The 52619-nt window shown below is 71.4% G+C and carries 54 protein-coding genes, 1 rRNA gene and 1 pseudogene; 30 read left to right on the top strand and 26 right to left on the bottom strand.

Annotated features, from left to right (window positions below):
- A partial coding sequence (locus QWM81_RS25885; protein ID WP_290114766.1) for a HelD family protein occupies positions 1-1598 on the bottom strand: 1598 nt, incomplete at its 3' end.
- A gap of 232 nt (positions 1599-1830) precedes the next feature.
- On the opposite strand from QWM81_RS25885, the gene QWM81_RS25880 reads away from it, so the two are divergent.
- Both QWM81_RS25880 and QWM81_RS25875 read left to right on the top strand, forming a co-directional pair.
- Entirely contained in the window at positions 1831-2595 is a 765-nt protein-coding gene (locus QWM81_RS25880; RefSeq protein WP_290114765.1) for a cyclodityrosine synthase, read from the top strand.
- Positions 2585-3769, top strand: a complete 1185-nt coding sequence (locus QWM81_RS25875) for a cytochrome P450 (RefSeq protein ID WP_290114764.1) — start codon at positions 2585-2587, stop codon at positions 3767-3769. Before QWM81_RS25880 ends, QWM81_RS25875 begins: the two co-directional genes overlap by 11 nt.
- Positions 3770-3814: 45 nt before the next feature.
- Here the strand turns inward: QWM81_RS25875 and QWM81_RS25870 are convergent, their stop codons facing one another.
- On the bottom strand, positions 3815-4432 hold the full coding sequence (locus QWM81_RS25870) for a TetR/AcrR family transcriptional regulator (RefSeq protein ID WP_290114763.1): 618 nt from the start codon (positions 4430-4432) through the stop codon (positions 3815-3817).
- Between the two features lie 109 nt (positions 4433-4541).
- On the opposite strand from QWM81_RS25870, the gene QWM81_RS25865 reads away from it, so the two are divergent.
- Positions 4542-5513: a zinc-binding dehydrogenase gene (locus QWM81_RS25865; protein WP_290114767.1), complete on the top strand. Its 972-nt coding sequence runs from the start codon at positions 4542-4544 to the stop codon at positions 5511-5513.
- Positions 5514-5647: 134 nt separating this feature from the next.
- On the opposite strand, the gene QWM81_RS25860 is transcribed toward QWM81_RS25865, so the two are convergent.
- The 3 genes from QWM81_RS25860 to QWM81_RS25850 all read right to left on the bottom strand — a co-directional run bounded on the left by QWM81_RS25860 (position 5648) and on the right by QWM81_RS25850 (position 8690).
- Positions 5648-6892, bottom strand: coding sequence for a GNAT family N-acetyltransferase (locus QWM81_RS25860; protein WP_290114762.1), 1245 nt, complete (start codon positions 6890-6892; stop codon positions 5648-5650).
- 163 nt (positions 6893-7055) lie between these two features.
- Positions 7056-8018: an asparaginase gene (locus QWM81_RS25855; protein ID WP_290114761.1), complete on the bottom strand. Its 963-nt coding sequence runs from the start codon at positions 8016-8018 to the stop codon at positions 7056-7058.
- Positions 8019-8060: 42 nt separating this feature from the next.
- Complete coding sequence (locus QWM81_RS25850; protein ID WP_290114760.1) at positions 8061-8690, bottom strand: RsiG family protein; 630 nt, start codon at positions 8688-8690, stop codon at positions 8061-8063.
- 146 nt (positions 8691-8836) lie between these two features.
- Here QWM81_RS25850 and dtd point away from each other — a divergent pair, with 146 nt between their 5' ends.
- Complete coding sequence (gene dtd / locus QWM81_RS25845) at positions 8837-9262, top strand: D-aminoacyl-tRNA deacylase (protein WP_290114759.1); 426 nt, start codon at positions 8837-8839, stop codon at positions 9260-9262.
- A 58-nt stretch (positions 9263-9320) separates the two neighbouring features.
- On the opposite strand, the gene ygfZ is transcribed toward dtd, so the two are convergent.
- The 3 genes and pseudogenes from ygfZ to QWM81_RS25830 all read right to left on the bottom strand — a co-directional run bounded on the left by ygfZ (position 9321) and on the right by QWM81_RS25830 (position 11432).
- Positions 9321-10301 (bottom strand): CAF17-like 4Fe-4S cluster assembly/insertion protein YgfZ, encoded by a 981-nt coding sequence (gene ygfZ, locus QWM81_RS25840; RefSeq protein WP_290114758.1) that lies wholly within the window; start codon positions 10299-10301, stop codon positions 9321-9323.
- Between the two features lie 93 nt (positions 10302-10394).
- A pseudogene (locus QWM81_RS25835) lies at positions 10395-10829 on the bottom strand (Fur family transcriptional regulator); the annotation flags it as partial.
- Positions 10830-10859: 30 nt separating this feature from the next.
- Entirely contained in the window at positions 10860-11432 is a 573-nt protein-coding gene (locus tag QWM81_RS25830; RefSeq protein ID WP_290114757.1) for a heme-binding beta-barrel domain-containing protein, read from the bottom strand.
- 214 nt (positions 11433-11646) lie between these two features.
- Here QWM81_RS25830 and QWM81_RS25825 point away from each other — a divergent pair, with 214 nt between their 5' ends.
- Positions 11647-12009 carry a DsrE family protein gene (locus QWM81_RS25825; RefSeq protein WP_290114756.1) on the top strand — a complete coding sequence of 121 codons (363 nt, stop codon included), beginning with the start codon at positions 11647-11649 and terminating at the stop codon, positions 12007-12009.
- Positions 12010-12088: 79 nt separating this feature from the next.
- Here the strand turns inward: QWM81_RS25825 and QWM81_RS25820 are convergent, their stop codons facing one another.
- The 7 genes from QWM81_RS25820 to QWM81_RS25795 form a co-directional block, all read right to left on the bottom strand.
- Positions 12089-12349 (bottom strand): DUF3099 domain-containing protein, encoded by a 261-nt coding sequence (locus tag QWM81_RS25820; RefSeq protein ID WP_290114755.1) that lies wholly within the window; start codon positions 12347-12349, stop codon positions 12089-12091.
- 110 nt (positions 12350-12459) lie between these two features.
- Complete coding sequence (locus tag QWM81_RS25815; RefSeq protein ID WP_064067594.1) at positions 12460-12747, bottom strand: DUF1416 domain-containing protein; 288 nt, start codon at positions 12745-12747, stop codon at positions 12460-12462.
- Positions 12748-12797: 50 nt separating this feature from the next.
- Complete coding sequence (locus tag QWM81_RS25810) at positions 12798-13643, bottom strand: sulfurtransferase (protein WP_290114754.1); 846 nt, start codon at positions 13641-13643, stop codon at positions 12798-12800.
- A 179-nt stretch (positions 13644-13822) separates the two neighbouring features.
- The gene (locus QWM81_RS29220) at positions 13823-13903 is read right to left on the bottom strand and encodes a putative leader peptide (RefSeq protein WP_350497993.1); all 81 of its coding nucleotides are present in this window, start codon (positions 13901-13903) and stop codon (positions 13823-13825) included.
- Between the two features lie 289 nt (positions 13904-14192).
- Positions 14193-14885 (bottom strand): LmeA family phospholipid-binding protein, encoded by a 693-nt coding sequence (locus tag QWM81_RS25805; RefSeq protein ID WP_290114753.1) that lies wholly within the window; start codon positions 14883-14885, stop codon positions 14193-14195.
- Between the two features lie 99 nt (positions 14886-14984).
- Entirely contained in the window at positions 14985-16229 is a 1245-nt protein-coding gene (locus QWM81_RS25800; protein WP_290114752.1) for a collagen-like triple helix repeat-containing protein, read from the bottom strand.
- A 10-nt stretch (positions 16230-16239) separates the two neighbouring features.
- On the bottom strand, positions 16240-16494 hold the full coding sequence (locus QWM81_RS25795) for a MoaD/ThiS family protein (protein WP_290114751.1): 255 nt from the start codon (positions 16492-16494) through the stop codon (positions 16240-16242).
- A 488-nt stretch (positions 16495-16982) separates the two neighbouring features.
- Here QWM81_RS25795 and QWM81_RS25790 point away from each other — a divergent pair, with 488 nt between their 5' ends.
- From QWM81_RS25790 to QWM81_RS25770, 5 genes are all read left to right on the top strand, one after another.
- Positions 16983-17777, top strand: a complete 795-nt coding sequence (locus QWM81_RS25790; protein ID WP_290114750.1) for a winged helix-turn-helix transcriptional regulator — start codon at positions 16983-16985, stop codon at positions 17775-17777.
- Positions 17778-17801: 24 nt separating this feature from the next.
- Positions 17802-18830 carry a LacI family DNA-binding transcriptional regulator gene (locus tag QWM81_RS25785; protein WP_290114749.1) on the top strand — a complete coding sequence of 343 codons (1029 nt, stop codon included), beginning with the start codon at positions 17802-17804 and terminating at the stop codon, positions 18828-18830.
- 122 nt (positions 18831-18952) lie between these two features.
- A complete protein-coding gene (locus QWM81_RS25780) occupies positions 18953-20002 on the top strand; it encodes a S1C family serine protease (protein ID WP_290114748.1) in 1050 nt (349 codons plus the stop codon).
- A gap of 20 nt (positions 20003-20022) precedes the next feature.
- Complete coding sequence (locus QWM81_RS25775; protein WP_290114747.1) at positions 20023-20736, top strand: response regulator transcription factor; 714 nt, start codon at positions 20023-20025, stop codon at positions 20734-20736.
- On the top strand, positions 20733-22211 hold the full coding sequence (locus tag QWM81_RS25770) for a sensor histidine kinase (RefSeq protein WP_290114746.1): 1479 nt from the start codon (positions 20733-20735) through the stop codon (positions 22209-22211). The genes QWM81_RS25775 and QWM81_RS25770 overlap by 4 nt, the downstream gene beginning before the upstream one ends.
- A gap of 85 nt (positions 22212-22296) precedes the next feature.
- Here QWM81_RS25770 and QWM81_RS25765 read toward each other — a convergent pair whose 3' ends face one another.
- Entirely contained in the window at positions 22297-24102 is a 1806-nt protein-coding gene (locus QWM81_RS25765) for a bifunctional metallophosphatase/5'-nucleotidase (protein ID WP_290114745.1), read from the bottom strand.
- 135 nt (positions 24103-24237) lie between these two features.
- On the opposite strand from QWM81_RS25765, the gene mshD reads away from it, so the two are divergent.
- The 11 genes from mshD (at position 24238) to pstB (ending at position 35985) form a co-directional block, all read left to right on the top strand.
- The gene (gene mshD, locus QWM81_RS25760) at positions 24238-25173 is read left to right on the top strand and encodes a mycothiol synthase (RefSeq protein WP_290114744.1); all 936 of its coding nucleotides are present in this window, start codon (positions 24238-24240) and stop codon (positions 25171-25173) included.
- A gap of 107 nt (positions 25174-25280) precedes the next feature.
- Positions 25281-25667: a GntR family transcriptional regulator gene (locus QWM81_RS25755; RefSeq protein WP_290114743.1), complete on the top strand. Its 387-nt coding sequence runs from the start codon at positions 25281-25283 to the stop codon at positions 25665-25667.
- Positions 25664-26548 (top strand): ABC transporter ATP-binding protein, encoded by an 885-nt coding sequence (locus tag QWM81_RS25750; RefSeq protein WP_290114742.1) that lies wholly within the window; start codon positions 25664-25666, stop codon positions 26546-26548. Before QWM81_RS25755 ends, QWM81_RS25750 begins: the two co-directional genes overlap by 4 nt.
- On the top strand, positions 26545-27525 hold the full coding sequence (locus tag QWM81_RS25745; RefSeq protein ID WP_290114741.1) for an ABC-2 membrane transporter-related protein: 981 nt from the start codon (positions 26545-26547) through the stop codon (positions 27523-27525). The genes QWM81_RS25750 and QWM81_RS25745 overlap by 4 nt, the downstream gene beginning before the upstream one ends.
- A gap of 174 nt (positions 27526-27699) precedes the next feature.
- On the top strand, positions 27700-29919 hold the full coding sequence (locus tag QWM81_RS25740) for an RNA degradosome polyphosphate kinase (RefSeq protein WP_290114740.1): 2220 nt from the start codon (positions 27700-27702) through the stop codon (positions 29917-29919).
- Positions 29906-30856, top strand: a complete 951-nt coding sequence (locus QWM81_RS25735; protein ID WP_290114739.1) for a CHAD domain-containing protein — start codon at positions 29906-29908, stop codon at positions 30854-30856. The genes QWM81_RS25740 and QWM81_RS25735 overlap by 14 nt, the downstream gene beginning before the upstream one ends.
- Entirely contained in the window at positions 30853-31281 is a 429-nt protein-coding gene (locus tag QWM81_RS25730; RefSeq protein WP_290114738.1) for an NUDIX hydrolase, read from the top strand. The genes QWM81_RS25735 and QWM81_RS25730 overlap by 4 nt, the downstream gene beginning before the upstream one ends.
- Before the next feature lie 587 nt (positions 31282-31868).
- A complete protein-coding gene (gene pstS, locus QWM81_RS25725) occupies positions 31869-32999 on the top strand; it encodes a phosphate ABC transporter substrate-binding protein PstS (protein WP_290114737.1) in 1131 nt (376 codons plus the stop codon).
- Between the two features lie 123 nt (positions 33000-33122).
- Positions 33123-34112, top strand: coding sequence for a phosphate ABC transporter permease subunit PstC (gene pstC / locus QWM81_RS25720; RefSeq protein ID WP_290114736.1), 990 nt, complete (start codon positions 33123-33125; stop codon positions 34110-34112).
- On the top strand, positions 34112-35185 hold the full coding sequence (gene pstA / locus QWM81_RS25715) for a phosphate ABC transporter permease PstA (RefSeq protein WP_290114735.1): 1074 nt from the start codon (positions 34112-34114) through the stop codon (positions 35183-35185). The genes pstC and pstA overlap by 1 nt, the downstream gene beginning before the upstream one ends.
- 23 nt (positions 35186-35208) lie before the next feature.
- Positions 35209-35985: a phosphate ABC transporter ATP-binding protein PstB gene (gene pstB, locus QWM81_RS25710; protein WP_290114734.1), complete on the top strand. Its 777-nt coding sequence runs from the start codon at positions 35209-35211 to the stop codon at positions 35983-35985.
- A 367-nt stretch (positions 35986-36352) separates the two neighbouring features.
- On the opposite strand, the gene QWM81_RS25705 is transcribed toward pstB, so the two are convergent.
- Complete coding sequence (locus tag QWM81_RS25705) at positions 36353-37351, bottom strand: inorganic phosphate transporter (RefSeq protein ID WP_290114733.1); 999 nt, start codon at positions 37349-37351, stop codon at positions 36353-36355.
- A 6-nt stretch (positions 37352-37357) separates the two neighbouring features.
- Entirely contained in the window at positions 37358-37978 is a 621-nt protein-coding gene (locus QWM81_RS25700) for a DUF47 domain-containing protein (protein ID WP_005315481.1), read from the bottom strand.
- Between the two features lie 195 nt (positions 37979-38173).
- On the opposite strand from QWM81_RS25700, the gene QWM81_RS25695 reads away from it, so the two are divergent.
- A complete protein-coding gene (locus QWM81_RS25695) occupies positions 38174-38527 on the top strand; it encodes a metal-sensitive transcriptional regulator (RefSeq protein WP_290114732.1) in 354 nt (117 codons plus the stop codon).
- Positions 38528-38635: 108 nt separating this feature from the next.
- Here QWM81_RS25695 and QWM81_RS25690 read toward each other — a convergent pair whose 3' ends face one another.
- Both QWM81_RS25690 and QWM81_RS25685 read right to left on the bottom strand, forming a co-directional pair.
- Positions 38636-38818 (bottom strand): hypothetical protein, encoded by a 183-nt coding sequence (locus QWM81_RS25690; protein ID WP_290114731.1) that lies wholly within the window; start codon positions 38816-38818, stop codon positions 38636-38638.
- 109 nt (positions 38819-38927) lie between these two features.
- A complete protein-coding gene (locus QWM81_RS25685) occupies positions 38928-39743 on the bottom strand; it encodes an SCO4651 family lipoprotein (RefSeq protein WP_290114730.1) in 816 nt (271 codons plus the stop codon).
- 100 nt (positions 39744-39843) lie between these two features.
- Between QWM81_RS25685 and QWM81_RS25680 the strand changes: the two genes are divergently transcribed.
- On the top strand, positions 39844-40044 hold the full coding sequence (locus tag QWM81_RS25680) for a hypothetical protein (protein WP_290114768.1): 201 nt from the start codon (positions 39844-39846) through the stop codon (positions 40042-40044).
- 88 nt (positions 40045-40132) lie between these two features.
- Here QWM81_RS25680 and QWM81_RS25675 read toward each other — a convergent pair whose 3' ends face one another.
- From QWM81_RS25675 to QWM81_RS25660, 4 genes are all read right to left on the bottom strand, one after another.
- Positions 40133-40858 (bottom strand): phosphatase PAP2 family protein, encoded by a 726-nt coding sequence (locus tag QWM81_RS25675; RefSeq protein ID WP_290114729.1) that lies wholly within the window; start codon positions 40856-40858, stop codon positions 40133-40135.
- A 142-nt stretch (positions 40859-41000) separates the two neighbouring features.
- Positions 41001-42023: a C40 family peptidase gene (locus tag QWM81_RS25670; RefSeq protein WP_290114728.1), complete on the bottom strand. Its 1023-nt coding sequence runs from the start codon at positions 42021-42023 to the stop codon at positions 41001-41003.
- Positions 42024-42114: 91 nt separating this feature from the next.
- Positions 42115-42906, bottom strand: coding sequence for an SAM-dependent methyltransferase (locus QWM81_RS25665; protein ID WP_290114727.1), 792 nt, complete (start codon positions 42904-42906; stop codon positions 42115-42117).
- A 23-nt stretch (positions 42907-42929) separates the two neighbouring features.
- Positions 42930-43805, bottom strand: a complete 876-nt coding sequence (locus QWM81_RS25660; protein WP_290114726.1) for an NAD(P)-dependent oxidoreductase — start codon at positions 43803-43805, stop codon at positions 42930-42932.
- Positions 43806-43910: 105 nt separating this feature from the next.
- Here QWM81_RS25660 and QWM81_RS25655 point away from each other — a divergent pair, with 105 nt between their 5' ends.
- The 7 genes from QWM81_RS25655 (at position 43911) to QWM81_RS25625 (ending at position 51861) form a co-directional block, all read left to right on the top strand.
- Positions 43911-44492, top strand: coding sequence for a TetR/AcrR family transcriptional regulator (locus QWM81_RS25655; RefSeq protein WP_290114725.1), 582 nt, complete (start codon positions 43911-43913; stop codon positions 44490-44492).
- Positions 44493-44783: 291 nt separating this feature from the next.
- Positions 44784-45092, top strand: coding sequence for a DUF8827 family protein (locus tag QWM81_RS25650; RefSeq protein ID WP_017945892.1), 309 nt, complete (start codon positions 44784-44786; stop codon positions 45090-45092).
- Positions 45093-45186: 94 nt separating this feature from the next.
- Entirely contained in the window at positions 45187-46023 is an 837-nt protein-coding gene (locus QWM81_RS25645; protein ID WP_290114724.1) for a DUF8175 domain-containg protein, read from the top strand.
- Positions 46013-47389, top strand: coding sequence for a hypothetical protein (locus QWM81_RS25640; protein WP_290114723.1), 1377 nt, complete (start codon positions 46013-46015; stop codon positions 47387-47389). The genes QWM81_RS25645 and QWM81_RS25640 overlap by 11 nt, the downstream gene beginning before the upstream one ends.
- Positions 47386-48939, top strand: a complete 1554-nt coding sequence (locus QWM81_RS25635) for an SCO6880 family protein (protein WP_290114722.1) — start codon at positions 47386-47388, stop codon at positions 48937-48939. The genes QWM81_RS25640 and QWM81_RS25635 overlap by 4 nt, the downstream gene beginning before the upstream one ends.
- Before the next feature lie 11 nt (positions 48940-48950).
- Positions 48951-50351, top strand: a complete 1401-nt coding sequence (locus QWM81_RS25630; RefSeq protein ID WP_290114721.1) for an ATP-binding protein — start codon at positions 48951-48953, stop codon at positions 50349-50351.
- Between the two features lie 16 nt (positions 50352-50367).
- The gene (locus QWM81_RS25625; protein ID WP_290114720.1) at positions 50368-51861 is read left to right on the top strand and encodes a type IV secretory system conjugative DNA transfer family protein; all 1494 of its coding nucleotides are present in this window, start codon (positions 50368-50370) and stop codon (positions 51859-51861) included.
- On the opposite strand, the gene QWM81_RS25620 is transcribed toward QWM81_RS25625, so the two are convergent.
- Complete coding sequence (locus tag QWM81_RS25620) at positions 51851-52420, bottom strand: GNAT family N-acetyltransferase (RefSeq protein ID WP_290114719.1); 570 nt, start codon at positions 52418-52420, stop codon at positions 51851-51853. The genes QWM81_RS25625 and QWM81_RS25620 overlap by 11 nt on opposite strands.
- A 99-nt stretch (positions 52421-52519) precedes the next feature.
- Positions 52520-52619 (bottom strand): 5S ribosomal RNA (gene rrf / locus QWM81_RS25615); the annotation flags it as partial.

The raw sequence follows: 52619 nt of genomic DNA, 5'->3' as shown, positions 1-52619 counted from the left end.
GCGGCCAGCAGCCGGTTGGCCAGCTCCACCACACCGGCCGGGACGCGGAACCCGGTCGTCAGGGCCACCACGGGGACGGACTTCCTGCCCAGGTGGGCCAGTTGACCGGCCCAGTCGCGGGCCGCCCACGGCGTGGTGCCCTGCGCGAGGTCGCCCAGCACCGTCAGGGAGCCGAAGTCCGCGCGGCGGGCGATCGCGCGGCACTGCATCGGCGACAGGTCCTGGGCCTCGTCGATCACGATGTGGCCGTAGCCGCGGGGGCGCTCCATGAGCCCCGCCAGCTCGTCCAGCAGCACCAGGTCCGCCGCCGTCCACGTCGCCGACCGGTACGAGCGCGGCGGCTCGGCCCACCGGACCGCCTCCCGCTCGGCCGCGGACAGCGCCTCGTCGCACGGGTCGGCCAGCACCTCGGCGAGGACCTGCTCCGGCGTGACCCTCGGCCAGCACGCGTCCACGAACGCCGTCACGGCCCGCGCCCGCTCGATGCGCCGCACCCACGCGGTGCTCCTCGGCCCCGCCCGCCGCTCCGCCCGCCGCTGGACCGCCCGGACCGCCCGGCTGCGCACCCGCTCGCGCCCGACCGCGTAGGGCGGCGCCTCCGCCCGTACCTCCGCGACGATCTCCGCCACTTCCTCCAGCGGCACCCGCCACCGGTAGGAGCCGTCCGGCACGGCCAGCGGCTCGGCGGGCGCGCCGGCCCTGGCGTACAGCGCCCGGTGCAGCACGTCGGCCATGCGGGCGTCGTGCTTGACGGCCGCGGCGGCGTCGGAGTCGTACGCCCGCACCGCATGGCCCCGGCCGATCTCGTCCTCGACCGTCGCCTGCCGGACGTCCAGCTCGCCGAGCGCGGGCAGCACTTCGGAGATGTACGACAGGAACGTGCGGTTCGGGCCGAGGATCAGCAGTCCGCCGCGCCGGATGCGCTGCGGGTAGGTGTAGAGCAGGTACGCGGCCCGGTGCAGCCCGACGGCAGTCTTGCCGGTGCCGGGCGCGCCCTGGACGCACAGGGAGTCGGCGAGTGCGGCGCGTACGAGGTCGTCCTGCTCGGGCTGGATGGTGGCGGCGATGTCCCGCATGGGGCCGACACGGGGCCGCTCGATCTCGTCGGCGAGGATCGCGCTCGTCCCGCCCCCGCACCCGCCCCCGCCCGCGGCGGCCAGGTGCTCGTCCTCCAGCCCTGTCAGCTCGGCCGGGTCGCCCGTGCTGAAGGGCGCCCAGCCGAACCGCCTGCGCACCAGCACGCCCTGCGGGTCGCGGGCGCTCGCCTGGTAGAAGGTGCGCGAGACGGGGGCGCGCCAGTCGATGACCAGCGGCGGGGCGGCGGGGTGTTCGCTGATGCGGCGGCGCCCGATGTGGTGGCGCTGCCCGTCCTCGTGGTCGAGGCGGCCGAAGAACAGCGGACCGGGCCTCTCCTCCCGCAATTCCTTGGCGTGGCTGCGGAGGTGGTGGCCCAGCGCTTCGGCGTCGGCGCCGGAAGCGGAGACGTCCTCACCGGTGACGACGTGGCGGGCGGCGCCGTCCACCATGCGGTGCAGGGCGGCGCGGCAGGTGTCGTGGTAGGCCCGTTCCTTGCTGAGTTCATGGTCGAGTGGCGTCATTCCATCAAGAATAACGCAACTCAGTAATATTTCTTACTCGGTCCGACGGTTGGATTCTGGCGGAATGATGAACTCCAAGTGACACGGACGGTAAGGATTCATGTACGTATGAGTAACGAAGATCCTTTCATTGACACTCTCCGTGTCCGAAAGCTAACTTCACGGCGTCGTCGCCACACCAGGAGCACGAGGCTCCTCCGGGACTAGCGACGCAAAGGACCGTTTCCAGTTGATGACTGAGACCGTCTTCGAGATTCAGCCATTCACCAGGCGGCCCGCAGCGGCCGGCCTCTTCACCGTCCAGCCCTACACCCCGCACTGCCAGGTCATCCGCGCCGAAGGCGCCCACGCCGTGATCGGCGTATCGCCCGGCAACAGCTACTTCTCCGCCCAGCGCGTCATCGACCTGGCCCGCTGGGGCATCGAGCACTTCGACCGCGTGGACTTCGTCTATACGGATCTCCATGTGGCCGAGATGTACGAGGCATCCGGCTACGCCCCCGACGACGCCCGCCGCAAAGCCGTGAAGAACCTGCGCGGCGTGCGGGCCAAGGTGACCAACGCGGTTCAGGCCACCGACCCGGAGGGCAGACGGCTCGGGGCGCACCCGATGTCGGAGTTCACCGGCAACCCGGCGTACCGGGACATCCACGACCACCTCCTCCGCCGACTGGATGTGGACGCGGATTTCCGCGCGACCTGTGACGCGCTCATCGACGCTTTCCTCTCCTCCAAGGTGCTGGGCGGCAGGACCGCCACCAGGCGGCAGCGCGAGGTGTGCCTGGAGTACGTGTGCGCCGAGGCCCCGCTGTTCCTGGACACCCCCGCGATCCTGGGAGTGCCCTCCTCCCTCAACTGCTACCACCAGCTCCTGCCGATGGCGGAGCTGCTCTACTCGCGCGGCTCCGGGCTGCGCGCGTCCCGCAACCAGGGCCACGCCATCGTCACGCCCGCAGCGCCCGCAGCGCCCGCACAAGGAGACGCCGATGTCCGTTGACACACTCCCCCAGTTCCCCTTCTCCTGGCGCGGCGACCAACTCCCCGCCGAGATCGAGCGGTTGCGCGAGGAACCCGTCAAGCGGGTGCGCACGATCGCCGGTGACGAAGCCTGGCTGGTGTCGTCCCACGCGCTGTGCAAGCAGGTCCTGGAAGACCCGCGGTTCAGCCTGAAGGACACCTCCGCCCCCGGCGTACCGCGGCAGTACGCGCTGACGATCCCGCCCGAGGTCGTCAACAACATGGGCAACATCACCGGCGCCGGACTGCGCAAGGCCGTGCTCAAGGCGCTCAACCCCAAGGCGCCCGGCCTGGTGGAGTGGATGCGGTCGTACGCGGCCGGGCTCGTCGACCACCTGATGGCCGAGGGCGCGCCGGGCGACCTGCGCGCGCAGTTCGCCGACCCGTACTCCGCGGCCATGCACTGCCACATCCTCGGCATCCCGCAGGCGGACGCGCCCCGCCTGATGCGGAGCCTGGACATCGCGTTCATGAACTCCGCCTGCCCCGTCGCCGGTGCCAAGCTGAACTGGGACCGCGACATCGCGTACATGATCAAGCGGCTGGACGATCCGGCCACCACCGGGCTGATGGCCGAGCTCGCGGCCCTGCGCGAGGACCCCGACTACGCCCACCTCACCGACGAGATGCTCGCGACGGTGGGCGTCACCATGTTCGGCGCCGGGGTGATCTCCACCGCGGGCTTCCTCACCATGGCGCTCGTCTCCCTCATCCAGCACCCCGAGCTGACGGCCGAGCTCCTGGCCGACCGCGGCAAGATCCCGGCAGCCGTGGACGAACTGCTGCGGATCAACCTGTCCATCGGCGACGGCCTGCCGCGCCTCGCCACGGAGGACGTCACGCTCGGGGACGTCGAGGTGAGGAAGGGCGAACTGGTCCTGGTCCTGGTCGAGGGCGCCAACTTCGACCCGGAGGCGTTCACCGACCCGCACACGGTGGACCTCACCCGGGAGAACAACACCGCCCACCTGTCCTTCGGCGGCGGCCGGCACTACTGCCCCGCCACGGCGCTCGGCAAGAAGCACGCGGAAATCGCCCTGGAGACCCTGCTCGACCGGATGCCCGGCCTCCAGCTGGCCGTCCCGATCGAACAGCTCGTGTGGCGCACCGGGTTCATGAAGCGCATCCCGGAACGGCTGCCCGTCATGTGGTAGTCGACCTGTGGTGGTCCACGGCCGCCCCTCCCCGTGGGGGGCGGCTCACTCCCCCAGCCCCTCCCGCAACTGCCGGAACGCCAGCTCCGCCGCCGCCACCGCCTCCGGCTCGACCTCGTCCGCGCTGTCCCCCGCCTCGATCCGCTGCCAGTTCTCCTCCGCCAGGATCCTCTGTACGGCGACGATCTGGCCCGCCGCGAGCCGCGCCCGGACACCCGCGCCGCCCAGCGCGCCGCCCAGCGCGTCGGCCAGCGCCCGCTCCGAGGCGCCCTGGTACGCGTACAGCCGGGCCACCAGGCTCGGCGTCCCGTACAGCAGCCGGTGGAAGGCGAGCACGTCCGGGTCGTCGCTCAGGCCGGTCACCGGGTCGCGGCGCGCGAGCCCGTCGAGGAAGTGGCGGCGCAGCGCGCCGAGCGGGGTGACGCCCGCCGCCCGCCCGCGCACGGTCCTCGCCGCCTCGTCCCGGTGGTCGGCGAACCGGTGCAGGATCAGGTCCTCCTTGGCCGGGAAGTACCGGAACAGCGTCGGCTTGGAGACCTCGGCGGCCGCCGCGACCTCCGCGACCGAGACCCGGTCGAACCCCTTCTCCAGGAACAGGGCGATCGCCGTGTCCGAGATCACCTGGTACGTCCGCTGCTTCTTGCGTTCGCGCAACCCGCTCATGCCTGGAGCCTACGCACCGCTTGACCTCAACCGGACTTCAGCTTCCAGACTCTCCCCGCGGGCGCCGGACAGGCCGGGACAACGCCCGGACGGAGGGGGTGTGAGGGCGATGCGTGTGGTGCGGGCGATGGCGTTCGGCGGTCCGGAGGTGCTGGTCGCGGGGGAGGCCCCCGAACCGGCCGCGGGGCCGGGCCAGGTCGTCGTGGAGGTCGCGGCGGTGGACACGCTCTTCGTCGAGACGCAGGTGCGCTCCGGCTGGGGCCGGGAGTTCTTCCCGGTCGAGCCGCCGTACGTGCCCGGCGCCGGGATCGCCGGCACGGTGCGGGAGCTGGGCGAAGGCGTCGAGGCGGCATGGCTCGGGCGGCGCGTGGTCGCGTCCCTGGGCATCAGCGGCGGCTACGCGGACCGCGCCGTCGCCTCCGCCGGGGCGCTGGCCCCCATCCCGGACGGGCTCTCCTTCACGGACGCCGCCGCGCTGGTCCACGACACCATCACGGCCACCGCCCTGCTGGACCTCACCGCCCCGAAGCCGGGCGAGCGGGTGCTGATCACCGGCGCGTCCGGCGGCATGGGCGTCCTGCTCGTCCAGCTGGCCAGGGCGGCCGGCGCGTGGGTCGTCGGCACCGCCCGCGGCGAGCGGAAGGCCGCGCTGGTACGGGAGCTGGGCGCCGACGCGGTGGTCGACGCGAGGGAGCCCGACTGGGTGGAACGGGCCCTCGAGGCACTGGGCGGCGAGGGCGCCGACGTCGTCTGGGACGGGGTGGGCGGCCAGGTCGGCCTGGCCGCGTTCGCGCTGGTGGCGGACGGCGGGCGGTTCTCGGCGCACGGGGCGCCGACGGGGGGCTTCGCGGAGGTGGACCCGGCGGAGGCGGAGCGGCGGGGCGTACGGCTGCTGGGCATCACCGAGCTGCGGCTGCCCGAGTCGGAGCACGCCCGGCTGGCGCAGGAGGCGCTCCGGGCGGCCGCGGCCGGGCGGGTGCGGCCGGTGATCGGCGGGGTGTTCCCGCTGGAGCGCGCGGCCGACGCGCACGCGGCGATCGAGAACCGGAGCCTGCTCGGCAAGGCGGTGATCAGGGTGTAGTCGGCGTCGGGGACGGCCGGCGGGGGCCGCCTGCCCGGCGCCGCCGCGGCGCTCATCGCCGGCGCCCGCGTGAACGGCTCCCGGAGCGGATCGGCGGCTCGGGAGCCGGAAGAGGCCGGTAGACCCCGCGGGCGTCAGAAGACGTCCGGGCACCACGGCCGGCGCGAGGTCCGCAGCAGCGTGTCCGCCCGCGCCGCCGCGCCCGGCGTCGGCTCCTCCAGCCGCCCCAGGGCCGCCAGCCGCACCGCCGACTCGTCGCCCAGGAACAGCGCCGCCAGCTCCCGTACGTCCATGACCAGGTCGGGTGACACGGTGGTCGGCGCGCACGCCGCGCCCTCCGGCGAAACGTCCAGCCGGAAGCGGCCACCGGCCAGGCCGGCCGGGTCGTGCAGCTCCAGCACCAGGGAGCCGGACGCCGCGTACGTACGCGCCTCAAGCGCCCGTACGACATCGAGGATCCGCACCCACAGGAAGTCCGCGTGCGTCGTGACCCGCGCCGCGCGCGGGTCGGGCAGCAGCAGCGGAAGCAGGTCGTCGGGGGCGCGGTGGCCGCTCTTGACCAGGGTGATCCAGTCGATCGAGCAGACGAAGTGCCACAGGGCGCGCTCGGCGGCGGGCGTGAGCGCGATCAGGTCCCGTACCGTCGCCGTGTTCATCGGCTGCTTGCCGTCGTCCCACGTGTCGTCGGCGGAGTACGACACGTATCCCTCCACCTCTCCGGAGGCCGAGCGGTACGTGGCGTGGAAGCGCTCCGTGAAGGGCTGGTCCGGCAGGGGGACGAGGCCCATCCGCACGTCCCAGCCCAGCTGGGTCCGGCTGACCAGGCCGTGCCGCAGGGCGCGCAGCCGGTCGTGCAGGACGGGGCCGGTCCGGCGGATGTCCGACGCGTCGACGAGGTCGATGCGACCGCCGTCCCCCGGGCCCGACCAGCGCGGGTCGAGCGCGGAGCGCCGCACGTCCACCGTCCACTCGGTGGTCCAGGCGGCCGGGCCGTACCCGTACCGCCCGTAGATCGGGTACTCGGCGGCGATCAGCGTCGAGACGACGTCGCCGCGCTCCTTGGACTCCGCCAGCTCGGCGCCCATCATGCGGCTGAGCAGCCCGCGCCGCCGGTGCGTCGGCGAGACCGTCACCGCGCTCACCGCGCTCGCGGCGATCGCCGCTCCGCCGGGGACGGTCAGCTCCTGCGCGAACGACCGGAACGTCGCCACGCACCGGCCCGCGTCGAACGCGCCCCGGGTGCGGGTCAGGTCCGTGTGCGGGAGCAGCTTGGCGCTCTCGCCCTCCGGCACCGCCGGAGGCTGGAGGAACCCGGTGCGCCGGGCGCGCAGCCAGTCGGGGAACTCGGACTCGGTGACGGTGCGGGCCTCGACAGACATGGCGGCCACGCTAGGCGCCCGACCGGCCGCCGAGCATCCGGTTTTCACACCCGCCCGCTCGGCAGACCGCTGGCCTACGCGCCGGTCAGAAGGGCGCTCGGGACACCGCACACAGCGCGCCGCACAGAGCAGGCCGCACAGAGCGCGCCGGTCAGAAGGGCGCTCAGAACGCCGCCCGTACCTGGCCCACCCGCTGCCCGCCACCCAGCAACGGCGCGTCGGCGATGCGGGCGACGACCGGCGCGTCCACGCCCAGGAGCTGGAGGCCGCGCGCCAGGACCGGCCCCAGGGCACGGCCCGAGCCGTCATCGATCTTGAAGGCCAGCGCCCGGCCGTCCGCCAGGGCCACCGCCTGGACCGCCTCCGCGCCCATCTTCGACAGCGTCCCCGGCACCTCCCGCATCAGCCAGGTGTCCGGCCGCCGCGTGCCCGCCACGTACTCGGGGTGCGCGCGCATCGCGTCGGCCACCCGCCGCTGCGGCGTGCCCGGCTCCGCCAGGACGTACGAGCGGAACGCCCGCGCCAGCCCGACCAGGCTGATCGCCATCAGCGGCGCGCCGCACCCATCGGTGCCGACCGACGCCACCGTCTCGCCCGACGCGTCCTCGATCTCGCTGAGGACGAGCCGCTGGAGCGGGTGGCGCGGGTCCAGGTAGGACGCCGCGTCCCAGCCGTTGAGGGCACACGCGGCCAGCATCGCCGCGTGCTTGCCCGAGCAGTTCATGGTGATCCGCTCCCGTACGTTGCCGGCGGCCAGGTACGCCTCGGCCTCCACCGGGTCCAGGGGCAGGTCGGGCGGGGTCTGGAGGTCGGCCTCGGACAGCCCGTGATCGGCGAGCATCTTGCGGGCGAGGCCGAGGTGGAACGGTTCGCCGGAGTGGCTCGCGGCGGCCAGCGCCAGCCGCTCCGCCGACAGCTCGACACCGGCCCGCAGCAGCGCCGCGGCCTGCATGGGCTTGTTGGACGAACGCGGGAAGACCGGCGCCGTCGGGTCGCCGGCGGACAGCTCGATGGTGCCGTCCGCGGCCAGCAGCACCAGCGAACCCCGGTGGTGGCCCTCGACGAAGCCCGAACGGACGACCTCGGCGAGGACCGGGGGTATGACTGCGGTGGCGGAGGAGGTCATGACGGCGGCCGGCCTTCCGGGACGGTGACCCGCCCGCCGGGTTCAGCGGAGCAGGTCGTCGACTTGTGCTTCGCCCTCACGGTACCTGCGGGCAATCTCCGCACTGCAATCGTCGGCCGTCCGCTGGAGCTGCTGCCGGCGCCGCGACACCTGCTGTTCGTAGCGCGCCAGGCGCCCCATGGCCGCGTGCAGCTCTTCGTCCGTTCGAGCGGCGAGGTCCGACAACTCGACCTCCGCCAGCATCTCGGCGGCCAGCCTCCGGTACTCCTCGCCGCGCGGCGTGGACAGCGTGACGTGCCGGGCCGACGAGCGGTGCCGCGACGGCGTGTCGGCGAGGATCTCCGAGAGCCGGTCCACGACCCGGTCCACGACCGGCACCTCGTCCACCACCGGCACCTCCGGACCGCTGCGCCGCGCCAGCTCGGCGCGCAGGATGTCGATCCGCCCCTGGAGCAGCCTCCGTACGTAGCTCAGGTCCGCCTCGTCGCCGTGCGAGTCCCTGCGCAGGGCGCGCAGCTCCGGCAGCCGCATGTCCCGCAGATCGTGCTGTACCGCCTCCGGCAGGACGGCCTCACCGGTCCGCTGTGCCGGTGGCCTTGTCGCTCCCCCACTGCCAACGGCACATGCCATCGGTACAGGGTGTGGCGTCTGCCCGGCGCCAGGTGTGCTCATGTGGATCCGTCCCCTCGACCGGTGCGTTGGGGTCTCCCCGGGCCCTCGGGTCCGGAGGGGAAGCACCGCCTGAAAGGCATGGTGCCATTTGTGCCTGTGTCAATGCAGGCGCCTGCACCCGTTCGGACGCGGATAGGTTGGTCTGTATGCGTGCAGTGGTACAGAGGGTCGACGGCGCGAAGGTCGTCGTCGCAGGGGAGACCGTCGGCGAGATCGTCGGCGAAGGGCTGTGTGTCCTGGTGGGGGTGACCCATGACGACACGCCGGACAAGGCGGCGCAGCTGGCGAGGAAGCTGTGGTCGGTGCGGATTCTGGAGGGCGAGAAGTCCTGCTCGGACGTGAATGCGCCCTTGCTGGTGATTTCGCAGTTCACCCTCTACGGGGACGCCCGCAAGGGCCGGCGCCCCACCTGGAACGCGGCGGCGCCGGGCGAGGTCGCCGAGCCGCTGGTCGACGAGGTGGTGGCGCGCCTGCGGGAGCTGGGGGCGACCGTGGAGACGGGCCGGTTCGGAGCGGAGATGCGGGTCTCGCTGACGAATCACGGCCCGTTCACGGTGCTGATCGACATCTAAGCCGACCTGCGATCTGGCCTGCGCCTTTACGCCTTTACGGCTCTACGGCTCTACGGCTCTACGGCTCTACGACGGTCTCCTGGGCCGCCGCCGTGTCCCCGGCCAGCAGCCGGGCGTCCACCGGCACGTTCCGCTTGACCAGCGCGAGCGCGATGGGGCCGAGCTCGTGGTGGCGTACGGACGTGGTGATGAACCCGAGCTGCCGCCCCTCCGCGCCGTCCGACGCCAGCCGGATGGGCGTGCCGTGCGGCGGCAGGTGCACATCGCTGCCGTCCAGGTGCAGGAAGACCAGCCGGCGCGGCGGCTTGCCCAGGTTGTGGACGCGCGCCACGGTCTCCTGGCCCCGGTAGCAGCCCTTCTGGAGGTGGACCGCGCTGCCGATCCAGCCCAGCTCGTGCGGGATGGTGCGGTGGTCCGTCTCGCAGCCGAGCCGGGGCCGGTGCGCCTCGACGCGCAGCGCCTCGTACGCCCAGATCCCGGCGAGCGGCCCGTGGTCCGCCGCGTACGCCTCCAGGTCGGCGCGCGGCAGGAACAGGTCCCGGCCGTGCGAGGTCTCGCGCACGACGACACCCTTCGGCACCTCGGCGATGGAGCCGGCCGGCAGGTGGACGACGGCGACGTCGTCCGTCCGGTCGGCGACCTCGACGCGGTAGAAGAACTTCATCGACTCCAGGTAGCCGATCAGCGCCTCTCGCGTGCCCGGCTCGACGTGCGCCCAGACCGTCTCGCCGTCGTCGACGAGGTACAGCGCGTGCTCGATGTGCCCGTGCGCGGAGAGGATCAGCGCCTCGGTGGCCTGTCCGGCGGGGAGCTCGCTCACGTGCTGCGTGAGCAGCAGGTGCAGCCAGCTCAGCCGGTCGTCACCGCTGACGGTGATGACACCGCGGTGGCTGAGGTCGACCAGGCCCTTGCCGTCGGCGAGGGCGCGCTGCTCGCGGAACAGGTCGCCGTAGTGCGCGGCGACACCTTCGTCACGTCCCTCGGCGGGCACGGCGCCGGACAGTGACAGGAGAGGGCTGGTCGGTGAATGTCGCAGCATATGAAGAGCCTACGACTCCGCGGCCGGAGCCTCCGCCGCGTCCTCCGCCATGTCCGAGGGCTCGGGAGCCTCCGACGCTGCCCCTGATGCCCCTGCCGCCTCCTCCGACGCCTTCGCCGTACAGGCCTCGCACCGCCCGAAGATCGCGAAGTGCTTCATGTCCGTCTCGAAGCCGAAGGTACGGCGGAGCTTCCCGGTGAAGTCCGCGGCCACCTCGACGTCCGCCTCGATGACGTTCGTACAGTCCCGGCAGACGAGGTGGAGGTGGTGGTGCCGGTCGGCGAGGTGGTACGTGGGGGCGCCGTGCCCCAGATGGGCATGGCTGACCAGCCCGAGCTCCTCCAGCAGCTCCAGCGTCCGGTAGACGGTGGAGATGTTCACCCCTGAGGCGGTCTTGCGCACCTCGGTGAGGATGTCGTCGGGCGTGGCGTGCTCCAGCACGTCCACCGCTTCCAGCACAAGCTGGCGCTGGGGAGTCAGCCGGTAACCGCGCTGCCGCAGATCGCTCTTCCAGTCGGTGCTCACCACGCCGTCCAGTGTAGGAGGCCTCCTGACGGCCTACTTGAAGAAGGCGATGCCGTCGTCCGGCAGGTCACCGAGGTCCTTCGCCCACGCCTCGACCTGCTCGGGCGTGACGACCTTCTTCAGGTGCGCCGACATGTACGGGCGCAGCGGGACCTCCGGCGTCGACTTCTCGCCGACCCACATCAGGTCGCCCTTCACATAGCCGTACAGCCGCTTGCCACCGCTGTACGGGCCGGAGGCCGCGGTGCGGGCGACGGCGTCCGTGACCAGGTCGATCTGCGGCTTCTGGTCGGCCAGCTCGCCGTACCAGACCTCGACGACGCCCTGGTCGCGAACCATCACGATCTCGACCTTGCGGGCCTTGTCGATGCGCCAGTAGCCGCTCTCGCTCTCCAGCGGACGGACCTTGTTGCCCTGGGCGTCCAGCACCCACGAGCGCGAGGTGTACTCGATGAAGTCCCGGCCGTCGTGGCTGAAGGTGACGGACTGGCCGAAGTTGCACTTCTCGGCGCCGGGGAAGTCGGAGACGCCCGCGCCCTCCCAGGTACCGAGGAGGAACGCGAGGGGGACGAGGTCCGGGTTCAGGTCGGACGGGATCTCGATCATGATGAGCTCAGGCGATCTGTAGGAGTGGTCAGCGCTGGCCCTGGTACAGCTTCTTCACGGTCAGGACGCCGAAGCCGATGACGCCGACGCAGACCAGGATCAGCAGGGCGGAGAAGAAAGCCTCAAGCACGGGGTGCTCCTCGGTGAGCGGGTGTGAGCGGTGTAAGGGCCACCTCCAGCCTAATGGGCCCCTTCCCGCATTACAGTTCCGGGTATGGCGAAGAAGCTCGTGATCAAGGTGACCGCAGGGGCCGACGCCCCCGAGCGCTGCTCGCAGGCCTTCACGGTGGCGGCGGTCGCCGTGGCCAGCGGGGTGGAGGTGTCGCTCTGGCTGACCGGCGAGTCCTCGTGGTTCGCGCTGCCGGGCCGGGCGGCCGAGTTCGAACTGCCGCACGCCGCGCCGCTGCCGGACCTGATCGAGTCGATCCAGGCGGGCGGGCGCATCACGCTGTGCACCCAGTGCGCGGCGCGCCGCGAGATCACCGAGAAGGACGTCCTGGAGGGCGTACGGATCGCGGGGGCGCAGGTCTTCGTCAGCGAGACCATGGCCGACGGCGTCCAGGCCCTGGTCTACTGACGTCCCCCGACGCCCCCTGAGCCCCCTGACGTCTGACGCGTCGGACGTCTGACGCGTCGGACGTCGTGACGTGTGACGTCTACGAGTGCTTCCGCTTGCCGTCGAGTTCGTCCCACCACTCGTCGGACTGCGGGTCGCCGGAGGGGTCGTCCCACCAGCGGTCCTCCGGCCCGCGCCGGTTGGCGATCATCGCCGCGACCGGCGGGATGACCATGGCGATCATGCACATGGCGATGGCCACGGGCGTGGACCACAGCCGTACGACGGCCCAGCCGCCCACGAAGAGCACCAGGCAGGCCGTCATCATCCCGAAGTAGATGTGCCGACGGCGGGCGTACATACGTCCAGCGTACGACCGCCGGCCGCGGGACGACCGAAGGGCCGCACCTCGGTCCCGGTAAGCGTCCAACCCCCAGGAGGTGCGGCCCTTCGGCCAGTACAGCGGTGCCGTCAGACGGCGATCGCGACCTCGGCCAGGCCGCCCTGCTGGGCGACGACCGTGCGGTCGGCCGTGCCGCCCGGGACGAGGGCGCGCACGGTCCACGTGCCCTCGGCCGCGTAGAAGCGGAACTGGCCGGTCGCGGAGGTCGGGACCTCGGCGGTGAACTCACCGGTCGAGTCCAGCAGGCGCACGTAACCGACGACGGGCTCGCCGTCCTTGGTCACCTGGCCCTGGATCGTGGTCTCACCGGGCTTGATCGTCGAAGCGTCCGGGCCGCCGGCCTGTGCTCCACACATGGGTACTCCTGAGGGGTCTTCGGGGGAGGGGGAGGACGGGAGGTCCGGGATTACTTGTTGGCGCCGAGCTCGATCGGCACGCCGACGAGGGAGCCGTACTCGGTCCACGAGCCGTCGTAGTTCTTGACGTTCTCCTGGCCGAGCAGCTCGTGCAGGACGAACCAGGTCAGGGCCGAGCGCTCACCGATGCGGCAGTAGGCGATCGTGTCCTTCTCCAGGTCGACCTGCTCCTCGGCGTACAGCGCCTTGAGCTCCTCGTCGGACTTGAAGGTGCCGTCGTCGTTGGCGTTCTTGGACCACGGGATGTTGCGGGCGCTCGGCACGTGGCCGGGGCGCTGCGACTGCTCCTGCGGGAGGTGCGCCGGGGCGAGCAGCTTGCCGCTGAACTCGTCGGGGGAGCGCACGTCGACCAGGTTCAGGTTGCCGATGGCGGCCACGACGTCGTCGCGGAACGCGCGGATCGAGGTGTCCTGCGGCTTGGCCTTGTACTCGGTGGCCGGGCGGTTCGGGACCTCGGAGCCGTCGACCAGGTCGCGGGAGTCCAGCTCCCACTTCTTGCGGCCGCCGTCGAGGAGCTTGACGTTCTCGTGGCCGTACAGCTTGAAGTACCAGTAGGCGTACGAGGCGAACCAGTTGTTGTTGCCGCCGTAGAGGACGACGGTGTCGTCGTTGGCGATGCCCTTCGCCGAGAGGAGCTTCTCGAAGCCCTCCTGGTCGACGAAGTCGCGGCGGACCGGGTCCTGGAGGTCCTTCTTCCAGTCGATCCGTACGGCGTTCTTGATGTGGTTCTTGTCGTACGCCGAGGTGTCCTCGTCGACCTCGACGATGACGACCTTCGGGTCGTCGATGTGGGCCTCGACCCAGTCGGCGTCTACCAGGACGTCGCTGCGGCTCATGCTGTTCTCCTCCGGGGCAGTCTGCGGCGGGGTGTGGCTGGTGTTGCGAGGGTGGTGCCGAGGTGGTGCCGGGCGCTCTTCGCGTACGGGGATGTACGGGCGTGCGTGGCTGCTACGGCACGGGGATGGGCCCGAATGCGTCCAAAAGGACCCGGGAAACGCGGGGGCGATGCTCCCGCTCAGACGGAGCGACAGAGCATGGCGGCGACGCGGCACAGGTCTACTGCCCGCCGCTTCGTGAGATCCGCCTGACGCTTCATGGGTCCGATCGTAGGGACGGACGGGCGGCCGTGTCACCGGCGTGTCGCATGGTGAGACGCGATCGTCCGGTATACGGGACGGCACGCGAGGCGGAAGCACCTCCGAGCCCCGCTCCGCAGGGCTTTCCGCCGCTCGCCCGCGAAAGCGGACGCGCCCGTCTCACCATGTGGCCGATGTGGCCGAAACACCCCCAGCGCGCCGCGTCGTGCCCTCGCCCCGCGTCGTGCCCGCGTCGTGCCCTCGCCCCGCGTCGTGCCCGCGACGCGCCTTCGGCCCGCCGGGAGGACGTCACCCCGCCAGGACGACGTCCGTTCCGGTGACGGTGACCGCGAGGCCCGTGGCCGTCGCCTGGACCTTCTGGAGCTTCATCCCGGCCGGCAGCCCGCCGACCTGCCGGTCGAAGTCGGTGCGCTCGCGGATCCGCTCCTCCAGGCCGGGGATGCCCTCGCCGGGCACCTTGTCGGCCCGTACCCGGATGGTGTCGCCGTCGACGACACTGACCGTGGACAGCACGCTGCGCGTGACGGGGCCCAGGACCGGTATGTCGACGCTGCCGGTGACCTTCACCTTGCCGTTGCCGCCGTGGGCGAGCGTGACGTCCTCGCCGGAGGCCCTGCCGAGGTCGGCGTACGAGATGCGCGCGGTGCCGGTGGCGGAGGCGGCGACCGCCTGGGAGAAGTTGTTCCGCAGTTGTACGTGGTGGAGCTCGGCGCTCATGTCGCCGACACGGACCGCCCGGCCGCCGGCCGACGCCTCCACGCCCGTGAGGGTCACGTCGACCTGGTCGAGCTCCTTGCCGAGGACCTGGGTCAGGAACGGGAAGCCCCTGATCGAGACGTCCGCGGAGCCGGCCAGTCCCTGGGAGGCACGGATCCTGTCCGCAGCCTCCGACTCGGCGTAGTTCACCGCCAGCCGGTCCGCGATGGTGAAGAGACCACCGAGGACCACCACGGTGATCAGCAGTATTCGCAGTGCACGCATCGCTCGGTGTTCCCCCACCCTGTTCGCGCCGGGCCCCCCGTCACGTCATGATCGACGTCCGGGGCTGTTCATTGGTTCCCCGCGTGGCGGGTTCCCGGGTCAGGCCAGGGCGCGCCCCAGCAGATAGACGGCGGGCACGGCGACGGCGAGCGGCAGCGCCACACCGGCCGTCATGTGGACGAAGCGCGACGGGTAGTCGTAGCTCGCGACCCGGTGCCCGATCAGGGCGCACACCCCGGCGCCCAGGCCCAGCAGCGCGCCCTGCGCGCCCATGCCGGTCATCCCCCCGGCGGCGACCCCGGCACCGGCGGCGGCCATCAGGGCGATGACGAGCGACGCGGCGCCCGGCAGCGGCAGCGCGCGGGCCAGGACCGTGACCGCGACCGCGAGACAGCCGACGATCACCGCGTCGGGCGCGGCGGCGAGGTGCCCGGCCGCGACGACCGCGAGCGCCGAGGAGGCGACGGTGGCCATCAGGCCGTACTGCCGCTCGTCGGAGCCCGCGTGGCTGCGCAGCTGGAGGATCAGCCCGAGCAGCACCCACACCCCGAGCGTGCCGAGGATCGCGGCGGGCGCGTGCTCCTCACCGGCCGCGAGCAGCGCGACGTCCGCGGTGAGGCCGCCCGCGAAGGCGAGGGCGATGCCCTGACGGGCCGGCCACATGCCGTTGAGCCGGAACCAGCCGGCGGCGGTGACGGCCTGGAGCAGGATCAGCGGGACGAGCAGCCCGTACGGCCCGATGGCGGCGCCCGCCGCGAGCAGGCCCCCGAGCACGGCGGTCAGGGCGGCGGGCTGCATGCCCGGCTCGATGATCGGCGACCGTCCCTCGGCACGGGCCCGCTGGGCGTCGGTCATCCGGACGTGACCGGCGGTGGTGGGCGCGCTGTACCCGGGCCCGGCGGCCGGCGCGGCCTCGGCGGCGACCGGCCGCAGCTGGGTGGTCGGGTGGTCGTACGGGACCTCCGGCGGCAACGGATACGACCCCGCGCTCTGCGCCGGCAGATAAGCGGTCTCGGCGGCCCCCGCCCCCTGCTGCTGCCCGGGCTGCCCCGCATGCCCCGCATAACCGGCGTGACCCGCCTGACCCGACTGAGCCCCCTGAGCCGACCGGCCGGGGTACCCCCCGTCACCGGGGAGACCGGCGTGGCCCGGCTGCGTGGGCCGGCCCTGGTGCCCGGCGTGCCCCGGCTGGACCGCCTGGCCGGGGTAGCCCGCGTGACCCGGTTCCATGGCCGGGCCGGGCTGGACCGTGGGCTGGTAGTGGGTGTCCCAGGTCTGGCCATCCCACGTCTGCGCGACGTTCGGGTCCTGGTAGCCGTACGGGTACTGCTGATCGCTGCTCATGCTCTGGGGTTCACCCTCCTGCGAACGGCGGGAGCACCTCGACCGTGCCGCCCTCGGCCAGCCGTACGGTCTCATGATCCCGGGTCCCGACGGGGTCGCCGTCGACCAGGAACGAACACCTCTGGAGTACCCGGACGAGCTCACCCGGGTGCCGCTCGCGCACGGCGTCCAGCGCCTCGGCCAGGTTCTCCGCGGCGTACGGCTCCTCGGCGATCCCGGCGGCGGCCTTGGCCGCGGCCCAGTAGCGGATGGTCCCCGCTGCCATAGCGGCACTCCTTTCGTCGGCCTCGTCGCCCTCCATCATGAGCTATGCCGCCGACAGCGGGGACGGTCCACCGGGACGTACGGGCCGCGGTCCCCGTGCCTGATCAGAGACACTGGCTGTATGCGGCTCATGTCCCGCTTCGATACGCACCCGGTCGGAGGTACGGAGCGTTGCGCGCGGAAGGCCGTGAGTGATCGAGGAAACATCCGCATGGTGAAACGCACCCTCTGCCCCGGGCCTGATGTGGGCTATTGTGCTGCGGAGAGGATCCGGGCAATGCAGCCCCCGGATCCTTTTGTGTTTTCCGCCCGTTGTTACAGGCTGGTGAACAAAGGCTCTCAGGGCGCGGGAGCCGCCGTACGACGCCGTACGAAGCCGTACGAAGCAGTGCCGCAACGTCCTCGCAGGGACCGAGGAGGAACCGACGTTATGGGCCAGCGAACCGTGCACGACCATAGGACGACGAGCCGGGCAGGTGGGGAAGCGCGATGAGCTCTCTGCTCCTCCTGACCAATGCCCTCCAGCCGTCGACCGAGGTGCTTCCCGCCCTCGGACTGCTGCTGCACAACGTGCGCGTGGCCCCCGCCGAGGGCCCGGCCCTGGTCGACACCCCCGGCGCGGACGTGATCCTCGTCGACGGCCGCCGCGACCTGCCGCAGGTGCGGTCGCTGTGCCAGCTGCTGCGGTCCACCGGACCGGGCTGCCCGCTGCTCCTGGTCGTCACGGAGGGCGGTCTCGCGGCCGTCACCGCCGACTGGGGCATTGACGACGTCCTGCTGGACACCGCGGGCCCGGCCGAGGTCGAGGCACGGCTGCGGCTGGCGACGGGCCGCCAGCAGATCACCACCGACGACTCCCCCATGGAGATCCGCAACGGCGACCTGTCGGTGGACGAGGCGACGTACAGCGCGAAGCTCAAGGGCCGCGTCCTGGACCTGACCTTCAAGGAGTTCGAGCTGCTGAAGTACCTGGCCCAGCACCCTGGGCGGGTCTTCACCAGGGCGCAGCTCCTCCAGGAGGTGTGGGGGTACGACTACTTCGGCGGTACCCGGACGGTCGACGTCCACGTACGGCGACTGCGCGCCAAGCTCGGCCCCGAGCACGAGTCGCTGATCGGCACCGTGCGCAACGTGGGCTACCGCTTCGTGACGCCGGAGAAGGTGGAGCGCGCGGCGGAGGAGGCCCGTACGAAAGAGGCCAAAGCCGCCAAGGCGGCCGCCGTCACCCGTACGGCCGACACCGCCGGGGCGGAGCAAGCCGCCGTACGCCCTGCCCAGAGGTAGGTCACCCCGCGTAGACTGCCGCGCGTGGCCAAGGTGACGCGGGACGATGTGGCGCGACTGGCGGGTACTTCTACCGCGGTCGTGAGCTATGTCATCAACAACGGACCCCGGCCGGTCGCCCCGGCCACGCGCGAGCGGGTACTCGCGGCGATCAAGGAGCTGGGCTACCGGCCCGACCGGGTCGCGCAGGCGATGGCCTCACGGCGTACGGACCTCATAGGCATGATCGTTCCGGATGCCCGGCAGCCGTTCTTCGCGGAGATGGCGCACGCGGTCGAACGAGCCGCCGCCGACCGCGGGAAAATGGTCCTCGTCGGCAACTCCGACTACCGCGACGAGCGCGAGCTGCACTATCTGCGGGCCTTCCTGGGCATGCGGGTCGCCGGGCTGATCCTGGTCAGCCAGGGCCCGAGCGAGCGCGCCGCGCAGGAGATCGAGGCGTGGGACGCGCGGGTGGTGCTGCTGCACGAGCGGCCCGAGGCCATCGACGACGTCGCGGTCGTCACGGACGACATCGGCGGTGCGCAGCTCGCCGTCCGCCACCTGCTGGAGCACGGGCACGAGTACGTCGCCTGCCTCGGCGGCGTGGAGACGACCCCGGCGGTCGGCGACCCGGTGACCGACCACGTCGAGGGCTGGCGCCGCGCGATGCAGGAGTCCGGCCGCCCGGTGGACGGCCGGCTGTTCCACGCGCCGTTCAACCGCTACGACGCCTATGAGCTGGCCCTGAAGATCCTGTCGGGCCCGGACCGGCCGCCGGCGATCTTCTGCGCGACGGACGACCAGGCGATCGGCGTGCTGCGCGCGGCGCGCGAGCTGCGGCTGGACGTGCCGGGCGACCTGGCGGTGGCGGGCTTCGACGACGTGAAGGAAGCCGCGCTGACCGACCCGCCGCTCACGACGGTCTTCTCCGACCGCCCGGCCATGGCCAGGGCGGCGGTGGACCTGGTCCTGGACGACGGGCTGCGGGTGGCGGGGTCGCGCCGGGAGCGGGTGAAGCAGTTCCCGTCGGCGCTGATAGTGCGCCGGTCCTGCGGCTGCGACGGCGAGTAGCCCGGCGTATCTGCACTACCGGCACCACTACGGCGCTCCTTTATATAGGGCGTACAACACTTTGCCGGGACTCTTAGGGCATCCTCAGCCTCTTCTCATGTACGGCTCCGAGAGTCGTACCCATGACGGACCACTACCGCCGAAGCGGCGACGAGGGTAACGAGAGCCAGCAGCCGTACGCCGGGTTCAGCACCCCGGCCGCCACGCCGGGCGATCCGGCCTATCCGCCGCCACCGCCACCGCCCGCGTACGCCGCGTACGCCCCCGCGCACGCGGCGTACGCCCCGGCCCACGCCGCGCCCCCGCGTGCCAGGCGTCCCGTGGCGCTGCTGGTCGCCGTCGCCATCGCGGCCGCCGCGGTCGGCGGAGGCACCTCGGCGCTGGTGCAGCGGTTCACCGGCTCGGACAGCGGCCCCGGCACCGGCGTGACCGGGGTGACGGGCACCAGCGTGTCGCAGTCCAGCAAGGGCACCGTCGCCGGAGTCGCCCAGGCGGTGTCACCGAGCATCGTGGAGATCAGCGCGGACTCCACCTCCGGCCAGTCGACCGGCTCCGGCGTGATCATCACCGATGACGGCGAGATCATCACCAACAACCACGTGGTCTCCGGCGCCTCGGAGATCAAGGTCCGGCTCAGCGACGGCAAGACGTACACCGCCGATGTCGTCGGCACCGACCCCGGCAAGGACCTGGCACTGATCAAGCTCCAGGGCGCGAAGGGGCTCAAGGCAGCCACCCTCGGCGACTCCAGCAAGGTCCAAGTCGGCGACCAGGTGGTGGCGATCGGCTCCCCCGAGGGCCTGACCGGCACTGTCACCAGCGGTATCGTCTCCGCGCTCGACCGCGATGTGACCGTCGCCAAGGACGAGGGAGGGCGGCAGCGGCAGGACCCGCGCCAGGGCTGGCCCTTCGAGTTCGGCGGGCAGCGGTTCAACGGCGACACGGGCGAGTCGAAGACCACCTACAAGGCCATCCAGACCGACGCCTCGCTCAACCCCGGCAACTCCGGCGGCGCGCTGATCAACATGAACGGCGAGATCATCGGCATCAACTCCGCCATGTACTCGCCGAGCGCCGCCAGTGGTTCGAGCGCCGGCAGCGTCGGCCTCGGCTTCGCCATCCCCATCAACACCGTCAAGGCCGACCTGGACACCCTCCGCGCCGGCTCGTGAGCGCGTGCGACGCTGGCTCCATGAACACCACCGGTGACCGCATCCTGATCGTCGACGACGAGCCCGCCGTCCGCGAGGCGCTCCGGCGCAGCCTCGCCTTCGAGGGGTACGGGACCGAGGTCGCCGTGGACGGCGCCGACGCGCTGGCGAAGATGGACGCGTACGGGCCCGACCTGGTCGTCCTCGACATCCAGATGCCCCGCGTGGACGGCCTGACCGCCGCCCGCCGCGTCCGGGCCGCCGGCTCCACCGTGCCCATCCTGATGCTCACCGCCCGCGACACGGTCGGCGACCGCGTGACCGGCCTGGACGCGGGCGCGGACGACTACCTGGTGAAGCCGTTCGAGCTGGACGAGCTGTTCGCCCGCATCCGGGCGCTGCTGCGGCGCAGCTCGTACGCCCGGACCGTGGGCGAGCAGCCGGAGGCCGAGGTGCTGGGCTTCGCGGACCTGCGGATGGACCTGTCGACGCGCGAGGTGACGCGGGGCGGGCGGCGCGTGGAGCTGACCCGTACGGAATTCACGCTCCTGGAGATGTTCCTGTCGCATCCGCGGCAGGTGCTGACCCGGGAGCAGATCCTCAAGTCGGTGTGGGGCTTCGACTTCGAGCCCAGCTCCAACTCCCTGGACGTGTACGTGATGTACCTGCGGCGCAAGACGGAGGCGGCGGGCGAACCGCGGCTGGTGCACACCGTGCGGGGCGTGGGCTACGTGCTGCGCGGAGGCTCCGAATGACCGGTCCCGCCGACCCCACCCATCGCACGCGTCCCACCGGGCCCCTCCGGCGCTTGAGCGCGCTGCCGCTGCGCTCCCGGCTGGCCCTGCTGACGGCGGTGGCGGTGGCGGTGGCGGTGGCCGCGGTGTCGGCGGCGGCCTGGTTCGCCACCCGGACGCAGCTGCTGAACGAGTTCGACTCCTCGCTGAGCAGCACCAAGGTGCAGGACGCGTACGTCGACTCGCTGCTCGCCTCGTGCGCGTCGGGGGGCCGGGCGGCGGTACCGCCGGTGCCGGGCACGTACACCGTCCAGATCATCACGGCCGGTGGCAACACCTGTACCGCGCCCGGGGCCTCGCCGATCCCCGCCACGGCGGACGACCTCGCGGTGGCGCGCGGCCAGGCGGCCGACACACTGCACACGTCCCGGGCCGACAATGGTGCCGAGATGCGCGTCCACACCTATCCGCAAGAGGGACGTGGGCCGGTCGCGGTCTCCGTGGCCCGGCCGCTCACCGAGATCGAGAACTCGATGTCCACCCTGTTCTGGGTGCTGCTCGTGGTCTCCGGCATCGGGGTGGTCGGCGCGGGCGCGGCCGGGCTGTGGGTGGCGCGGACCGGTCTGAAGCCCGTCGACCGGCTGACCGGGGCGGTGGAGCACGTGGCCCGTACCGAGGACCTGACCGTCCGTATCCCGGTCGAGGGGGAGGACGAGATCGCCCGGCTGTCGCGGTCGTTCAACGCGATGACGGCCGCCCTGGCCTCGTCGCGGGACCGGCAGGCGCAGCTGATCGCCGACGCCGGGCACGAGCTGCGCACGCCGCTGACCTCACTGCGTACCAACATCGAGCTGCTGGCGCGCAGCGAGGAGACCGGCCGGGCGATCCCGCCCGACGACCGGCGGGCGCTGATGGCGTCCGTCACGGCGCAGATGACGGAGCTGGCCGCGCTGATCGGTGACCTCCAGGAGCTGTCCCGGCCGGACGCGGCGGGCCCCGGCCGCCTGGAGGTGGTCGCGCTCCACGACATCCTGGACACGGCGCTCCAGCGCGCCCGGCTGCGCGGGCCCGAGCTGACGATCACCGCCGAGGACATCCGGCCCTGGTACGTACGGGCGGAGGCGGCGGGGCTCGAGCGCGCCCTGGTGAACGTCCTCGACAACGCGGTGAAGTTCTCGCCGCCCGGCGGGACGGTCGACGTCACGCTGGTCGACGGCGAGCTGACGGTACGGGACCACGGCCCGGGCATCGCGGCCGACGAGCTGCCGCACGTCTTCGAACGGTTCTGGCGCTCGCCCTCGGCGCGCAGCCTGCCCGGCTCGGGGCTCGGCCTGTCGATCGTGGCGCGTACGGTGCGGCAGGCGGGCGGCGAGGTCACGCTCACGGCGGCGGAGGGCGGCGGCACGCGCGCGGTGATCCGCCTTCCGGGCGCGCCCACGCCCCCGCCGGGCTCGCCCCCGGCCCCGCCCTCGGCCCCCGTTGCGGCGGATCAGTGACTCCACGAGCCCGGCGCGGGAGCGGGGCGGCGGAACCTTTCACCGGTCCGCCGCCCCGCTCCCGTATCAGCTCACGTATCAGCGCTTACTTGATGACCGTGATCCGGTCGGCCGCCGGGGGCGCGATCGGGGCGGACGGCGAGGAGTTCGCCGCCAGGTAGGCGTTGAAGATGTCCAGGTCGGACGCGCCCACCAGCTTGTTCTTGCCCTGCGCGAGAGCCGGGAAGCCGTCGCCGCCGCCCGCGAGGAACTCGTTCATCGCGACGCGGTAGGTCTTCGCCGGGTCGATGGGCTCGCCGTTCAGCTTCACCGAGCCGGTCACGACCCGGGCCGCGCCCGTCTTGGTCATGTCGAGCGTGTAGGTGAAGCCCTTCGAGACCTGGAGGATCTTCGGCGAGGCCTCGTTCGCGCCGCTGACCTGCTGCTGGAGGCCGGTGATCAGCTGCGCGCCGGTCAGGTCCACCACGTTCAGCATGTTGGTGAACGGCTGCACGGTGAACGCCTCGCCGTAGGTCACCACACCGTCGCCCTCGTTGCCCGACGCCTTGTAGTCGAGGTCGGAGCGGATACCGCCCGGGTTCATCAGCGCCAGCTGCGCCCCGCCCTTGTCGGCCGGGGACAGGCCCGCGAGCTGCGCGTCGGCGATCAGGTCGCCCAGCGGCTTCTCGTACTCCGTGGAGCCGCGGCCGTCGATGTCGGCGGAGATGTAGCCCTGCGGCCTGTTGGCGATCGGCGCGGCGGCGGCGTTCCACCGGTCGATCAGGTCGGTCATGTCCCGGGCCTTGGCCACGTCCCGCGTCACCACGCGGTTCGCCGAGTCGACCGCCGTGCGGACGATGTCCTTGGTCCGGCGGTCGTACGTCAGGGTGGTGTCCGTGTAGAGCTTTCCGTACGAGGACGCCGAGGTGACCATGCGCGGCTTGCCGGACGGGTCCGGGATCGTGCACACGTACGCCTGGTGGGTGTGGCCGGTGACCAGCGCGTCCACCTGCGGGTTCAGCTTCTTCGCGATGTCGACGACCGGGCCGGAGATCCCGTCGCCGGCGCCCGGGCTGTCGCAGTCGTAGTTGTACGAGGCGGAGGCGGGGGCACCGCCCTCGTGGACCAGGGCGACGATCGACTTGACGCCCTTGCGCTCCAGCACCTTGGTGTACTTGTCGATCGTCTCGACCTCGTCACCGAACTTCAGGCCCTTGACGCCCTCGGCGGTGACGATGTTCGGCGTACCCTCCAGGGTCACACCGATGAAACCGATCTTGACGCCCTTCTTCTCCCAGATGAAGTAGGGGTCGAGGACCGGCTTGCCGGTCTTTTCGTCGGTGACGTTGGCCGCGAGGTAGGGGAAGGCGGCGCCGGGGAAGGTCTTGCCCTCCTCGTAGCAGCCGCCGGTGGGGTGGCAGCCGCCGTTCTGCATACGGGCCAGCTCCCTGGCCCCCTCGTCGAACTCGTGGTTTCCCACGGAGGACACGTCCAGCTTCAGCTTGTTCAGCGCCTCGATGGTCGGCTCGTCGTGGAAGAGGCCCGACATCAGCGGCGAGGCGCCGATCATGTCACCGGCGGCGGCGGTGACGGAGTACGGGTTGCCCTGGCGCGCGGTGCGCAGGTGCGTGGCGAGGTACTCGACGCCGCCCGCCTTGATCTTCTCGGTCGTCCCGTCCGCGTGCGCGTGGATGACCTCCCCGGACGACCCGGCCGGCGGCTCCAGATTGCCGTGCAGGTCATTGAAGGAGAGCAGCTGTACGTCGACGGTACGGCCCGGGTGACCCGCCGGCTCGCCCCGGTCGTCGGCGCCGGCCGGCAGAGCGGCGACCATGGCGCCGGCGGTGGCGAGCCCGGCGGCGGTGGCGAGTATTCGCCGCACTGCGCGGTCGGTGTTCGGTGTCGCTGACATCTGTCCCCTCGTGACGTTCAACAAGGCGTGTATGACCCAGCGCAGCCTAGGGTCAACGCGCGTAGCGCAACAGGGGGTGGAGGGTTACGAGCTGGTTGCCTTCCGCCGTCATGTCGCCGCCGTAGGCTCATACGCATGACGACTGACGCCCCCGTACCGGCCGTTGAGCCCGGCCGACGTATCGACACCCTCGACGAGCTCACCCCTGAGCAGGCACAGGACGTCCTCGACCTCATCGCCGACGCCGCCCGCGCCGACGGGATGCAGGCCGTCTCCGAACAGGGGCGGCTCCAACTGCGCGGCGGGCGGCGCGAAGGGGTGTCGCACCTGCTGCTCACCGTCCGTGGCGAGCTCGTCGGCTACGCCCAGCTGGAGGACACCGACCCGGTCGAGGCCCCGGCGGCCGAGCTGGTCGTGCACCCCGCGCACCGGGGCCGGGGTCATGGGCGGGCGCTCGGCTCCGCGCTGCTGGCCGCGACCGGCAAGCGGCTGCGGGTGTGGGCGCACGGCGGCAAGTCGGCCGCCCGCCACCTGTCCCAGGTCCTCGGGCTGACCCTGTTCCGCGAGCTGCGGCAGATGCGGCGGCCGCTCACCCCGCTGGACATCGCGGAGCCGGTCCTGCCGCCCGGCATCACGGTCCGTACGTTCGTGCCCGGCCAGGACGACGCCGCCTGGCTCGCCGTCAACGCCGCCGCGTTCGCGCACCACCCCGAGCAGGGCGCGCTGACCCAGCGGGACCTGGACGACCGCAAGGCCGAGCCGTGGTTCGACCCGAAGGGCTTCTTCCTCGCCGTACGGGAGTCGGACGGGCGGCTGGTCGGCTTCCACTGGACGAAGGTGCACGCCGAGGAGCGGCTGGGCGAGGTCTACGTGGTGGGCGTCAGCCCCGAGGCGCAGGGCAGCGGACTCGGCAAGGCGCTGACGGCGATCGGGCTGCGGCACCTGGCGGCGCAGGGGCTGCCGACGGCGATGCTGTACGTGGACGCCGACAACACGGCGGCGGTGCGGGTGTACGAGGGGATGGGCTTCGTGACGCATGAGGTGGACCTGATGTACCGCTCGGAGACGTGAGCCGTCACCGCTGAGGAGGGCGGGGTGTCGATCGTTCCGGGTTGACACCTCGCCCTCTCTTGCACCACCCTTTCACTACTTGATTAGTGAAAGGGTGGTGCAGGGACGTGGTCGCGTACCGCATCGACCGGCGCAGCGGTGTCGCCACCTACCTCCAGATCGTCCAGCAGACCAAACAGGCCCTCCGGCTCGGCCTGTTGGAACCCGGCGACAAGCTGCCCACCGCGCGTGAGGTCGTCGAAGCCACCGCCATCAACCCGAACACCGTGCTCAAGGCCTACCGCGAACTGGAACGCGAGGGCCTCGTCGAGGCCCGCCGGGGCCTAGGCACCTTCGTACGGAAGACCCTGGGCAGCGCCCCCGCCGACTCACCCCTGCGCGGCGAACTCGCCGACTGGGCCGCCCGCGCCCGCGCGGCCGGGCTGGAGCGGGACGACGTGACGGCGCTCTTCACCTCCGTACTCGAACAGCTCTACGAGGGGGACGACTCATGACCAGCGCGCTGGAGGCCCGGGGCCTCACCAAGCAGTACGGCCGGCGGGCCGCCGCGCTACGGGACTGCGCCTTCCGGCTGCCCACCGGCCGCATCTGCGCGCTCGTCGGCCCCAACGGCGCCGGCAAGTCCACGCTCCTCGCGCTCGCCGCCGGGCTGCTGCGGCCGACCGGCGGCACGGTACGGGTGCTCGGCACCGACCCGGCGTCCGCGCGCGAGAAGGTGGCGTACGTCGCGCAGGACAAGCCGCTGTACCCGCAGCTCACCGTCGCCGAGACCCTCCGCATGGGCCGCGAGCTCAACCCCGGCCGCTGGGACGCCGACACGGCGGACCGCATCGTCGCGGCCGGGAAGCTCGACCCGTCGGCCCGCGTCCGCACCCTCTCGGGCGGCCAGCGCACCCGCGTCGCGCTCGCCCTCGCCCTCGGCAAGCGCCCCGAACTCCTCCTGCTGGACGAGCCGATGGCCGACCTCGATCCCCTCGCCCGCCACCAGCTCATGGGCACGCTCATGGCGGACGCGGCCGAGCGCGGCACGAGTGTCGTGATGTCGTCGCACATCCTCGGCGAACTGGAGGGCGCCTGCGACTTCCTGCTGCTCGTCGACGGCGGCCGGGTCCGCCTCGGCGGCGCCATCGACGACATCCTCGGCGCCCACACCCTGCTCACCGGCCCGGTCGCGGACCTGGCCCCGCACACCGTCGTGGAGTCCCGCGTCACGGGCCGCCAGCTCACGGCGCTCGTCCGCCACGACGGCCCGGTCGACCCGACGTCCTGGCACACCACGGAACCGTCCCTGGAGGAACTCGTGCTCGCCCATCTCCGCTCCCCCGAGGCCCCGGCCCTCCTGACGCCGAGCGCCGACAGGACGGTGGGGGCGTGAGCCTCTTCACTCCGACCGGCTCCCGCTGGGTGGTGGCGCGCCAGCACCGGTATGCGCTGTGGGCGGTGGTGGGCCTGGTGGTTGCCGCGGCGGCGGTGATGATCTCCTCCCGCGTGTGGGCGGACAGCGCGGTAGAGGCGCTGCGAGCCGTGGACTGCACGGTCAGCAGCACGGAGCAGCGCTGTTTCCAGCCGGCCCGCGACTACACGGACGCCATCTGGGCCGCCCGGCACCTCATCGAGTACGCCGCGCTGGGCATGATGGCGCTGCCTGCCATCGTCGGGGCGTTCGTGGCCGGGCCTCTGATCGCCCGGGAGATGGAGGCGGGAACGTACAAGCTGGCCTGGACGCAGTCCGTCAGCCCCGCCCGCTGGCTGGCGGCCAAGCTCACCGTGCCGGTGGGCGTCGTCATCATGGGTACGGCGCTGCTGACGCTGATCTTCTCCTGGTCGTGGTCGACCGGGCCCGCCCAGGACTTCCCCACGTACTGGTACGAACCGACGATGTACGCCTCGATCGGTACCGTGCCGACGGCCTACGCGGTGATGGGCCTCGCCCTGGGCGCGCTTGTCGGGCTGCTCGTACGCCGGACCGTCACCGCGATGAGCGCCACCGCGCTGATCATCGGCGGGGTCCTTCTCGCCATGTCACAGGTACGCGTGCACCTGTGGCCGATCAGCCACATGACCAGCCTCGGGGAGCCGCCGACCGCCCCGCCCTCCCGGACATGGCGGATCGAGGAGGGCGCGCTGACCCCGTCCGGTGAGCGCATGAGCCTGAGCGACTGCTTCGCCATCCCACCGGCCCAGCAACCCGCGCTGTGCAAGGCCCCGCGCGGGGACGTGACCCACTACCTCGACCACCACCCCAGCTCACATTTCTGGCCCATCCAGCTCGTGGAGAGCGGCATCGTCCTCGTCCTCGCCGCCGCCGCGACATACGCCGCGTTCCGCGTCCTGCGCCGCAGCCACGCGTAACGCAGACGGCGGGGGCGGACGGCCAGGACGGGGGTCCGGCCGTCCGCCCCCAGCACGTCACATCGTCGTTACCGACCATTCAGACACGCTTGCGAAGCTCACTCAATGAAGCCCGCCGTGTCAGCGGCCCCCTCCGACGCGCTTGACCAGCCCATCGCGCGGAAGAATGGTGCCATGAGCCAGCAGCCCGCCGAGGTCCAGGTCCAGCCCGCCCAGCCGTCCGTCGGTTCCATCGCCGCGCACCGGCCGCACACCGTGGCGCCCGCGCCCGTATCGAACCTGGCGCCCGACCTCGACTCCGACCTCGACGCGTACGAGGACGACGGGACCGAACTGCCCCAGGGCCGGTTCCTCGACCGGGAGCGCAGCTGGCTCGCGTTCAACGAACGGGTCCTGGAGCTCGCCGAGGACCCCGCGACACCGCTCCTCGAACGAGCGAACTTCCTCGCGATCTTCGCCTCGAACCTGGACGAGTTCTTCATGGTCCGGGTGGCCGGCCTCAAGCGCCGTATCGCCACCGGCGTGGCCACCCGGTCCGCGTCCGGGCTCCAGCCGCGCGAGGTGCTGGACCTGATCTGGACCCGGTCGCGCGAGCTCATGGCCCGGCACGCCGCCTGCTTCCAGCAGGACATCGCGCCCGCCCTGGCCGACGAGGGCATCCACCTCATCCGCTGGCCGGAGCTGACCGAGAAGGAGCAGGCCCGGCTGTTCACGCTGTTCCGCCAGCAGATCTTCCCGGTCCTCACCCCCCTCGCCGTGGACCCCGCGCACCCCTTCCCGTACATCTCCGGCCTCTCCCTCAACCTGGCCGTCGTCGTCCGCAACCCCGTCAGCGGCCACCGGCACTTCGCACGCGTGAAGGTCCCGCCGCTGCTCTCCCGGTTCCTCGAAGCGTCGCCGCAGCGCTACGTCCCGCTGGAGGACGTCATCGCCGCGCACCTGGAGGAGCTGTTCCCGGGCATGGAGGTGCTGGCGCACCACATGTTCCGGGTGACCCGCAACGAGGACCTGGAGGTCGAGGAGGACGACGCCGAGAACCTCCTCCAGGCCCTGGAGAAGGAGCTCATGCGGCGCCGCTTCGGGCCGCCGGTACGCCTGGAGGTCGAGGAGTCGATAGACCCCTACGTCCTCGATCTCCTCGTCCGCGAGCTCAAGGTCTCCGACGCCGAGGTCTACCCGCTGCCCGGGCCGCTGGACCTGACCGGCCTGTTCGGGATCTCCGCGCTCGACCGGCCGGAGCTGAAGTACCCCAAGTTCGTGGCGGGCACCCACCGCGACCTCGCCGAGGTCGAGTCCGCCTCCGCGCCCGACATCTTCGCCGCCCTGCGCGAGCGGGACGTCCTCCTGCACCACCCGTACGACTCCTTCTCCACCTCCGTCCAGGCCTTCCTGGAGCAGGCGGCCGGCGACCCCGACGTCCTGGCCATCAAGCAGACCCTGTACCGGACGTCGGGCGACTCGCCCATAGTGGACGCCCTCATCGACGCGGCCGAGTCCGGCAAGCAGGTCCTCGTCCTGGTCGAGATCAAGGCCCGCTTCGACGAGCAGGCCAACATCAAGTGGGCGCGCAAGCTGGAGGAGGCCGGCTGCCATGTGGTGTACGGACTGGTCGGCCTGAAGACCCACTGCAAGCTGTCGCTGGTCGTCCGGCAGGAGGGCGACACCCTGCGCCGCTACAGCCACGTCGGCACCGGCAACTACCACCCCAAGACCGCCCGCCTGTACGAGGACCTCGGCCTGCTGACCGCCGACCCCCAGGTCGGCGCGGACCTGTCCGACCTGTTCAACCGCCTGTCGGGCTACTCGCGCCGCGAGACCTACCGCCGCCTTCTCGTCGCGCCCAAGTCGCTGCGGGACGGCCTGATCTCCCGGATCAACAAGGAGGTCGTCCACCACCGGGCCGGGCGCCCCGCCTACGTCCGCATCAAGGTCAACTCGATGGTCGACGAGGCCGTCATCGACGCCTGCTACCGCGCCTCGCAGGCGGGCGTGCCGGTGGACGTCTGGGTACGCGGCATCTGCGCCGTACGGCCGGGCGTTGCGGGCCTGTCGGAGAACATCCGCGTCCGGTCGGTCCTCGGACGGTTCCTGGAACACTCGCGGATCTTCGCGTTCGGGAACGGCGGCGAGCCCGAAGTGTGGTTCGGCAGCGCCGACATGATGCACCGTAACCTCGACCGCCGCATCGAGGCTCTGGTACGGGTCTCCGACCCCGCCCACCGCGCGGCCCTCACCCGGCTGCTGGAGACCGGCATGGCCGACACCACCTCCTCCTGGCACCTCGGCCCGGACGGTGACTGGACCCGGCACGCCACGGACCAGGACGGCCAGCCACTGCGGCACGTCCAGGAGATGCTGATCGACGCGCGGAGGCGCCGACGTGCACAACCCTGACCACATCCCGGCCGGCGACGTCCTGTCGCCCTACCTCCACGCACGGGCCGCGGACTTCCTGCGCAGCCTGCGCCTCCATACCGAGTGCGGCGCGGACACGGCGGGCGCCGAGGAGGCCGCCCGGGCGCTGCGCGCCGCCGCCCGCCGCATCAGCGGGACGCTGCACACCTTCCGGCCGCTGCTCGACGGCGCGTGGGCGGACCAGTTGCGTACGGAACTGGCGTGGCTGTCGGGCACGCTGGCGGCCGAGCACGCCTGTACGTCACGGCTCGTGCGGCTGGTGGACGCGCTGGCGCGGCTGTCGGGCGGCACGGCCGCCGTCCCGGCACCCAGGTCCGGCCGCTCGGGCGGCTCCGGCGGCTCGGGGGAGGCCCTGTCGGTGGGCGCGGCGCGGGCGGGGGCGCTGCTGGAGCGGCAGCTGACCCTGGCCCGGACCCGGGCGCACTCCGCGTCGCTCCAGGCGCTGGGCTCGTCGCGGTTCCACGCGGTGGCCGACGCGGTGGCACTGCTCGCCTCGGAGGTGCCGCTGGGGCCCGCCGCGGCCGCGCCGGCCGCCGAGGTGCTCGGCCCGCCCGCGGAGGTGGTCGAGCGCCGGCTGCTGGACGCGGTGGGCGTACTGCCGATGGCCCCGGCGGTGGGCGGTGAGCAGCAGGACGGGCCCTGGCACCAGGTGCGGCAACTGCTGCGGCTGCACCGGTACGCGGGCGAGGTGCGGGGCGCGGCGCCCGTGCTGTACGAGGCGGGCCGGGCGCTGGACCGGCACCGGGACGCCGCCGAGGCGGCCGCCGCCGCCGCGACCGCCGCGCGCACGCCGCGCATCGCCCCCGCGACGGCCTACGCGCTGGGGGTGCTGCACGCGGACCAGCGGCACGAGGTGGAGGCGGCGCGGCACGCCTTCCGGCGGGCCTGGCAGCGGACGGCGGTGACCGCGCGGTGAGCGTGGTCCCGGCGGCGGGCTGCGTGCTGTGGCGGCGCGCCCCGGACCTGGAGCTGTGCCTGGTCCACCGCCCGAAGTACGACGACTGGTCGTTCCCGAAGGGCAAGGCCGAGCCGGGCGAGGACCTCCTGGCCACCGCCCTGCGCGAGGTCCACGAGGAGACGGGCCACCACTGCCGCCCGGGCCCCCGCCTCCCCACGGTGCGCTACGCCCTCGCGGACGGGCGCGTGAAGGAGGTCACCTACTGGGCGGCGCAGGCCACGGACGGCAGGTTCACGCCGACCAAGGAGGTGGACCGCATCCTGTGGCTTCCCCCGCAGGATGCGGCCGCCCACCTCGCCCACCCCGAGGACCGCCGCCTCATCCCCGCGCTCCTGGCGGCGATCGGCGCACCGGGGTGGCCGGGCGAGGATCAACCGGGATGACCCGGCCGGGGCAAGGACACGGTCGGCAGCATGCTGCTCGCCGTGCGACGAGCCCGCCCCCCCACCGCCAACGGCGCGCCACCCCACGCAAGACCCGCCCCCGACCCACCCACCCGCACAAGCGCCCGGGCGGAAACCCCAGCCCACCCGCAAGGCACCCGCACCGCCAACGGCGCGCCACCCCCAGCCCCGCGTCCACCCCCACCGGCTCAGGCCCGCGGCCACCCGCGCGAGTGGCGCCGTTGCACGGGCCGGGCCGCGAACGTACCGGCGCACCACCCACCCCGCGCTCCGGCCCCCGCGCCCGCCAGGCCGCCCCCTGCGCCCCCACGGCGCCTCGCCGGGAAACAACCCACCGCGGCGCCCCGCACCACGTGCCCCGCCCGCATGGCCGCACCACGGCTTCCGACACGGTTCACTTGCCGTTCACCCTCCCCCGTCAGCCACGTCACCTGTTCTGCCTAATTTCGGCCTTACCCGGTGAGCGGCTCCATCGCCGCGCCACCTACCACCCCGACACACGCCGCCGTACAAAAGAGCCGTACAGACGAGACGCGCCCGGCGGCAACTGGAAGGAACACCCGAAAGTGAAGCTTCAGCGCAAGAACGGGCTTCGCGCCACCGCGCTCGGCGCCCTCGCCGTCTCCGGCGCCCTGGTCCTCACGGCGTGTGGTTCGGACGACAACACCGGCACGGCCGGCGGTGGCAAGAAGACCGGCGCCGCGTCGAACATCAAGTGCGACGGTGCCAAGGGCCAGCTCCTGGCCTCCGGCTCCAGCGCGCAGAAGAACGCCATGGACCTGTGGGTCAAGAACTACATGGCCGCCTGCCCGGGCGTGGAGATCAACTACAAGTCCTCCTCCTCCGGCGAGGGCATCATCGCCTTCAACCAGGGCACCGTCGGCTTCGCCGGCTCCGACTCCGCGCTCAAGCCGGACGAGGTCGCCGCCTCCAAGAAGATCTGCAAGAGCGGCCAGGGCATCAACCTCCCCATGGTCGGCGGCCCCATCGCGATCGGCTACAACCTGCCCGGCGTGAAGGACCTCGTCCTCGACGCCCCGACGATCGCCAAGATCTTCAACGACAAGATCAAGACCTGGAACGACCCGGCGATCGCCAAGCTCAACCCGGACGCCAAGCTCCCGAGCACCCCCATCCAGGCCTTCCACCGCTCGGACGACTCCGGCACCACCCAGAACCTCGGCAAGTACCTCGGCAAGGCCGCCAAGGCCGACTGGCCGCACGATGACGAGAAGAAGTGGCCGGCCCCCGGTGGCCAGGCCGCCCCCGGCTCCTCCGGCGTCGCCGCCCAGGTGAAGCAGGCCGAGGGCGCCATCGGCTACTTCGAGCTGAGCTACGCCACCTCGCAGAACATCCCGACCGTCCAGATCGACACCGGCGCCTCCGCCCCGGTCGCGGCCACCTCGGAGAACGCCTCCAAGGCCATCGCCGCCGCCAAGGTCAAGGGCACCGGCAAGGACCTGGCCCTGGAGCTGGACTACACCACCAAGGCGGAGGGCGCGTACCCCATCGTCCTGGTCACGTACGAGATCGTCTGCGACAGCGGCAACAAGGCCGAGACCCTCGGCACGGTCAAGTCCTTCCTGACCTACACCGCCTCCGAGGAGGGCCAGAAGGTCCTGTCCGAGGCGGGCTACGCCCCGATCCCGGCCGAGATCAACGCCAAGGTCCGCGAGACCGTCAGCGGCCTCTCCTAAGCAGGAACCCCGGCCGGCCCGGCCCGCACACCGCCGGGCCGGCCCCCTCCCCGTCCCACCCCATCCGGTGCACCGCCGCCAGGGGATCCGTACCGCGGACCCCCCACACAGACCGGAAAGACCATGGCTATAACGACTGACAACAACGCACCGGCCCCGCCGGTCGCCGAGAGGGCGAGCACATCCACGGGCCGCGCGGGCGACAAGATCTTCCTCGGCCTGTCCCGCGGCTCCGGCATCCTGCTCCTGGTGATCATGGCGTCGATCGCCGTGTTCCTCACCTACCGGGCCTCCCTCGCGCTCTCGCAGAACGAAGGCAACTTCCTCACCACCTTCGACTGGAACCCGGCCGGTGACCCGCCCGTCTTCGGCATCGCGGTGCTGCTGTTCGGCACGATCGTCAGCTCGGTCATCGCGATGGTGATCGCCGTCCCGATCGCCGTCGGCATCGCGCTGTTCATCTCCCACTACGCGCCCCGCAGGCTGGCCGCGCCCCTCGCGTACGTCGTCGACCTCCTGGCCGCGGTGCCGTCGATCATCTACGGCATCTGGGGCGCCCTGTTCCTCGTCCCGTACCTGGAGGGCCTGAACCTCTGGCTGGACCAGTTCCTGGGCTGGACGTACATCTTCGAGAAGACGCAGGTGGGCGTGGCCCGCTCCCTGTTCACCGTGGGCATCCTGCTGGCGATCATGATCCTGCCGATCGTGACCAGCGTCAGCCGTGAGGTCTTCCTCCAGGTGCCGCGGATGAACGAGGAAGCCGCCCTCGCCCTGGGCGCGACCCGCTGGGAGGTCATCCGCCTCTCCGTCCTGCCCTTCGGCCGCTCCGGCGTCATCTCCGCCTCGATGCTCGGCCTCGGCCGCGCGCTCGGCGAGACGATGGCCGTCGCGACCGTCCTCTCCCCGAGCTTCGTGATCTCACTGCACCTGCTGGACCCGGGCGGCGGCACGTTCGCCCAGAACATCGCCGCGAAGTTCGACGAGGCCACCGAGCTCGGCCGCGACGCCCTGATCGCCTCCGGCCTGGTCCTCTTCGTCCTCACCCTGCTGGTCAACGGCGCGGCCCGCCTGATCATCGCGCGCCGCAAGGAGTACTCGGGGGCGAACGCCTGATGAGCAACGCAATCCAGGACGCGGCCCCCACCCAGGCCCCGCCGCGCCGCGACAGCCTCAGCCACCGCCGCATGCCGCGCTGGGCGCCGGCCGGCTTCGCCGCCGTGTCCATCGCCCTCGGCGTCGGCATCGGCACGGCCACCGGCCTCGAAAGCCGCATCCAGTGGGGCCTGATCGCGGCCGCGTTCTTCGTCGTCATCTCGTACGCCGCGACCTCGGCCGTCGAGAACCGGCGCCAGGCCAAGGACCGCCTCGCCACCAGCGTCGTGTGGGTGTGCTTCGTCCTCGCCGTCGTCCCCCTCCTCTCCCTGGTCTGGGTGACGGTCAGCCGAGGCATCAAGGTCCTCGACGGCTACTTCCTCACCCACTCCATGGCGGGTGTGCCGGGCTTCGAGCCGGGCGGCGGCGTCTACCACGCGCTGATCGGCACGCTGGAGCAGGTCGGCCTCGCCACCCTCGTCTCCGCGCCGATCGGCCTGCTGACGGCCGTCTACCTCGTCGAGTACGGCAAGGGGTCGCTGGCCAAGGCCGTGACCTTCTTCGTCGACGTCATGACGGGCATCCCCTCGATCGTCGCCGGTCTGTTCATCCTGTCGATCATGCTGATCGCGGGTCTGGCGCCGTCCGGCCTGATGGGCGCGCTGGCGCTGGCGATCCTGATGATCCCGGTCGTGGTCCGATCCACCGAGGAGATGCTCAAGCTCGTCCCCAACGAGCTGCGCGAGGCCGCCCTCGCCCTCGGCGTACCGAAGTGGCGCGTCATCCTGAAGGTGGTCATCCCGACCGCGGTCGGTGGCATCACGACCGGTGTGATGCTGGCGATCGCCCGCATCGCCGGTGAGACCGCCCCCATCATGCTGCTGGTCTTCGGCAGCCAGCTGATCAACACCAACCCCTTCGAGGGTGCTCAGTCCTCGCTCCCCTTCTACATCTGGGAGCAGTACAGGGTCGGCAATGAGGCGTCGTACGACCGCGCCTGGGCCGCCGCCCTCGTCCTGATCGCCTTCGTCATGATCCTCAACCTGGTGGCCCGCGGCATCGCCCGCTGGAAGGCCCCGAAGACCGGCCGCTAAGGCCTCCTGGAAGTGATTGAGAAATGGCCAAGCGAATCGACGTCAGCGGCCTCACCGCCTACTACGGCTCCCACAAGGCGATCGACGACATCTCCATGACCGTCGAGCCCCGCTCCGTGACGGCCTTCATCGGCCCGTCCGGCTGCGGCAAGTCCACCTTCCTGCGCACCCTGAACCGCATGCACGAGGTCACCCCCGGGGGCCGCGTCGAGGGCAAGGTGATGCTGGACGACGAGAACCTGTACGGCAAGGACGTCGACCCCGTCGCCGTACGCCGTACGGTGGGCATGGTCTTCCAGCGCCCGAACCCCTTCCCGACGATGTCGATCTTCGACAACGTGGCGGCGGGGCTGCGCCTGAACGGCAACTACAAGAAGAGCGAGCTCGCCGAGGTCGTGGAGCGCTCCCTCAAGGGCGCGAACCTCTGGAACGAGGTCAAGGACCGCCTCAACAAGCCCGGCTCGGGCCTCTCCGGCGGCCAGCAGCAGCGCCTGTGCATCGCCCGCGCCATCGCGGTGGAGCCGGACGTCCTGCTGATGGACGAGCCGTGCTCGGCGCTCGACCCGATCTCCACGCTCGCCATCGAGGACCTGATCAGCGAGCTGAAGGAACGGTTCACGATCGTCATCGTGACCCACAACATGCAGCAGGCCGCCCGCGTCTCGGACCGCACCGCCTTCTTCAACCTGGCGGCGGTGGGCCAGCCCGGCAAGCTGGTCGAGATCGACGAGACGGAGCGCATCTTCTCCAACCCGTCGGTCCAGGCGACCGAGGACTACATCTCGGGCCGCTTCGGCTGAGACACCATGCGGCTCCGCCGCGTGGCCCCCGGAACTCCTTGCGGTGCTGCATGGCGGTGCCACCGCAAGGCAAGGGCCCGCCCCCATCTCCCAGGGGGCGGGCCCATCCGTTCTCTTCGGCCCCTGGGGGCTCCCCTGGACGGAGTCCTTGGGGGAGTTTGAGGGGCGGGGGTCTGGGGGCAGAGCCCCCAGTTCGGGAAGGGGCGGGGTGGGGAAAGGCCCCCGCCAGGGACCTCTCACCCGAAGAACAGCCGCACCACGAAGTAGCTCGCCGCCGCGACCGCCGCCGCCGCCGGCATCGTGATACCGCATCCCCCGGGGGATAACCCCCGGACCCCCAGCAGCACACACCCGCGCACGCCCAGCGTCACCCGAAGAACAGCCGCACCACGAAGTAGCTCGCCGCCGCGACCGCCGCCGCCGCCGGCATGGTGATGAACCATCCCAGGATGATGTTCTTCGCCACGCCCCACCGCACCGCGTTGACCCGCTTCGTCGCGCCGACGCCCATGATCGCCGACGTGATGACGTGCGTCGTCGAGATCGGCGCGTGGAACAGGAACGCCGAGCCGAACATGATCGACGCCCCCGTCGTCTCCGCCGCGAACCCCTGCGGCGGGTCCAGCTCGATGATCTTGCGGCCCAGCGTACGCATGATGCGCCAGCCACCCGCGTACGTACCCAGCGACAGCATCACCGCGCAGGCGACCTTCACCCACACCGGGATCGGGTCACCGGCCTGCTCCACGTCCGCGATGACCAGCGCCATCACGACGATGCCCATCGTCTTCTGGGCGTCCTGGAGACCATGACCGAGCGCCATGCCCGCCGCCGACACCGTCTGCGCGATACGGAAGCCGCGCTTGGCCTTGTGCGGGTTGGCCTTGCGGAAGACCCACATGATCACGCACATCACCAGGTAGCCGACCACCAGGCCGACCACCGGTGACACGAACATCGGGATGACGATCTTGTCGAGGACGCCCGACCAGATGACCTCGGTCCCGCCCGCCAGCGCCGCGCCGACCATGCCGCCGAAGAGCGCGTGCGAGGACGACGACGGAAGGCCGAAGTACCAGGTGACCAGGTTCCAGACGATCGCGCCGACCAGCGCCGCGAACAGGATGCCCATGCCCCGCTGGCCCACGGGCGTCTGGATCAGGCCCTCGCTGACGGTCTTGGCGACGCCGCTGCCGAGGAAGGCACCCGCCAGGTTCATCACGGCGGCCATCGCGAGCGCCGCGCGCGGGGTCAGCGCCCGCGTGGAGACCGACGTGGCGATGGCGTTCGCCGAGTCGTGGAAGCCGTTGGTATAGGTGAAGCCGAGCGCGACGCCAATGGTCACGACCAGCGCGAAGGTGTCCACGAAGCCTCAGGACTCCTTGACCGCGATGGTCTCCACCGTGTTCGCGACGTGCTCGAAGGCGTCGGCCGCCTCCTCCAGCACATCCACGATCTGCTTCAGCTTGAGCACCTCGATGGCGTCGTACTTGCCGTTGAAGAGGTGGGCGAGCAGCTTGCGGTGGATCTGGTCCGCCTGGTTCTCCAGCCGGTTGACCTCGATCCAGTACTCGGTGAGGTTGTCCATCGTACGGAGGTGCGGCATCGCCTCCGCGGTCAGCTCCGCCGCCCGCGCCAGCACCTCGATCTGCTGCTCGACGCCCTTGGGCAGTTCCTCGACGTTGTAGAGGACGACGAGGTCGACGGCCTCCTCCATGAAGTCCATGATGTCGTCGAGGGACGACGCGAGGTTGTAGATGTCCTCGCGGTCGAAGGGCGTGATGAACGAGGAGTTCAGCTGATGGAAGATCGCGTGGGTGGCGTCGTCGCCCGCGTGCTCCGCTGCCCGCATCCGCTCCGCGATCTCGGCCCGGGCGGAGGATTCCGCTCCGAGCAGTTCCATCAGGAGTTTCGAGCCCGTGACGATATTGTCCGCGGAGGCGGAGAACATGTCGTAGAAGCTCGTCTCCCTGGGGGTCAGACGAAAGCGCACGTGGGGTCCTCTAGGTGCATGGGTTTCGGTCAGGCTGATGCTAGGCGCATCATCCGGCCACGGCTAACCGGCGTTCTTCAGTGTCGCCCATGGAGCACGGTGAACAGAACCGGGCCCCGCCACCTTCGGCGAAGGATCGGTACCATATACCCGCGAGGGGTATACACAGCCCTCACTGGACAACGGGAGGACGCGATGACGACCACCGAGGCGGCCGGCCTTCCGGTCACGGAACCCGGCACGGCAGTGACCGACCACGATCGCGGCGTTCACGGGTACCACAAGGAGAAGGACGAGCACCTCAAGCGCCTGCGCCGCATCGAGGGCCAGATCCGGGGCCTGCAGCGGATGGTCGACGAGGACGTCTACTGCATCGACATACTCACTCAGGTCTCCGCGTCCACCAAGGCCCTGCAGTCCTTCGCGCTCCAGCTCCTGGAGGAGCACCTGCGCCACTGCGTCGCCGACGCGGCGGTCAAGGGGGGCGCCGAGATCGACGCGAAGGTCGAGGAGGCGACGAAGGCGATCGCCCGCATGATGCGCACCTGACCGGTGCCCGCCTCACCGGTACCGGCCCGACCGGTGCCCGCCTCACCGATACCGGCCCGACCGGTGCCCGCCTCACCGGTGCCCGCCCGACCGGTGCCCGCGGCGAGGTCAGCGGGGCGCGGCCGGACCGCGCCCCTCGGGTATCACGTTCAGCACCTCGTCGATGAGGTCCGCGCTGAGCCGCTCCCCGTCCGCGGCCGACGCCGCGATCATCAGCTCACCGCACAGCTCGATCTCGGCGAGGGCCACGTGGTCCTGGACTGTCGTCGGAGTGGGCGGGGCCACGCGCATCACCTCTTCCTGCCGGTGTCGGCTTCCTAGCGTAGGGAGCGCGACACGCACCGCGCATGGCACGTCCGGACCATTCTTCTGACCCTCCAGAACCCCCCCCGGGCCGGTCTCAGGCTTTGATCTTCCCGGCGTAGATGTCCTTGCGGGGCGGCAGCTGTACGACGACGGGGGCGCCGAACTCGTACAGCAGCGTCGTCGACGCGACGGCGACCGTACGCCCCTGGTTGGTGAAGCTGAACTGGTGGCGCACCTTGCGCAGCCGCCCCTCACGGTCCAGATACGCGTCGAACGGCACCGCGTCCCTGGCGAACCCTTTCGCCGCCGCCGCCAGCGCCCCGCGCACCTGCGGCGAAGCGGCCCGCGCCGCCAGCCCCAGGTCGCTGACGCCGCGGTAGTGGGTGACCGGCACGCCCGCGAGCTCCTCCTCGCCGACGTACGTCACCTTCCGCGCGCCGCGCAGCAGTTCCGCGGCAGCGGCCGGGTCGGTCGCCCCGCCGGTGACGAGGTTGCCGTCCTCCAGCGTGGTGGTGTCGACGCGGACCCACTTGTCGGCGGGCACACCGGCGCCGCGGTTCTTCATGTAGAGCGCGCCGGGGACGAGGAGTTCGGTGATCGGACGGTGCCCGTCCGCCCCGGAGGGATCCTCCGGCAGGATGACCTTGAGCTGCCCGTGCCGCTTGGCGAAGTCGTAGACGCCCTCGCCCCGGATGGTGACCCGCGTCCCGCCGCTGGCCATTTCCATGGACGTACGCGCCTTGGACGTGCCCGCCCGCGCCAGGACGTCGGACGCCTTACGTACGGCCTCGGCCGGATCCACACCGGGCGAGGCGTCGGCCGCCGCGGAACATCCGGTCACCATCGCGCCCACCACGGCGGCGGCGACCGCGAGCGCGCCGCTCCTGCCCCTGTGCTGCTGCACCACCATCGCCTGCCAACCCCCAACACTGTGCCGCTGGCTGCCCGGGACCCACCCGCCCCGCATAACGACCGCACGGGCGCGCCGTCACGCCGGTACGGTGGGAGCCGTGCATCCGCAAGACCCGACGCCCGCCGTCCCGGACGTCCACGACCTCCGCAACGTCCACGACGTGACGACCGCCGAGCGCGGCTCGTTCTGCGTCGCGCGCTGCGCCTGCGGCTGGGCGGGCCCGGCCAGACGGTCACGGGACCGGGCACGTACGGACGCGGCGGCCCACATCACGGCGCCGCCGCCGGACGGCGACTGAAGAACCGGGGAGGACCACCGGGGCGCCCTACGGACCACCTCACGGAGCGGTGTACGGACCGGCGCCACATGGCCGGCCTGGGGACGGCCTACGCGGCCAGGTCGCTCTCGCCCGAGCCCGCGCCGGGGCCGGAGCCGAGCCGGGGCTCCGGGATGTCCAGCGTCTCGTGCCGCCCGCGCACGGGCGCCTTGCGCGACCGTACGAGCCATCCGATCCGCCCGGACCGGGCCACCGCCGACACCAGCGGCGTGAGGAGCGCGAGGGCGACCGGGGCGAGGAGCAGCGCCGCCGCCGTACCGAGCGCGAATCCCCCGATGACGTCCGTCGGATAGTGCACGCCCATGTAGACGCGGCAGAAGCCCTCGGCGAGAGCCAGGCCGATCGCGGCGAGGCCGAACCGGCGGTTGGCGACGAAGAGTCCGGCGCCGATGGCCATCGCCATGGTGGCGTGGTCACTCACGAACGAGTAGTCCGTCTTGCCGCCCACCAGGACTTCCAGCCCCTGGTGATCGACGAACGGCCGTGGCCTCTCCACGAACCCCCGGATCGGGATGTTGACGAGGAGGGCGATCCCGGCGGCGAGCGGCGCCCACACCAGTCCGGCGACGGCCGCGACCGAGTCATCGACCGACCCGCGCCGGCGCACGCTCCACCAGCACCAGAGCACGACCAGCACCATCGCGAGCATGATCCCGTACTCGCCGACGAATTCCATGACCCGGTCGAACCACGAAGGGGCGTCCTTCGCCAGCCCGTTGATGTCGTAGAGCAGGCCGACATCGGGGTTCGAACCGTCCGATCCGAATCCAGCCATCTGCTGCGGCCCCTTGCCTTGTCACCAGGTCACCGTGGTCATGAGTAGGTTGAGTCCAGGGAACGCCCCGCGGGAGGGGTACGTTCCACTCTCCACGGAACGATCACCATGACGTTACCGAAGAGTGATGCGTCCCCGCAGCTCAGACCCCTCCGGCGGTCCTTTTCGGCAGCGCTTTCGCGCCATCCTCGGTGACCCGCGTGGCCCCGAAGTAGTCCGGCGTATCGATCTTGTCGAACCGGATCACGGCCCCGGTGTACGGCGCGTTGATCATGTACCCGCCGCCGACGTACAGCCCCACGTGCCGGATCGCCCGCGAATTGGTCAGGTCGTCGGAGAAGAACACCAGATCACCGGGGAGGAGTTCATCCCGCGAAGGGTGCGGCCCCGCGTTGTACTGGTCGTTCGCCACGCGCGGCAGCTCGATCCCCACCGTCCGGTACGCGGCCTGCGTGAGCCCCGAACAGTCGAACCGCCCGCCCTGTTCCGGTGTCCCGTTGCCGCCCCACAGGTACTTCGTCCCGAGCTTCTTCTGCGCGAAGTAGATCGCCCCGGCGGCCTGCCGCGACGGCTCGACCCGGCCGATGGGCCGCGCGAAGCTCTTCTCCAGGGTGCGAATGATCCGGACGTAGTTCTGCGTCTCGCTGATCCCGGGCACCCCGCCCGCCTTTATCACCCGGTACGCCCCGGCGTTGTAGGCGGCGAGCATGTTGTTGGTCCGGTCGCCCGGCACGTTCTTCACGTACCCGGCGAGCTCGCAGTCGTACGAAGCGGCCGAGGGAATGGCGTCCGCCGGGTCCCACACGTCCCGGTCGCCGTCCTGGTCCCCGTCGATGCCGTGGGTGGCCCACGTGCCGGGGATGAACTGCGCGATCCCCATGGCGTTCGCGGGCGACACGACCCTCGGGTTCCACCCGCTCTCCTGGTACAGCTGCGCGGCGAGCAGGGCGGGGTTGATGGCGGGGCACAGGTTCCCCCACCTCTGGACGAGGCCCTGGTACGCGGCGGGCACGGCTCCCTTCGCCAGCCCGACGACCCCGTTGACGGCGCCCGCGCCGCCGCCGAGCAGCCCGGCGGCGGCGGAGTACGTACCGACGACGAGCAGCGCGACGAAGCCCATGCACAACCCGACGCACGCCCCGCCCACCAGCCACGCCTTACGCACCGTCAACCACCCCTAAGCGCCATGGCAGTCCACCGAGCGTCAGTGTAGGCGGCGGGTCCGTCATTCCGGCGGGAAGCGCCGGACCCGGCGCTCAGGGCGCGGGCTTGCGGCCGACACCCCCGTACATGGCGACCTCGTCCGCAGGGGTGTCAGGGCGCCACCGGGAGCAGGAGACGACGCCCGGCTCCAGCAGCTCCAGGCCGTCGAAGTAGCGGGTGATGGCCTCGGGGGTGCGCTGGGTGAGTTTCGGGGTGCCGTGCTCGTTCCAGAAGGCGACCGCCGCGTCGACGTCCGGCATGGCCGGGTGGCGGACGGTGTGGGACAGCACCAGGTGGCTGCCGGGCGCGAGGGCGTCCATGAGGCGGCGGACGATGGCGTACGACTCCTCGTCGTCCTCGATGAAGATGACCACGCCCAGCAGCATCAGCGCCACCGGCCGGTCGAGGTCGAGGGTCTTGGCGGCCGCCTCCAGGATGGCGTCGGCGTCCCGCAGGTCGGCGTCCAGGTAGTCGGTCCGGCCCTCGGGCGTGCCGACCAGCAGCGCGCGGGCGTGGGCGAGGACGAGCGGGTCGTTGTCGACGTACACGACCCGGGCGTCGGGGGCGACGCGCTGGGCGACCTCGTGGGTGTTGTCGGCGCTGGGCAGGCCGGTGCCGATGTCCAGGAACTGGCGGATGCCCTCCTCCGCCGCCAGGTGCCGCACGGCCCGCCCCAGGAACAGCCGGTCGGCGCGGGCGTACTCGCCGATCCCGGGGTGGAGTTGCCGTATCCGGTCGCCGGCTTCCCGGTCGACGGGGTAGTTGTCCTTGCCGCCGGTCCAGTAGTTCCAGATGCGGGCCGTGTGGGGCCTGGTGGTGTCGATACGCGATTCGATGTCCGTCACGCCACCAACGTAAGGCAACTGCCTTACGCGGCGGGCCGCTTCAGAACCTCCACCAGGCTGGAGCCGCTGTCCGCGCCGTGCCCGGCGGCCATGCCGCGCCGGAAGATGCCGAGGAGGGCGGCCGGAAGGGCGCCGTCGACGCCCGCGTCCGTGGCGGTGTGCAGGACGTGCTCCACGCTGGCCACGCCCATGGCGAGCCGGTCGACGTCTCCGGTGTGGTCACCGGCGTCGACGCGGGGTGTGTAGAACTCCAAGAACCGGGTGAGGTCCAGGGCGTTTTTGGCGTACGGGAGGATGTCGGCGGCCTTCAGGCCGTGGGCGCCGGCCATGGCGACCGCCTGCCAGTAGCTCGTCAGGGCCGTCCAGAACATAACCATGTTGAGCTGGTAGAGCAGCGCGGCCAGGCCCGGGTCCTCGCCCTTGTGGTCGGCGGCGGACAGGACCTCCAGGGCGGCGCGGTGGGCCTCGAAGACCTCGCGCGGGCCGCTGTAGAAGGTGGACGAGTCGGGGCTGCCGATGCCGGACGGTGGCGTCAGCACGCCGCCGGTCAGCTGTGTGGCGCCGCGCTCGGCGGCCCAGGCGGCGGCCGCGCGGGCCTTGTCGGGGGTGTCGGAGGTGAGGTTGACCAGGACGCGGCCGGCGAGTGCCGCCGGGTCGGCGCCGCCCAGTACGGCGTACATCGCGTCGTAGTCGGTGAGGCTCAGCACCACCAGCTCGTTGGCGGCGAGCGCCTCACCGGCGGACGCGGCCCGCACGGCACCCCGCGCCACGAGGGCGTCGGCGCGGGCGGGGGCGCGGTTCCAGACGGTGACGCGGTAGCCGCGGTCGAGGTAGGCGTGCGCCATGGCCTGCCCCATCGGGCCGAGCCCGATGACGGTCACGGAAGCGGTCTTGCTCATGAGAACCCCCAGCTCTAGAACGATCGCTCTATCCAGCAGATGACGCAGACCGTAACACAGCTCTAGAACGAACGCTCTACTCACTCCCTCGGTAGGATCGGCCGCATGCAGACCAGTGCCACCAGCACCCGCGACCGGATCGTCGTGGCCGCCGCCCGCCTCGTACAGCGACAGGGGTACGTCGGCACGGGCATCAAGCAGATCGCCAAGGAGGCGGACGCCACGCTCGGCTCCGTGTACCACTTCTTCCCCGGCGGGAAGGAAGCCGTGGCCGTGGCGGCGATCCAGTACGGCGACGAGGAGTTCGCGGCGATCCTGCGCGAGGCCCTGGACAGCGAGGACGACCCGGGCGCGGCGATCGAGGCCTGCGCCCGCCTCCTCGCCGGGGCACTGCGCGCATCGGGCTGGACCGACGGCTGCCCGGTCACGGCCGCCGCCCTGGAGACGCTCGGCGACGCCGGCTCGCAGATCCAGCGGGCGTGCGCCGCCGCGCTGCGCGGCTGGCAGGACACAGTCGCCGACAAGCTGCTGCGCTCGGGCCTCGCGGCGGCCGACGCCCACGAGCTGGCCGGCACGGTGATCAGCACCCTGGAGGGCGCGGAGGTCACGGCCCAGGTCACCCGCAGCGAGGCGCCCCTGCTGACCGCCGGACGGCACCTGTCACGGCTGGTCGCCACCTACCGCTGAGCCGCACCGGGAGGGCGGCCCGCACGGGCTTGTCGCGGCCCCAAGAGTGCACCAACGACAGTCATTGCCCGGAGTCACCCCCCGTGATACACAGAGTAACCATGTGCGTACTCGCATACACCCGATCCGCCGCCGACGCAGGTCACGGCGCCCGGACCGGTCAAACGTGCGGGGATCGGGTAAAGAGACCAGCCAAGTCCGCGCACATGGGCGGTTTCATCAGCGAAGATAGTGGGTGACCCGTGCCATGGGGCAAGGGTGTCGAACTACCCAACAGGGGCGGTGAGTTACATGTATCTGGCGGCCGAAAAAGGCGACATCACCACCATCATTGGCGGAATCGCCCCCAACTGGGGGCCTTTCGGGAGCCTGGGGAACGAAGCCCGCGTGATGATCGAGGTCGTGATGGCCGTGGCCATCCTGCTGTGCCTCGGCATCGCGATCTGGGGAGCGGCCAAGCAGCGCATCGGCGCGACCGCACTCCGGGACACCTTCAGCGCCGAACAGGGCAAGGGGCTGATCGTGGCCGGCCTGACAGGCGTCTTCATCATCGGATCGCTGGGGACGTTGTTCACCATCGTGTACGGGATGGCTGTCTAACCCTCCGCCAGCTGTCCCCCGGCTCCTTGAGGTCGCGTCACCTGATGTCCAGTCACCATAAATATCAGCGAACGGTTGAGGGGGCGTACCCGTCATGAGCCTCGGCGACGAGCACGACGGCGGCAGTGGCATGGGAGGCGGCGGTACGGGCCAGACCCGTACCCGCCTGCCCGACAGCGGCGCCGGCGACGTCTACGGCGGCGCCCGCCGCCCGGCCCGCAACTCGCGCTCGCTCATCACGGTGGTGGGTGTGGTGGTGCTCCTGATCGCGGCCATCGCGTTCGCGAACAGAGACGGAGCCGACGAGGACGCCTCCTCCAACGCGGCAGCCGGCCGCGAGGCGGCCCCCACGGCGGCGACGGGCGTCAAACCGGTATCGGGCAAGAACGGCACGATCCCCTCGGGCTTCGCCCATGACGAACAGGGGGCGCAGAGCGCGGCGTCCAACTATGCCGTCGCTCTCGGCTCCGACGGCATGTTCAAGGCCGACAGCCGACACGCCATTGTCGACGCCATCTATACCCCGGCTGCCGCCGCAAAGCTCAAGGGGCCGCAGGACGCCGCCTACTCCCGCGAGTTTCTGCAGAAACTGGGCTTGGACGCCAACGGCAACGCTCCGCAGGGCAGCACCTTCGTCTCCCGAACGATTCCCGTAGGTACCAAGGTCGAAAGCTTCAGCGGGGACACCGCCAAGGTGTCGGTCTGGTACACGGGTCTGATCGGGATGTCCGGCCCTGAGTCGACCGACCCGGTCAGCACGACCTGGAAGACATGGACCTTCGACCTGCAGTGGACCGCCAACGACTGGAAGGTCACCGCAGATTCTCAGAAGGATGGACCGGCTCCCGTGCCCGGTGACATCCCCGCCTCCAGTGCGGACGACATCAGCAAAGCCGTTGCGGAGTACGGAGGCTTCACGTATGCCAGGTAGCCGGCAGCGCCGCGTCGGCTCGGTCGTCGCAGCGCTCACCACCGTCCAAACCGCACTTTTTCTGTTCCCGGCTAGCGCTGCGGCGGCGCCCACGCCGACGCCCTCCCCCAGCACCAGTAATGACCCTTGCGACCTGCTGATCGGGCCTGCCAAGGAATACTGCGACAGTGGTCAAGGCGCAGGCCGTTCCGCCCGCTCCACCCCCACCGACCCCACCACCGCCCTCGACCCCCTCGCATCCCTCGCTCAGGGCTGCGCCGACGCCGCCGCGTGGATCGTGGGCAAGCTCAGCGCGGCCGTCACCAGCACCGCCGAGGTGGACTTCACCAACCCCAAGTTCCTCCAGCAGTACGCCGTCGTCTTCGCCGCCTCCACCGTCCTGACCCTCGTCCTGTGGCTCCTCGCCGTCGCCAAGCGCGCCATCCGCGGCGTGCCGGTCGCGACCGCCATGTCCGAGGCCATCGGGTTCCTGTGGCTCACCGTCCTGGCGTCCGCCTTCACGCCGCTCATCCTCTACACGGTCGTCTCCGCGACCGACGGCGTCACCGAGGCCATCGCCAGCGGCGCCGGCGGGCAGACGGACGCGTTCTTCGGGACGTTCGCCGAAGCCCTCAAGAAGGGCGACGACATCGGCGGCGGGCCGATCATGCTGATCGTCGTGTCCCTCGTGTCGATCCTCGCCGCGGGCATCCTCTGGCTGGAGCTCGTCATCCGCGCCGCCCTGCTCTACGTCGGCGCCCTGCTCGGCACGGTCGTGTACGCGGGGCTCGTGGACAAGAACATGTGGGGCCACGTCCGCCGCTGGGCCGGGATCATGATCGCCGTCATCCTCGTCAAGCCGGTCATCATCATCGTCCTCGGTCTCGCCGGCGCGCTCTCCTCCGACGAGGGCCCCGACGCCATCTCGGCCGTCGTGTCCGGCCTCGCCATCATCCTGCTCGCGATCTTCGCCTCCGCGATGATCTACCGCTTCGTACCCGGCTTCGGCGACGAGATCGCCACCGCCCGTACGAACCGCAAACAGGCCACCGACGGCGCCCAGGCCGCCGCCGTCATCTCCTCCCCCGCCGCCCTCGTCTCCCAGGGCATCAAGACCCACAGCAGCCGCGGCCACCAGAAGGGAGGCGGCGGCGGCGAACCCCGCCCCACCAACGCCGTCACCGGCGGCGTGGCCGCCCACAGCTCCCGTACCGCACCCTCCGGAGGAAGCAGCGGCGGCGGATCCGTCCCCACCGCCGTCCCGACGGCAGCCCCCGCCCCCCGCAGCGCACCCCGCAGCGCGCCCAGCAGCACCACCCCCCACAGCAACCGCAACAGCAGTAGCACCAGCAACAACACAGGAAGCACAGGAGGTGGAGGGCGTTGACGACCCAGTCCCAACCGATCACGCCCCGCCGTACGTATCTCATCGGCCGGGCCCGGCCGAACGCGATCGTCGGCAAGAACCGCGAGACCGGCGAGATCGCGCTGATCATCGCCGGCGCGTTCCTCGGCATGATGAGCGGGCTGCTGGTCCCCGTCCTGTCTCTGCGGATCGTGGCCCTCATGGGCTTCCCCATGCTGGCGCTGGCCGCCGTGTACGTCCCGTACAAGGGCCGCACCTTCTACAAGTGGTTCGAGATCAACCGCAGCTACAAGCGCACCCTCCGCCAGGGCACCACCTACCGCTCCTCCGCCATGGAGGCCGGCACCAGGATCGACGGCCGCGAGGTCGAGGTCGGCCCGCCGCCCGGCATCGGCCGCATCAACTGGCTCTCCGCCCCCTTCGGCCCCGACGAGATCGCCGTCCTCCTCCACGCCGACCGCCGCACCGTTACCGCCGCCATCGAGATCGAGGGCCCCGGCGTCGGCCTGCGCGACAGCGAGGACCAGGAAGCGCTGGTCGACCGTTTCGGCACCCTCCTCAAGCATGTCGCCAACGGCGACGGCTTCGTGACCCGCCTTCAGATGCTGGCCCGCACGCTCCCCGCCGACCCCGACGCCCACGCCAAGGACGTCGCCCAGCGCGGCGACCCGCACGCCCCCGGCTGGCTCCAGGACTCCTACGAGCAGCTCCAGTCCATGGTGTCCACGTCCAGCGAGCAGCACCGCGCGTACCTCGTCGCCTGCATGCACTACACCCGCGAACTGGCCGCCGAGGCCCACACCATGGCCCGCGCCGCCCGTCAGGCCTCCGGGCAGCGCAAGCTCGACAAGGACGCCGGCCTCGCCGTCGTCATGGCCCGCGAGCTCACCGACATCTGCGCCCGCCTCGCCGAAGCCGACATCCGGGTACGCCAGCCCCTCGGCCAGTCCCGCCTCGCGTCCCTCGTGCACTCCATGTACGACCCGGACCACCCCATCGACCACATCCAGGCGATGACGAAACGAAACGCTTGGCCCGCCGAGCTGGACGCCATGGAACCGACGTACCTCCAGGCCAAGACCCGCGAGTCCGCCACCCGCGCCCCCTGGTGCCACGCCACGGCCTGGGTGAAGGAGTGGCCGATGACGCCCGTCGGCGTCAACTTCCTCGCCCCCCTCCTCGTCCACACGCCCGACGTGATCCGCACGGTCGCGGTCTGCATGGACCTCGAACCCACCGAGGTCGCCATCGAGCGCATGCTGACCGAGAAGACGAACGACGAGGCCGAAGCCAGCCGCGCCGCCAAGATGAACCGCACCGTCGACCCACGTGACATCGCCGCCCACGGCCGGCTCGACCAGCGGGGTGAAGATCTCGCCAGCGGCGCGGCAGGCGTGAATCTCGTCGGGTACATCACTGTGTCGTCTCGTACGCCCGAGGCCCTGGCCAGGGACAAGCGGACGATCAGGGCCTCGGCGGGCAAGTCGTACTTGAAGCTGGAGTGGTGCGACCGCGAGCACCACCGGGCCTTTGTGAACACCTTGCCGTTCGCGACCGGCATCCGCCGATAGGGGCCTGAGTGATGCGTGATCCGCTGTCCGTCCTCACCGATGCCTTCACCTCCTTCCTCTTCGGGAAGGTCGAGACGACCCGCCTTCCCGTGCGTACGTCGACGGGCCAGGCCCAGGCCGTCTACCTGCCGACCGCCGCGCCCGGCCTCGGCGACTCCGGCGTGATCATCGGACGCGAGGTCTACAGCGGCAAGGGGTACATCTACGACCCCTTCCAGCTGTACGGCCAGCAGCTCCCCGCCCCGCACTGGCTGGTGCTCGGCGAGTCCGGCAACGGCAAGTCGGCGCTGGAGAAGACGTACGTGCTGCGCCAGCTCCGCTTCCGCGACCGCCAGGTCGTCGTCCTCGACGCCCAGGGCGAGGACGGCGTCGGCGAGTGGAACCTCATCGCGCAAGAGCTGGGGATAACCCCCATCCGGCTCGACCCGATGGCCGCCCTGGACGACGGCATCCGCCTCAATCCCCTCGACCCGTCGATCACCACCACGGGCCAGCTGGCCCTGCTCCGTACGATCATCGAGGTCGCGATGGGGCATGGGCTGGACGAGCGGTCCGGCTTCGCGCTCAAGGTCGCGCACGCGTACGTGAACGAGACGATCACCGACCGGCAGCCGGTCCTGACCGACATCGTCGAGCAGCTGCGCCACCCGGAGGCGGCGTCGGCGGAGTCGATGAACGTCGACATAGACGACGTACGGGCCTGGGGCCTGGACGTGGCCCTGGTACTGGACCGGCTGGTCGACGGTGACCTGCGGGGCATGTTCGACGGGCCGACGACCGTCGGCATCGACCTCGACGCGCCGCTCATCGTCTTCGACCTCTCCCACATCGACCGCAACTCGATCGCCATGCCCATCCTGATGGCGATCGTGGGCGTGTGGCTGGAGCACACCTGGATCCGGCCGGACCGCAAGAAGCGCATCTTCCTGGTGGAGGAGGCGTGGCACATCATCAACAGCCCGTTCGTGGCGCAGCTGTTCCAGCGGCTGCTGAAGTTCGGGCGGCGGCTCGGCCTGTCCTTCGTGGCGGTGGTCCACCACCTCTCCGACGTGGTCGACGGGGCGGCGGCGCGGGAGGCGGCGGCGATCCTGAAGATGGCGTCCACGCGCACCATCTACGCCCAGAAGGCCGACGAGGCGAGAGCGACCGGGCGGGTGCTGGGCCTGCCCCGGTGGGCGGTGGAGATCATCCCCACGCTCACCCCCGGCATCGCCGTCTGGGACGTCAACGGCAATGTGCAGGTGGTCAAACACCTCGTCACCGAGGCGGAACGGCCGCTGGTCTACACCGACCGGGCGATGACGGAGTCGTCGCTTCCCGATGATGTGGCTGCGGCGGAGTGGGAGGCGGAGCAGCGCGCGACCCTCATCGAGCAGCAGATGAACGAGCCCTCCCAGTCGACGGTGGCCTGATATGCAGCGTCAGCACATGCGGGGTCAGCACGATGCGGAGCGGGGCATTCCTGATGGGTTGCTGGTGGGGCTGCTGGGGTTCCTGCTGGGCGTGACACTGCTGGTCTGGACGGCGACCGGGCTGGCGGGGCTCTTCGCCAACGGCGCGTGGCCTGAAGGGGTGACTTTCACGCACACGCCGGCCGCGATACGGAGCCTGGTCTCCCAGCCGCAGGACCTGGCGGGCGCGTGGCCGGCGACACCGGCGGGGCAACTGTCGGGGTACGGGCTGTTCTGGGGCCTGCTCATGGGCGAGTTGATGGTGCTCGTGGTGCTGGCGGTATTCGTGCTGGGCACGGTGGCGCGCTGGCGTGCGGTACGGGCCGCGCGAGCGGCTGGGGTGGCTGGGGTGGCTGGAGCGGCTCGGGTGAAGGCTTCGGCCGGCACGGCGACGATCCCGGCTCAGCCCGAGACGGTACGGCATACGCCGGTCACGACCCCGGCTGCGGAACCCCCGGCACCCGCGTTGCCCCGGCCGACGTCGCCCGCGCCCAGCGAGCCTCCCGCGCCCACCCCCCGTACCCAAGCCCCCCACCCGGCAGCCCCCACCCCGCGCATCGTCTACGGCACCCCCTCCACCCGCCGCCCCGCCACCCTGCGGGCCATCCAGGAAGCTGACGGCCCCGCCCTCGTCGTCACCTCCGACCCGGCCGTGTGGGCCGAGACCAAGGACGCCCGGGCCAAGCTCGGCCCCGTCCTCGTCTACGACCCCGGCCACCTGTGCGACACGCCCGCCCGGCTGCACTGGTCACCCACCCACGGCTGCGAGAACATCGACACGGCCGCCACCCGCGCCGCCGCCCTCCTCGCACCCGTACGCCCCCGGGCCCGTATGGACGCCGCCGTCGCCGACACCGCCGAAACGCTCCTGCGCTGCTGGCTGCACGCCGCGGCCGTGGAGGGCCGACCGGTCAAACAGGTCCAGCGCTGGGCGCAGAACAACGGCGCCCATGAGCCCGTACGCATCCTCCGTACGCACCCCAAGGCAACCAACAGCCATGCCGGCCTGCTGGAATCGGCGCTCACCGCGTATCCCGACCGCCGGGAAGCGGCCCAGGAGCTGACGGTTCGTGCGCTGGCGTCACTTTCCTCGGTCCACATCCGGGAGGCCTGCACGCCGAATCGAACTGACTCGCTGGCACTGGAATCATTCATCGCCGAAGCGGGCACCCTTTATGTGGTGGGTGAACCGATCGAAGACCCGAGGACCCACCCGGGCGCGATGCCCCTACTGACCGCGCTCGCCTCTGACGTGGTCGAGCACGGCCGCCGCATGGCCGCACGGTCATCCGACGGTCGGCTCGACCCACCAATGACGCTGGTCCTGGACGACCTCGCGGCCGTGGCCCCGCTGCCCGCCCTCCCCGAACTACTGGCGACCGGACGGGAACAGGGCCTGCCGACCCTGGTCCTCCTCCGCTCACCCGAACAGGGCCGCGCCCGCTGGCCGGACCAGCCGCTCACCCCGTGACGGGCGGCCGCCGCACCTCGTACTCCAGCTCCAGGGCCCCACTGCCGTCCCCCTCCACAGGCAGACTGGCCCCGCTGGGCACGAAGCCGGCCTTCCGGTAGAACGCCTCCGCCCGCCCGTTCCGCTCGTGCACATAGAGCCGTACGCGCTGGATCGGCGCCCCGACCAGCGACCAGGACCACTCCAGAGCCGCCCGGAACAGCCCCTCCGCCACCGCCCCGCCCCGCGCCTCCGGCCGTACGTACACCCCGACGACATGCGTCTGGTCCACCTTCGGCGCCTCACCGAACCGCGTCTCCCCACCGGGCCGCTCCACCAGCACGGTCACCGTCCCGGCCCACGATCCGTCCGGCGCCTCGGCGACGAACTGCTGAGCGCGGTCACTTCCCTCCGCCACCACCGCGGCCCGCTCCCGCCAATGCGCGTCGGGCCGCGCCACGGCCGCCTCATACGTATCGAGGAACGCGACGGGCGCGGCGGGATCCCGCAGTGCGGCGAGCCGAATCTCGCGGGCCTTGCGCCACTCGTCGGCACGTACGGGCCGTATCAGGTACTCCATCCCCACATACTGATCACCGCCGCCCGAGCGGTCAACACAATTCCCCTTGAACGCAGGAAAGCCCCGCACCAAAAGGTGCGGGGCTTTCCCACAATAATTGTTCGGCGGTGTCCTACTCTCCCACAGGGTCCCCCCTGCAGTACCATCGGCGCTGAAAGGCTTAGCTTCCGGGTTCGGAATGTAACCGGGCGTTTCCCTA

It is taken from the genome of Streptomyces ficellus, from assembly GCF_030406405.1.
Taxonomy (GTDB): domain Bacteria; phylum Actinomycetota; class Actinomycetes; order Streptomycetales; family Streptomycetaceae; genus Streptomyces; species Streptomyces ficellus_B.
The sequence above is the reverse complement of the archived record's forward strand: the minus strand, read 5'-3'. Positions and strand labels throughout refer to the sequence as shown.

Bases quoted from the DNA above. Each gene is read 5' to 3' on its own strand.
- QWM81_RS25860 (WP_290114762.1), bottom strand. From the start codon at position 6,892: ATGTCTGTCGAGGCCCGCACCGTCACCGAGTCCGAGTTCCCCGACTGG.
- pstC (WP_290114736.1), top strand. From the start codon at position 33,123: ATGGCTATAACGACTGACAACAACGCACCGGCCCCGCCGGTCGCCGAG.
- pstA (WP_290114735.1), top strand. From the start codon at position 34,112: ATGAGCAACGCAATCCAGGACGCGGCCCCCACCCAGGCCCCGCCGCGC.
- QWM81_RS25775 (WP_290114747.1), top strand. From the start codon at position 20,023: ATGAACACCACCGGTGACCGCATCCTGATCGTCGACGACGAGCCCGCC.
- QWM81_RS25820 (WP_290114755.1), bottom strand. From the start codon at position 12,349: ATGTACGCCCGCCGTCGGCACATCTACTTCGGGATGATGACGGCCTGC.
- QWM81_RS25770 (WP_290114746.1), top strand. From the start codon at position 20,733: ATGACCGGTCCCGCCGACCCCACCCATCGCACGCGTCCCACCGGGCCC.
- QWM81_RS25675 (WP_290114729.1), bottom strand. From the start codon at position 40,858: ATGGCTGGATTCGGATCGGACGGTTCGAACCCCGATGTCGGCCTGCTC.
- pstB (WP_290114734.1), top strand. From the start codon at position 35,209: ATGGCCAAGCGAATCGACGTCAGCGGCCTCACCGCCTACTACGGCTCC.
- QWM81_RS25815 (WP_064067594.1), bottom strand. From the start codon at position 12,747: ATGTGTGGAGCACAGGCCGGCGGCCCGGACGCTTCGACGATCAAGCCC.
- QWM81_RS25640 (WP_290114723.1), top strand. From the start codon at position 46,013: ATGCCAGGTAGCCGGCAGCGCCGCGTCGGCTCGGTCGTCGCAGCGCTC.
- QWM81_RS25660 (WP_290114726.1), bottom strand. From the start codon at position 43,805: ATGAGCAAGACCGCTTCCGTGACCGTCATCGGGCTCGGCCCGATGGGG.
- QWM81_RS25880 (WP_290114765.1), top strand. From the start codon at position 1,831: ATGACTGAGACCGTCTTCGAGATTCAGCCATTCACCAGGCGGCCCGCA.
- QWM81_RS25865 (WP_290114767.1), top strand. From the start codon at position 4,542: ATGCGTGTGGTGCGGGCGATGGCGTTCGGCGGTCCGGAGGTGCTGGTC.
- QWM81_RS25870 (WP_290114763.1), bottom strand. From the start codon at position 4,432: ATGAGCGGGTTGCGCGAACGCAAGAAGCAGCGGACGTACCAGGTGATC.
- mshD (WP_290114744.1), top strand. From the start codon at position 24,238: ATGACGACTGACGCCCCCGTACCGGCCGTTGAGCCCGGCCGACGTATC.
- QWM81_RS25630 (WP_290114721.1), top strand. From the start codon at position 48,951: ATGCGTGATCCGCTGTCCGTCCTCACCGATGCCTTCACCTCCTTCCTC.
- QWM81_RS25795 (WP_290114751.1), bottom strand. From the start codon at position 16,494: ATGGCAGCGGGGACCATCCGCTACTGGGCCGCGGCCAAGGCCGCCGCC.
- QWM81_RS25740 (WP_290114740.1), top strand. From the start codon at position 27,700: ATGAGCCAGCAGCCCGCCGAGGTCCAGGTCCAGCCCGCCCAGCCGTCC.
- QWM81_RS25830 (WP_290114757.1), bottom strand. From the start codon at position 11,432: ATGATCGAGATCCCGTCCGACCTGAACCCGGACCTCGTCCCCCTCGCG.
- QWM81_RS25825 (WP_290114756.1), top strand. From the start codon at position 11,647: ATGGCGAAGAAGCTCGTGATCAAGGTGACCGCAGGGGCCGACGCCCCC.
- ygfZ (WP_290114758.1), bottom strand. From the start codon at position 10,301: ATGCTGCGACATTCACCGACCAGCCCTCTCCTGTCACTGTCCGGCGCC.
- QWM81_RS25765 (WP_290114745.1), bottom strand. From the start codon at position 24,102: ATGTCAGCGACACCGAACACCGACCGCGCAGTGCGGCGAATACTCGCC.
- QWM81_RS25650 (WP_017945892.1), top strand. From the start codon at position 44,784: ATGTATCTGGCGGCCGAAAAAGGCGACATCACCACCATCATTGGCGGA.
- QWM81_RS25790 (WP_290114750.1), top strand. From the start codon at position 16,983: ATGAGCTCTCTGCTCCTCCTGACCAATGCCCTCCAGCCGTCGACCGAG.
- QWM81_RS25850 (WP_290114760.1), bottom strand. From the start codon at position 8,690: ATGAGCACACCTGGCGCCGGGCAGACGCCACACCCTGTACCGATGGCA.
- QWM81_RS25780 (WP_290114748.1), top strand. From the start codon at position 18,953: ATGACGGACCACTACCGCCGAAGCGGCGACGAGGGTAACGAGAGCCAG.
- QWM81_RS29220 (WP_350497993.1), bottom strand. From the start codon at position 13,903: ATGAAGCGTCAGGCGGATCTCACGAAGCGGCGGGCAGTAGACCTGTGC.
- QWM81_RS25685 (WP_290114730.1), bottom strand. From the start codon at position 39,743: ATGGTGGTGCAGCAGCACAGGGGCAGGAGCGGCGCGCTCGCGGTCGCC.
- QWM81_RS25750 (WP_290114742.1), top strand. From the start codon at position 25,664: ATGACCAGCGCGCTGGAGGCCCGGGGCCTCACCAAGCAGTACGGCCGG.
- QWM81_RS25875 (WP_290114764.1), top strand. From the start codon at position 2,585: ATGTCCGTTGACACACTCCCCCAGTTCCCCTTCTCCTGGCGCGGCGAC.
- QWM81_RS25695 (WP_290114732.1), top strand. From the start codon at position 38,174: ATGACGACCACCGAGGCGGCCGGCCTTCCGGTCACGGAACCCGGCACG.
- QWM81_RS25625 (WP_290114720.1), top strand. From the start codon at position 50,368: ATGCGGGGTCAGCACGATGCGGAGCGGGGCATTCCTGATGGGTTGCTG.
- QWM81_RS25805 (WP_290114753.1), bottom strand. From the start codon at position 14,885: ATGCGTGCACTGCGAATACTGCTGATCACCGTGGTGGTCCTCGGTGGT.
- QWM81_RS25620 (WP_290114719.1), bottom strand. From the start codon at position 52,420: ATGGAGTACCTGATACGGCCCGTACGTGCCGACGAGTGGCGCAAGGCC.
- dtd (WP_290114759.1), top strand. From the start codon at position 8,837: ATGCGTGCAGTGGTACAGAGGGTCGACGGCGCGAAGGTCGTCGTCGCA.
- QWM81_RS25800 (WP_290114752.1), bottom strand. From the start codon at position 16,229: ATGAGCAGCGATCAGCAGTACCCGTACGGCTACCAGGACCCGAACGTC.
- QWM81_RS25645 (WP_290114724.1), top strand. From the start codon at position 45,187: ATGAGCCTCGGCGACGAGCACGACGGCGGCAGTGGCATGGGAGGCGGC.
- QWM81_RS25855 (WP_290114761.1), bottom strand. From the start codon at position 8,018: ATGACCTCCTCCGCCACCGCAGTCATACCCCCGGTCCTCGCCGAGGTC.
- QWM81_RS25810 (WP_290114754.1), bottom strand. From the start codon at position 13,643: ATGAGCCGCAGCGACGTCCTGGTAGACGCCGACTGGGTCGAGGCCCAC.
- QWM81_RS25655 (WP_290114725.1), top strand. From the start codon at position 43,911: ATGCAGACCAGTGCCACCAGCACCCGCGACCGGATCGTCGTGGCCGCC.
- QWM81_RS25690 (WP_290114731.1), bottom strand. From the start codon at position 38,818: ATGCGCGTGGCCCCGCCCACTCCGACGACAGTCCAGGACCACGTGGCC.